Annotated in this window: 40 protein-coding genes and 5 tRNA genes (1 of these 45 cut by a window edge); 22 read left to right on the plus strand and 23 right to left on the minus strand. The window is 71.3% G+C overall.

The annotated features are described in order from the left end of the window. The 4 genes in view from ACIBVP_RS35570 to ACIBVP_RS35585 are tightly spaced (at most 41 nt apart) and all read left to right on the plus strand, a layout consistent with a single transcriptional unit that may run on beyond the window. Positions 1-1,709, plus strand: partial view of an NADH-quinone oxidoreductase subunit L gene (locus tag ACIBVP_RS35570; RefSeq protein WP_396110851.1) — the 3' portion only. The gene continues 142 nt to the left of window position 1, outside the view; only the last 1,709 of its 1,851 coding nucleotides appear in the window; its start codon lies beyond the left edge, outside the window; the stop codon is at positions 1,707-1,709. 7 nt (positions 1,710-1,716) lie between these two features. Continuing rightward, the gene (locus ACIBVP_RS35575) at positions 1,717-3,198 is read left to right on the plus strand and encodes a NuoM family protein (protein WP_396110918.1); all 1,482 of its coding nucleotides are present in this window, start codon (positions 1,717-1,719) and stop codon (positions 3,196-3,198) included. Next, positions 3,195-4,637 carry an NADH-quinone oxidoreductase subunit N gene (locus tag ACIBVP_RS35580; RefSeq protein WP_396110852.1) on the plus strand — a complete coding sequence of 481 codons (1,443 nt, stop codon included), beginning with the start codon at positions 3,195-3,197 and terminating at the stop codon, positions 4,635-4,637. The genes ACIBVP_RS35575 and ACIBVP_RS35580 overlap by 4 nt, the downstream gene beginning before the upstream one ends. Positions 4,638-4,678: 41 nt before the next feature. Then, positions 4,679-5,038, plus strand: a complete 360-nt coding sequence (locus tag ACIBVP_RS35585) for a BlaI/MecI/CopY family transcriptional regulator (protein WP_396110853.1) — start codon at positions 4,679-4,681, stop codon at positions 5,036-5,038. A 36-nt stretch (positions 5,039-5,074) separates the two neighbouring features. Here ACIBVP_RS35585 and ACIBVP_RS35590 read toward each other — a convergent pair whose 3' ends face one another. After that, complete coding sequence (locus ACIBVP_RS35590) at positions 5,075-5,308, minus strand: hypothetical protein (protein WP_396110854.1); 234 nt, start codon at positions 5,306-5,308, stop codon at positions 5,075-5,077. Positions 5,309-5,532: 224 nt separating this feature from the next. On the opposite strand from ACIBVP_RS35590, the gene ACIBVP_RS35595 reads away from it, so the two are divergent. From ACIBVP_RS35595 to ACIBVP_RS35605, 3 genes are all read left to right on the plus strand, one after another. Continuing rightward, complete coding sequence (locus ACIBVP_RS35595; RefSeq protein ID WP_396110855.1) at positions 5,533-6,438, plus strand: ATP-binding cassette domain-containing protein; 906 nt, start codon at positions 5,533-5,535, stop codon at positions 6,436-6,438. Further along, a complete protein-coding gene (locus ACIBVP_RS35600; RefSeq protein ID WP_396110856.1) occupies positions 6,435-7,166 on the plus strand; it encodes an ABC transporter permease in 732 nt (243 codons plus the stop codon). The genes ACIBVP_RS35595 and ACIBVP_RS35600 overlap by 4 nt, the downstream gene beginning before the upstream one ends. A 172-nt stretch (positions 7,167-7,338) precedes the next feature. After that, complete coding sequence (locus ACIBVP_RS35605) at positions 7,339-8,964, plus strand: alpha/beta hydrolase (RefSeq protein ID WP_396110857.1); 1,626 nt, start codon at positions 7,339-7,341, stop codon at positions 8,962-8,964. A 51-nt stretch (positions 8,965-9,015) separates the two neighbouring features. Here ACIBVP_RS35605 and ACIBVP_RS35610 read toward each other — a convergent pair whose 3' ends face one another. The 3 genes from ACIBVP_RS35610 to ACIBVP_RS35620 form a co-directional block, all read right to left on the minus strand. Further along, positions 9,016-9,747, minus strand: coding sequence for an ANTAR domain-containing protein (locus ACIBVP_RS35610; RefSeq protein ID WP_396110858.1), 732 nt, complete (start codon positions 9,745-9,747; stop codon positions 9,016-9,018). A 176-nt stretch (positions 9,748-9,923) separates the two neighbouring features. Then, the gene (locus tag ACIBVP_RS35615) at positions 9,924-10,853 is read right to left on the minus strand and encodes an HflX GTPase family protein (RefSeq protein ID WP_396110859.1); all 930 of its coding nucleotides are present in this window, start codon (positions 10,851-10,853) and stop codon (positions 9,924-9,926) included. A gap of 86 nt (positions 10,854-10,939) precedes the next feature. Next, positions 10,940-11,890, minus strand: coding sequence for an anti-sigma factor RsbA family regulatory protein (locus tag ACIBVP_RS35620; RefSeq protein WP_396110860.1), 951 nt, complete (start codon positions 11,888-11,890; stop codon positions 10,940-10,942). A 258-nt stretch (positions 11,891-12,148) separates the two neighbouring features. Here ACIBVP_RS35620 and ACIBVP_RS35625 point away from each other — a divergent pair, with 258 nt between their 5' ends. Next, on the plus strand, positions 12,149-13,339 hold the full coding sequence (locus ACIBVP_RS35625; protein WP_396110861.1) for a glycoside hydrolase family 3 N-terminal domain-containing protein: 1,191 nt from the start codon (positions 12,149-12,151) through the stop codon (positions 13,337-13,339). A gap of 12 nt (positions 13,340-13,351) precedes the next feature. On the opposite strand, the gene ACIBVP_RS35630 is transcribed toward ACIBVP_RS35625, so the two are convergent. After that, the gene (locus ACIBVP_RS35630) at positions 13,352-14,026 is read right to left on the minus strand and encodes a FadR/GntR family transcriptional regulator (protein WP_396110862.1); all 675 of its coding nucleotides are present in this window, start codon (positions 14,024-14,026) and stop codon (positions 13,352-13,354) included. A 49-nt stretch (positions 14,027-14,075) separates the two neighbouring features. Between ACIBVP_RS35630 and ACIBVP_RS35635 the strand changes: the two genes are divergently transcribed. Continuing rightward, positions 14,076-15,275, plus strand: a complete 1,200-nt coding sequence (locus tag ACIBVP_RS35635) for a CynX/NimT family MFS transporter (protein WP_396110863.1) — start codon at positions 14,076-14,078, stop codon at positions 15,273-15,275. A gap of 105 nt (positions 15,276-15,380) precedes the next feature. Here the strand turns inward: ACIBVP_RS35635 and ACIBVP_RS35640 are convergent, their stop codons facing one another. From ACIBVP_RS35640 to ACIBVP_RS35665, 6 genes are all read right to left on the minus strand, one after another. Beyond that, the gene (locus ACIBVP_RS35640; protein ID WP_396110865.1) at positions 15,381-17,531 is read right to left on the minus strand and encodes a hypothetical protein; all 2,151 of its coding nucleotides are present in this window, start codon (positions 17,529-17,531) and stop codon (positions 15,381-15,383) included. 114 nt (positions 17,532-17,645) lie between these two features. Continuing rightward, positions 17,646-17,722: transfer RNA gene (locus tag ACIBVP_RS35645), tRNA-His, on the minus strand. A 2-nt stretch (positions 17,723-17,724) separates the two neighbouring features. Continuing rightward, positions 17,725-17,814, minus strand: a tRNA-Ser gene (locus ACIBVP_RS35650). A 5-nt stretch (positions 17,815-17,819) separates the two neighbouring features. Then, a tRNA-OTHER gene (locus tag ACIBVP_RS35655) sits at positions 17,820-17,949 on the minus strand. Between the two features lie 14 nt (positions 17,950-17,963). After that, positions 17,964-18,036, minus strand: a tRNA-Arg gene (locus tag ACIBVP_RS35660). A gap of 1 nt (position 18,037) precedes the next feature. Continuing rightward, positions 18,038-18,119: transfer RNA gene (locus ACIBVP_RS35665), tRNA-Tyr, on the minus strand. Positions 18,120-18,508: 389 nt separating this feature from the next. Between ACIBVP_RS35665 and ACIBVP_RS35670 the strand changes: the two genes are divergently transcribed. Further along, complete coding sequence (locus ACIBVP_RS35670) at positions 18,509-19,588, plus strand: glutamate--cysteine ligase (protein WP_396110866.1); 1,080 nt, start codon at positions 18,509-18,511, stop codon at positions 19,586-19,588. A gap of 1 nt (position 19,589) precedes the next feature. Here ACIBVP_RS35670 and ACIBVP_RS35675 read toward each other — a convergent pair whose 3' ends face one another. Continuing rightward, positions 19,590-20,459 (minus strand): universal stress protein, encoded by an 870-nt coding sequence (locus ACIBVP_RS35675; RefSeq protein ID WP_396110867.1) that lies wholly within the window; start codon positions 20,457-20,459, stop codon positions 19,590-19,592. A gap of 145 nt (positions 20,460-20,604) precedes the next feature. Between ACIBVP_RS35675 and ACIBVP_RS35680 the strand changes: the two genes are divergently transcribed. Further along, positions 20,605-21,765, plus strand: coding sequence for an L-histidine N(alpha)-methyltransferase (locus tag ACIBVP_RS35680; RefSeq protein ID WP_396110868.1), 1,161 nt, complete (start codon positions 20,605-20,607; stop codon positions 21,763-21,765). After that, a complete protein-coding gene (locus ACIBVP_RS35685) occupies positions 21,762-22,340 on the plus strand; it encodes a hypothetical protein (RefSeq protein WP_396110870.1) in 579 nt (192 codons plus the stop codon). The genes ACIBVP_RS35680 and ACIBVP_RS35685 overlap by 4 nt, the downstream gene beginning before the upstream one ends. 478 nt (positions 22,341-22,818) lie before the next feature. Here ACIBVP_RS35685 and ACIBVP_RS35690 read toward each other — a convergent pair whose 3' ends face one another. From ACIBVP_RS35690 to ACIBVP_RS35705, 4 genes are all read right to left on the minus strand, one after another. Beyond that, positions 22,819-24,471, minus strand: coding sequence for an endo-1,4-beta-xylanase (locus ACIBVP_RS35690; RefSeq protein ID WP_396110871.1), 1,653 nt, complete (start codon positions 24,469-24,471; stop codon positions 22,819-22,821). A 1-nt stretch (position 24,472) separates the two neighbouring features. Beyond that, positions 24,473-27,121, minus strand: coding sequence for a cellulose binding domain-containing protein (locus ACIBVP_RS35695; protein ID WP_396110872.1), 2,649 nt, complete (start codon positions 27,119-27,121; stop codon positions 24,473-24,475). 13 nt (positions 27,122-27,134) lie between these two features. Beyond that, entirely contained in the window at positions 27,135-28,646 is a 1,512-nt protein-coding gene (locus tag ACIBVP_RS35700; protein ID WP_396110873.1) for a cellulase family glycosylhydrolase, read from the minus strand. 74 nt (positions 28,647-28,720) lie between these two features. After that, positions 28,721-30,448 carry a glycoside hydrolase family 6 protein gene (locus tag ACIBVP_RS35705; RefSeq protein WP_396110874.1) on the minus strand — a complete coding sequence of 576 codons (1,728 nt, stop codon included), beginning with the start codon at positions 30,446-30,448 and terminating at the stop codon, positions 28,721-28,723. 297 nt (positions 30,449-30,745) lie between these two features. Between ACIBVP_RS35705 and ACIBVP_RS35710 the strand changes: the two genes are divergently transcribed. After that, positions 30,746-31,669, plus strand: coding sequence for an SDR family NAD(P)-dependent oxidoreductase (locus ACIBVP_RS35710; protein ID WP_396110875.1), 924 nt, complete (start codon positions 30,746-30,748; stop codon positions 31,667-31,669). A 1-nt stretch (position 31,670) separates the two neighbouring features. On the opposite strand, the gene ACIBVP_RS35715 is transcribed toward ACIBVP_RS35710, so the two are convergent. After that, positions 31,671-33,098, minus strand: a complete 1,428-nt coding sequence (locus ACIBVP_RS35715) for an amidohydrolase family protein (RefSeq protein ID WP_396110876.1) — start codon at positions 33,096-33,098, stop codon at positions 31,671-31,673. Between the two features lie 106 nt (positions 33,099-33,204). On the opposite strand from ACIBVP_RS35715, the gene ACIBVP_RS35720 reads away from it, so the two are divergent. The 6 genes from ACIBVP_RS35720 to ACIBVP_RS35745 all read left to right on the plus strand — a co-directional run bounded on the left by ACIBVP_RS35720 (position 33,205) and on the right by ACIBVP_RS35745 (position 38,168). Next, positions 33,205-34,008 carry an IclR family transcriptional regulator C-terminal domain-containing protein gene (locus tag ACIBVP_RS35720; protein ID WP_396110877.1) on the plus strand — a complete coding sequence of 268 codons (804 nt, stop codon included), beginning with the start codon at positions 33,205-33,207 and terminating at the stop codon, positions 34,006-34,008. Between the two features lie 65 nt (positions 34,009-34,073). Then, positions 34,074-35,219, plus strand: coding sequence for a CaiB/BaiF CoA transferase family protein (locus tag ACIBVP_RS35725; RefSeq protein WP_396110878.1), 1,146 nt, complete (start codon positions 34,074-34,076; stop codon positions 35,217-35,219). Further along, positions 35,212-36,000 (plus strand): citryl-CoA lyase, encoded by a 789-nt coding sequence (locus ACIBVP_RS35730; RefSeq protein WP_396110879.1) that lies wholly within the window; start codon positions 35,212-35,214, stop codon positions 35,998-36,000. Before ACIBVP_RS35725 ends, ACIBVP_RS35730 begins: the two co-directional genes overlap by 8 nt. After that, positions 35,993-36,856: an extradiol ring-cleavage dioxygenase gene (locus tag ACIBVP_RS35735; RefSeq protein WP_396110880.1), complete on the plus strand. Its 864-nt coding sequence runs from the start codon at positions 35,993-35,995 to the stop codon at positions 36,854-36,856. Before ACIBVP_RS35730 ends, ACIBVP_RS35735 begins: the two co-directional genes overlap by 8 nt. Beyond that, entirely contained in the window at positions 36,853-37,215 is a 363-nt protein-coding gene (locus ACIBVP_RS35740) for a hypothetical protein (protein ID WP_396110881.1), read from the plus strand. Before ACIBVP_RS35735 ends, ACIBVP_RS35740 begins: the two co-directional genes overlap by 4 nt. Next, complete coding sequence (locus tag ACIBVP_RS35745) at positions 37,212-38,168, plus strand: zinc-binding dehydrogenase (protein WP_396110882.1); 957 nt, start codon at positions 37,212-37,214, stop codon at positions 38,166-38,168. Before ACIBVP_RS35740 ends, ACIBVP_RS35745 begins: the two co-directional genes overlap by 4 nt. A 4-nt stretch (positions 38,169-38,172) precedes the next feature. Here the strand turns inward: ACIBVP_RS35745 and ACIBVP_RS35750 are convergent, their stop codons facing one another. Next, positions 38,173-38,436, minus strand: coding sequence for a GlsB/YeaQ/YmgE family stress response membrane protein (locus tag ACIBVP_RS35750; protein WP_396110883.1), 264 nt, complete (start codon positions 38,434-38,436; stop codon positions 38,173-38,175). 84 nt (positions 38,437-38,520) lie between these two features. Between ACIBVP_RS35750 and ACIBVP_RS35755 the strand changes: the two genes are divergently transcribed. Together ACIBVP_RS35755 and ligD are read left to right on the plus strand one after the other, a co-directional pair. After that, on the plus strand, positions 38,521-39,219 hold the full coding sequence (locus ACIBVP_RS35755; RefSeq protein ID WP_396110884.1) for an endonuclease/exonuclease/phosphatase family protein: 699 nt from the start codon (positions 38,521-38,523) through the stop codon (positions 39,217-39,219). A gap of 20 nt (positions 39,220-39,239) precedes the next feature. Next, a complete protein-coding gene (gene ligD / locus ACIBVP_RS35760) occupies positions 39,240-40,208 on the plus strand; it encodes a non-homologous end-joining DNA ligase (protein WP_396110885.1) in 969 nt (322 codons plus the stop codon). A 76-nt stretch (positions 40,209-40,284) separates the two neighbouring features. Here ligD and ACIBVP_RS35765 read toward each other — a convergent pair whose 3' ends face one another. Together ACIBVP_RS35765 and ACIBVP_RS35770 are read right to left on the minus strand one after the other, a co-directional pair. Continuing rightward, on the minus strand, positions 40,285-40,776 hold the full coding sequence (locus ACIBVP_RS35765) for a DUF6194 family protein (RefSeq protein WP_396110886.1): 492 nt from the start codon (positions 40,774-40,776) through the stop codon (positions 40,285-40,287). A gap of 118 nt (positions 40,777-40,894) precedes the next feature. After that, positions 40,895-41,548: an HAD family hydrolase gene (locus ACIBVP_RS35770; RefSeq protein WP_396110887.1), complete on the minus strand. Its 654-nt coding sequence runs from the start codon at positions 41,546-41,548 to the stop codon at positions 40,895-40,897. 41 nt (positions 41,549-41,589) lie between these two features. On the opposite strand from ACIBVP_RS35770, the gene ACIBVP_RS35775 reads away from it, so the two are divergent. After that, a complete protein-coding gene (locus tag ACIBVP_RS35775; RefSeq protein ID WP_396110888.1) occupies positions 41,590-42,042 on the plus strand; it encodes an ATP-binding protein in 453 nt (150 codons plus the stop codon). On the opposite strand, the gene ACIBVP_RS35780 is transcribed toward ACIBVP_RS35775, so the two are convergent. From ACIBVP_RS35780 to ACIBVP_RS35790, 3 genes are all read right to left on the minus strand, one after another. Further along, positions 42,006-42,374 carry an STAS domain-containing protein gene (locus ACIBVP_RS35780; protein ID WP_396110889.1) on the minus strand — a complete coding sequence of 123 codons (369 nt, stop codon included), beginning with the start codon at positions 42,372-42,374 and terminating at the stop codon, positions 42,006-42,008. The two genes, ACIBVP_RS35775 and ACIBVP_RS35780, sit on opposite strands and share 37 nt — an antisense overlap. A 124-nt stretch (positions 42,375-42,498) precedes the next feature. Next, positions 42,499-43,032 carry a two-component system response regulator gene (locus tag ACIBVP_RS35785; RefSeq protein WP_396110890.1) on the minus strand — a complete coding sequence of 178 codons (534 nt, stop codon included), beginning with the start codon at positions 43,030-43,032 and terminating at the stop codon, positions 42,499-42,501. Next, positions 43,029-45,458, minus strand: a 2,430-nt coding sequence (locus ACIBVP_RS35790; protein WP_396110891.1) for an ATP-binding protein, incomplete at its 5' end; no start/stop codon positions are given. The genes ACIBVP_RS35790 and ACIBVP_RS35785, both read right to left, overlap by 4 nt.

Below are 45,458 nucleotides of genomic sequence, written 5' to 3' on the forward strand. Positions count from 1 at the left end.
CGCAACGGCCCGCGGTCTCCGCCACGTATCTGGACGGCATCGCGTTCGCCTTGCGGGTCGACGGCCTGTCCGCGGTGATGGTGGTCGTCGTCGCGGCCGTGCTCCTCGCCGTGCTCGTGTTCGCGGCGGGCGAGTTCGACGACCGCGAGGCCCGCGCCCGGTTCTTCGGGCTCATGCTGCTGTTCTCCGGCGCGATGCTGGTCACGGTCACGGCAACCACGCTGCTGGCGTTGCTCATGGCCTGGGAGGTCATGGGAGCGGCGTCCTACGCGCTGATCGGCCACTGGTGGCGCGAGCCGCGGCGCGCGACCTCCGGCACCGTCGCGTTCCTCACCACACGCGGCGGCGACCTCGGCCTGTACCTGGCCGCGGGTGCGGCGCTGGCGGGCGGGCTCGGCAGCCTGGAGCTCGCCGGGCTGAGCGGGATGCCGGACGGGTGGCGCGACGTCGTCGCCGCGGGCCTGGTGGCCGCGGCGTTCGGCAAGTCGGCGCAACTGCCGTTCAGCTTCTGGCTCTCCCGCGCCATGGACGGCCCCAGCCCGGTGTCCGCGCTGCTGCACTCCGCGACCATGGTCGCGGCGGGCGCCTACCTGCTGGTGCGGGTCGAGCCGCTGCTCGCCGTCACGCCCTGGGCCGCGACCGTCGTGGCGTGGGGCGGCGCGGCGACGGCGCTGCTGCTCGGCGCGATCGCGGTCGCCCAGACCGATCTCAAGCAACTGCTGGCCGCGTCCACGTGTGCGCAGGTGGGTTTCATGGTGCTGGCCGCGGGCACCGGCGGCGCGGCGTCAGGGGCCGGGCATCTGGTGGCACACGCGGCCACCAAGAGCCTCCTGTTCCTGTGCGCTGGAGCGTGGCTGACCGCGGTCGGCAGCAAGCAGCTCCCAGCCCTGCGCGGCGCGGCTCGCCGGTTCCCGGTGGTCGGCGTGACGTTCACCGTCGGCGCGGCCGCGCTGGCCGGAATCCCGCCGCTGTCGCTCTGGGCGACCAAGGACCACGTGCTCACCAACGCCCTGCACGCCTCGACCCCGCTGTACCTCGTCGGCCTGGCGGCCGCGGTGCTCAGCGCGGTCTACGCGGCCCGTGCGGTCGTGCTGGTGTGGTCGCCGTCCACTCCGGACACCGAGCCGGCGGAGCCCGGCACCGGCACGGTGAACACGTGGCAGCGGCTGCCACTGCCCATCCTCGCGGTCGCGGCCGTCGTGCTCGGCGCCGCGGCTCTCCCCTCGGTGTGGAGCGGGTTCGCCCGTGTCCTGCCCGGTGCGTCCGAGGTGGCGCCGACGTGGTGGGAGCTGGTGCTGTCCGGCGCGCTCGCACTGCTGGCGGCGGGTGCCACAGCGGCCGTGATGCGCGGAAGCGACCTGCGCGCCGGAGAACCGCTCCGAACGTGGTTCGGGCTGGAAACCCTCGCCCGCACCTTGGTCTACCGGCCGATGCTCGCGGGCGCCGACCGGCTGGCGCGGTTCGACGACCGGGCCGTGGCCGGCGGTGTCCAGGCCACCGCCGCGGTCGGCGCCACCGTCGCCCGTGTCGTCGACGCGCGGGCCGAGTGGTCGATCGAGCGGACCGTGCGCGCCGTGGCCGACGGGTTCCGCGCCCTGGGCAGGCTGGCACGGCGCCCGCAGACCGGCCAGCAGCACCACTACTACGCACAGGCGGTCGTCGCGCTCGCCGCGTTGGCCGTCCTGCTGCTCCTGATCGGACGAAGGTGAGGTGAGCGTGCTCAGCATCGTCGTCTTCCTGCCCGTCGTGGCGGCCGTGGCTCTGCTGGCCGTGCCACGGGTGAGTGACGCGGTCGTGCGCTGGACGTGGATCGCGGTGAGCGCGGTCGACCTCGGGCTCGTGGTCGCGCTGTGGCTCGGCTACGAGTCCGGCTCCGGGTACGCCTACGAGGTCAACCGGCGCTGGATCCCCAGCGTCAGCTCCGGCTACCACATCGGCGTCGACGGGCTGAGCCTCCCACTGGTCGCCCTCACCGCCGTGCTGTTCCTCGCCTGCGCGATCTACTCGTTCCGGCAGACCGACCGGATCCGCTCGTTCGCCGCGCTGTTCATGTTCCTGGAAACCGTGTGCCTCGGCGTGTTCGTGTCGCTCGACCTGATCCTGTTCTTCGTGTTCTTCGACCTGTCGATCGTCGGCATGTACTTCGTCATCGCCGGATGGGGACACCGCAACGCGGCGAAGGCGGCGCTGCAGTTCTTCCTCTACACGTTCGTCGGTTCGCTCGCGCTGCTGCTCGGGTTCATCGGCCTCTACCTCGCCGCCGAGCCGCACACGTTCGACATCGTCCTGCTCGCCGAGCAGAACCCCTTGGCGGGCCGGGGAACCATCGCCGCCCTGGTGCTGCTGGCGCTCGTGGTCGGGCTCGCGATCAAGACACCGACCGTGCCGTTCCACACCTGGCTGCCACCCGCGCACACCGAGGCACCGGCCGCGGGCTCGGCCATCCTCGCCGGGGTCCTGCTGAAGCTGGGCACGTACGGGTTCGTGCGGATCGCGATGCCGGTACTCCCGGAGACGTGGCGCGCGTGGGGTGGCGTGATCGTGGTCGTCGGCGTGGTCAGCGTGCTGTACGGCGCGCTGGTCGCCCTGGCACAACGTGACTTCAAACGGATGATCGCCTACACCTCGGTCAACCACATGGGCTACGTCATCCTCGCCGTCGGCGCGGCGGGCCTGCTGTCCACGTCGGACGAACAGGCGCACGACCTCGCGGTCGCCGGTGCCGTCACCCAGATGGTCAGCCACGGCCTCATCACGGGCGCGCTGTTCCTCCTCGCCGGTGTCCTGTACGCCCGCGGCGGCACCTACGACCTCGGCGCCTACGGCGGGCTCGCGGGCACGGCACCCCGGTTCGCGGGCCTCACCGCCATCGCCGCGTTCGCCTCGCTGGGGCTGCCCGGGTTCTCCGGGTTCATCGCCGAGTTCCAGATCTTCACCGGCTCCCTGCCCGGCGCACCGGTGGCGACCGCGCTGGCGTTCCTCGGGATCCTCATCACCGCCGCGTTGTTCCTCCGCGCCTACCAGCGGGTGTTCCTGGGCTCGTCCACACGGGCCGGTGTCGCCGACCTGACCGCCCCCGAGACGCTCTCGATCGCGCCACTGATGGTGCTGGCGACCGTGCTCGGCCTGTTCCCCCGGTTCCTGCTCGACCTCGTCGAACCCGCGGCCACCGTGCTCGGCACGCTGGTGGGCCGGTGAACCCCGACATGACGGGCGACATGGCCGCGACGATGCTCGCGGACCTCGTCCTGCTCATGCCCGAGCTGCTGCTCGCGGGCACGGCCGTCGTCGGGCTCCTGCTCGGCTCGTTCCTCCCCCGCCACCGCCAGTGGCTGGTCCGCGCACTCGCTGCGGCCGCGACCGTGGTCGCGCTGGTGTACACCGTCGTCGACTGGCCGGACGAGGCCGCCTCGGTGTTCTCCGGGACGTACGCGGTCGACACCGCCACCGCCCTGGCCCGGGTCGCCGTGCTCGTGTCCGTGCTGCTCGTGCTGGCGATGGCCACCCCGCGGATCGCCGGGCACGCACGCGAGACCGAGTTCGTCGTCCTCTTGCTGCTCGGCGCCCTGGGAGCGGTCATGCTCGCGGGCGCGAACGACCTGCTCCTGCTGGCCGCCGCGTACCTGCTGGCCAGCGTGCCGCTCTACGCGCTGGTCGCGTTCGCCAAGGACAGCCTGAGCACCGAGGCGAGCCTGAAGTACTACCTGCTCGGCGCGCTGCTGGGCACCGTCATGCTGTTCGGCGTCATGATCCTGGCCGGTGTCGGGATGGGCAGCGACTACGTCACGCTCCACCACACGGTGGGCATGGCGCCCGCCGCGGCCGCGGCGGTCGGTGTCGTCGCGCTGCTGGCCGGGCTGCTGTTCAAAGCGGGTGCCGTGCCGGGCCACTTCTGGGTTCCGGACGTCACCGAGGGCACGAGCCCGCCGGTCGGCGCGATCGTCACCACGATCCCCAAGATCGGCGCGGTCGTGGCGCTGTACCGCCTCGCCGCGATCCCGTTCGCGGCAACGGACCTGGACTGGTCCCTGCTGATCGCGGTGCTCGCGGCGGTGACCATGACACTCGGCAACCTCGGCGCGTTCTTCCAGACCAACGTGCGCCGCCTGCTCGCCTACTCCACGATCAGCCAGCTCGGCTACCTCCTCATGGCCGTCGCCGTCGCGGACCGCGCCGACCTCGCGCTGTCCAGCCTGCTGCTCTACGTCGCGGCGTACTCGGTCACCAACCTCGGCGCGTTCGCCGTGGTGTGCGCCCTCCCTCAGGCGCACACCCTCGACGACTTCCGAGGACTGCGACGGCGCCGCCCGTGGCTCGCGGTCAGCCTCGCCGTGTGCCTGCTCGGGCTCGTCGGCACTCCGCCCACGGGGGTGTTCGCCGGGAAGCTCACCATCTTCACGGCCACCGCCGACGCGGGCCTGTGGTGGCTGCTCGTCGTCGCGGCGGTCAACACCGTCGCCAGCGTCTTCTACTACCTGCGGTGGATCGTCCCCGCGATGCGCTCCGGCGACGACCTCCCCCCGCCAGACCGCACCAGCACCCGCACCGCGTATGTCGCGGCCGGGGTGTCCATCGTGGTCGGACTGGCGGCGGGACCGATCCTCGCGGCCGTGGACGGTGGCTTGTTCCGCCCGTGACGCGCCGCACCCCCTACGATGGCGCCGGACAGGGAGGTGGCATGCACGGTCTCGGTGACCTCGAAGCCGCGGTGATGGACGTGCTGTGGCGCGAAGGCACACCGCTGAAGGTGCGGGACGTCCTCGAACGGCTCGACACCGGGCGCCGGCTCGCCTACACCACGGTGATGACCGTGCTCGACAACCTGCACCGCAAGCAGTGGGTCGACCGCGAACGGGACGGCAAGGCCTACGTGTACGACGCGGTGATGACCCGCGAGGAGGCCTCGGCCCGCGCACTGCGCGACATCCTCGACACGTCCGGGGATCCGCACGGCGTCCTGATGCACTTCGTGGCCTCGGTGTCCGACGAGGAGACCGACATCCTGCGCGGCGCGCTGCGCAAGAAGCGGCGTCGCTGAGCCGATGCCCCGGTACTCCGAGCCGCGAAGGGCCGGCTACCGCGGGGAGTCCGCAGAAGGCGTCACGTTGCCGACGATCAGCAGGTAGGCCATCCTGCCCATCGCCCGCGCGTCGGACGCCTCCTGTTCGAGCAACCCGACAGCCCGGTCGATCACACCGTTCCAGCCCGCCGCGTCCGCGTCACCGTCATCGCACCGAAGTTCCCGAACCTTGTCGGCGGCCTGTTGCCAGGCGGCCGCGACACCACACGGATCGTGCTGATCGACCATGGCGGACTCCTGTGACGACGGCCATCCACTAGGTCGGATAGTACGTAGTTGGTTAGTCGACCGTCCACGCTCCCCGGTAATCGTCCGGTAAGCCGGCCACCGCAAGGCATGACACAAGTCGGGTGCAAGTGAAACTCGTGCCCACCACGCCATGGTGAGGTGTGCTTGTTGAGGAAGTTGCCCTGGGACACGAGAAAGAGTCCAGTGTGGACACTGTGGTGAGCGTGTCGGATCTCCGTAAGTCCTACGGACAGACCGACGCTGTGCGTGGTGTCTCGTTCGAGGTTCGCCGGCGGGAGATCTTCGGTGTTCTGGGCTCCAACGGAGCCGGTAAGACCACCGTGGTGGAGATCCTCCAGGGGCTTCGTGACCGCACCGCCGGCCGGGTCGCCGTGCTGGGGCTCGATCCCGGCCGGGAGAAGAACCAGCTGCGCCGCAAGATCGGCTCCCAGCTGCAGTCCTCGGCGCTGCCGGAGCGGCTGCGGATCGCGGAGGCCATCACACTGTTCGCCCACGCCCGCAACGTGCCCGTGGACGTCGAGGCCACCATCGCCGCCTGGCACCTCGAGCCGCTGCGCAACCGCGCGTTCGGGTCCCTGTCCGGCGGCGAGCAGCAGCGGCTGTTCGTGGCGCTGGCGCTGCTCGGCGACCCCGAACTCGTGTTGCTCGACGAGTTGACCACCGGGCTCGACCCCACCGCCCGCCACGCCACCTGGGACCTCATCCGCCAGGTCCGCGACCGCGGCACCACCGTCGTGCTCGTCACCCACTTCATGGACGAAGCCGAAACACTCTGCGACCGCGTGGCGATCATGGACCGAGGCGAGGTGGTCGCCTGCGACACGCCGTCCGCCCTGACCGCCCACCACGGCGGACCGGTCACGATCACCTTCAGCACCCCGAACGACTACCGGCCGGACCACCTGCTCACGGTCCCCGGCGTGACCTCCGCCGACCACACCAACGGGAAGGTCACCGTCACCGGGGACAGCCAGGCGGCCGTCCGCGTCGCCGCCGCGCTGTCCGAGCACGGCCTCACCCCCGACGACTACCGCACCCACTACCCGTCGCTCGAGGACGTCTTCCTGTCCATGACCGGCCACCGGCTGAGCGAGAAGGTCCCCTCATGACCCGCTACCTGACCTGGACCGAGGTCAAGCTGCTCACCCGCGAGCCACTCGTGCTGGTGCTGACGCTGATGTTCCCGGTGCTGCTGATGGTCCTGCTGGCCGCCGCGTTCGCCGACCACGGCGGCCCCGTGTTCGCGAACCTCGACGGCACCCAGTTCTACGTCACCGCCTACCTGGGCGCCGGGATCGCGATGATGGGGTTCATGGGCACGCCGACCCACATCGCCGGGTACCGCGAGGGCGGCGTGCTCCGCCGGTTCCGCGCGGCCGCGATCCCGTCCCGCGCGGTGGTGCTTTCGCAGGCAGCCGTCCTCGCGCTCCTCGCCGTGGTCGGCGCCGTGGTGATGCTCGCCCTGGCCGTCCTGCTCTTCGACCTCCCCGGCCCGGCGTCGCCGCTCGGGGTGGCAGCCGGGTTCGTGGTCGGCATCCTGGCCTTCGCGGGCATCGGCACGCTGCTCGGCGCGATCATGCCCGGCACGCGCTCCGCCCAGGGGCTCGGGCTGCTGCTGTTCTTCGGCACGTTCCTGCTCGTCGGCGGCGGCCCGCCGCCCGGCGTGTTCCCCGAGGCCATGAACGCCATCACCGCGTGGACGCCGACCGGGTTGCTGCTCGAAGCGATCCGCTCCCCCTGGGCGGGCACCGGCGTCGACGTCCCCGCCGTGGTCACCCTCGCCGCCATCGCCGCCGCCGGATTCGTACTGGCGACAAGGAAACTCGCCCGCAGCTGACCGAACTCCCGCGAGCGGTGCTCGTGCGACGAAAGTCGGCAGCCGAACGTCGCAGTGAATGCGCCTGATTCGTCTCTATCGCTTGACGTTCCGCTGTGTGAGTGTTCGCCCGGTGGGGTGGCTCTTCGCCATTTCCTTCTGGGAGAACAGGAGCGGTCTCGACGTGAGATCCATGCGATCGACGAAACGCGGTGCGGTGCTGGGCATCGCACTGCTGACAGGTGTGCTGGGCTTCGTGCCCGCGACGAGGGCGGCGGCGGCTCCCGTGGCGCGGGCCGGGGTCGCGCCCATCACGTGGGGCGAGTGCGCGCCGGCGGACCTGGCCAACGTCCCTGTGGACGAGCGCGACAAGTTCAGCTGCGGCAACTACGCGGTGCCGTTGAACCACGAGCGGCCCAGGCAGGGCACGATCAACATCGCGCTGATGAAGCGCGCGGCGAACGACACGGCGAACCGGGTGGGGGCGGTGTTCCTCAACCCGGGCGGCCCGGGTGGCAGCGGCTACCGGTGGCCGACCACGAGCCGGCTCGACGGTCCGATCCAGGACCGCTTCGACCTGATCGGGTTCGACCCGCGCGGGGTCGGGCGGAGCACGCCACTGCGCTGCTTCGCGACCACCGAGGACGCGGACGCGGTGTTCGGCCGGATGCACCCGCTCCCGGTCACCTCGGCGCAGGAGACCACGACACTCCGGGCGAACAAGGACTACGGCAGGTTCTGCAAGCGGTTCGCGGGCCCGCTGATCGACCACATGTCGACCGAGGACGTCGCGCAGGACCTCGACCTGCTGCGTGCGGCGGCGGGCGAGGACGAGCTGAACTACATCGGCTTCTCCTACGGCACCCTGCTCGGCGCGACCTACGTCAACATGTTCCCGAAGAAGTCGCGGGCGATCATCCTGGACGGCAACGTCGACCCGACGCTGCGGCTGCTCGACGGCGTCGAGTACGACCGCCAGCGCACCAGGGGGTTCGAGATCGCGCTGGACGCGTTCCTCACCGAGTGCGACAACGTCGGTGACGCGTGCGCGTTCTCCGGTGACGCGCGCGATCGCTGGGACCGCCTGGTGAACCACCTGCGGGCGCACGGCCCGGTCACGCTGCCCGACGGCACGGAGGTGGCCGAGGCGACGCTCGTCGGCACCACCGGCGGCGCGCTCTACGACCCGGCCTCGTTCAGGGACCTGGCCGAGCTGATCCAGGCGACGTGGGACGCGAGCTTCCCGTCCGCACAGCGCGGGTCGGCGCCCGCCGACCTCGCGGCGGCGAAGCAGCTCATCGCGAACGCGGGCAAGGCCACGCGGGACGCGCCGCCGGACGCGCCGTACACGTCCGACGACTCCTACGCCGCGGTGAACTGCTCGGACAAGCCGTTCGACAACACCCAGGCCGACATGCCCCGGATCGCCGACAGGTGGGAGCGGCAGATGCGCTCCTTCGGGCGCTACCTCGCCTGGGGCGACCCGGCGCTGTGCCCGACCTGGCCGGTGCCGAACCCGGACGCGTTCCGCGGCCCGTGGCACACCCGCACCCCGAACCCGGTGCTGGTGGTCGGCAACTACTACGACCCGGCCACGCAGTACGAGTTCGCCAAGCGGATGTCCAAGCAGCTGGGCAACGCCCGGCTGGTGAGCGTCGACTCGTTCGGCCACTGCATCCTGGGTGACAGCGCCTGCGTCGACAAGATCGCGGCCGACTACATGGTCGACCTGGAGGTCCCCGGCCCCGGCTCGGTCTGTTACCCGGACGTGCGCCCGTTCGACCCGGCCGCCGAGGCGAAGACCGCGCTCGGCAGCTGATCTCCACCGGAACCGGCCGGCGGGAAGCGACTCCCGCCGGCCGTTCTCGTGTCAGCCGCCAACGCCCGCGAGGTCGGTGATGAAGCGGCGGGCGAGTTCGCGCACCTTGACGTTCTCCCGCTGGGACTGGTCGACGAGCACCGCGAACGCCTCGTCCGCCGAGATGCCGCGCACGGCCATGATGACGCCCTTCGCCTGGTCGATGACCGCCCGCGACACCAGGGCATGGCGCAGCTGCTCGACGTGGTCACGAGCGCGCAGATACCGTTCGGCGGAACGCAGCGCGGCCCCGGCGGCCGTGGTGTACAGCTCGAGGAGTGCCGCGTCGAGCCTGCCGAACCCGTGCGCGGCGAACCCGTAGAGGTTGAGCGATCCCCGGTACTCCCGCTCGGCGATCAACGGCGCCGACAGGTAGCTCGCCACCGCCGCCTCGGCCGCCGCGTCCGCGAAGTCGGGCCAGCGGGCACCCACGTCCGCCACCCGCACGTGGACGACGTGGCCGGTGGCGGCGGCCTCCAGGCACGGCCCCTCGCCCGCGGCGTACTGGACCCGGTCCATCTCGGCGGCGACCTCGTCGGTCGTCGCCACGGTCTCCGCGACACCGTTCCGCAGGATCGAGACACTGGCGACGTCGGCCTCCGGGACGGCGTCGACGGCCTGGCGGCAGATCCGCCGCAACACCGTGGGCAGGTCGTCCTCGGCCAGGACCCGGGCGAGCTCCTCCAGGGCCTTGGTGACCTCGTCCACCTTCCGGACGAGATCGTCACCGACCAGCTCCGCCATGACCTCCCTTTCGTCTGGCCGACCCACGCGGTGAACGACCCGCACGAGCGCCGCCAATTGACGTTACGCCACCGGACCGGACCCGATCGGGTGAAAGAAACGTGCACGTGTCCGCGACGAGGAAACGCCCACCCAACAGGGTGATCACGGAACGTGTGCGGGAACGAGGTACGTGTTCAGGGCACCGCGCCCAGCTCGACCTGGCGCAGGCGCGTCACCACCGCCCGGAGCAGCGCGGGCACCCCGGCACCGGTGCGGGCCGACACGGCGACCGGGTCCGGGAAGGTGCGTCGCAGTGCGGTCAGCCCGGCGGGCCGCGCGATGTCGACCTTGTTGAGCACCAGCAGCTCGGGCAGGTGACCGGCACCGATCTCTCGCCGGACGTCGTGCACGGCGCTGATCTGGTCGAGCGCGTCGGGTGCCGCGGCGTCGACCACGTGCAGCGTCAGGTCGGCGTGCCGGAGGGCGTCGAGGGTGGACCGGAACGCCGGGACGCGCCGGTACGGGAGGTGGCGGACGATGCCGACGGTGTCGGCCAGGGCGAACGCGTGCCCGTTCGCGCGGACCGGCCGGACGACCGGGTCGAGGGTGGCGAACAGGACGTCCGTGCTCGGCACCGCGGCGCCGGACAGACGGTTGAGCAGCGCCGACTTCCCGGCGTTGGTGTAGCCGGCGAGCACTACCGCGGGCATCCGGTCCACGCCGCACAGCGGGGCGACACCGCTGCCGTGGCCGTGCCGGTCGAAGATGTCCAGGATGAGCGTGGCGCGGTCCACTACCGGCACGCCGGTCCGCTCCTCCAGCGCACGTGTCTGCCGCGCGCTCAGGCCGTCCTCGGCGATCACCACGTCGGCCCGCACGACCGCGGCGGTCACCGCCAGTTCGGCGACCTTCCCGGCGCTGAGGTAGGTGTCGGGGTCCGGGCGCGCCCTCGTCTGGACGACGACACCGGCGACGGCGAGCGCGCAGGCGTCGGCGAGGCGGCGCAGCTCGGCGAGCGACGGCGAGGTGGCCGCACCGTCCCTGTCCTGGACGGCGACCAGCACCGCCCGCCGGGCAGGGCGCTGCTCCACCACACCGATGCCAGATCGCCGCGCGACTGCCATGGCCCGCTCCTCTCCCGTCCGGACACCGGCTACCCGCGCGATCACTCCCCATGCCCCGCCACCGACTCCGGGACCTCGGTGCCGGCTCAGGCGGCCAGGCGGAAACAGGCACGCACGGTGGTCCGGTCGCGGGCGGTGTGCACGCGGACGAGGTCGGACATCAGGTTGACAGTCAACAACCCACGCCCGCGCAACGCGTTCGCGGGCACGGGCCGCCGCCCCACCAGCGGATCGGACATCCGCCCCATGTTGGCGGTCTGGAACACCAGGTCGGTGCCGGTGTGCCACACGCGCAACCGCGCGTCACCGGTGCCGTGCTCGAGGCTGTTCGTGGCCAGCTCGGTGACCACCAGCGCGACGTCGGCCCACCGGTCGTCGTCCACCCCGTGCGTGGCGGCCGCGCTGGTCGCCCACCGGCGGATCTCGCCCAGCCCGGACGCGGTGATCAGGAACTCCGCCGCGTCGTCGGGTGCGGCCAGCGGCTGGTTGTAGGCGCTGACGATCCGGTCGGGGTCGTAGTCCTGGCTGGTCCGCGACCGACCGTCGTCGACCAGGATCGGATGCGTGGCAGCGGCGTCGGCCAACGCGACGGCGCCGAGCCGCCGGGCGTCGTACGGGCACACGATCGTGGCCCGCCTGCCCTCGAACGCCGCGTTGATCAACGCCTCGTGCTGGACACAGGCGGGGTACTCGGCGTCGGTCCGCCCCGCCCAGACCGGCTCACCGATGACCCGCACGCGCCGGTCGGCGTGCTCGTCGGCGAACGCGCGCAACACCGCGGGGATGATCCGGCCGGGGTTGCGCCCGGCCTCGGTCATGTCCAGCCACCGCACGTCCTCGACCCGACCACCACGACCGGCCACCTCTTCCCGTACGGCGACGAGGTTCGCCCCGGGAACGGCCACGGCGACCGGCTCCCCCACCGCCTGGCCCGCCAGAACGAACGGCACCATGGTGGCCAGGTACTCCTCCGTCGACCGGTAGAAGACCGCGGGATGCGTGAACGACTCGCCGTCCGCGGGACCGTGCCATGCCACCCCGGTGTGTCGTACCTGCCCGGGGGGCTCCACCTCGCGATCCATGGCCGGTGACATGCCCAGGGGCCGAACCGCCCAAACATGGCGTCACCCGAGCGCGCACGGGATCACGACACCGCCGCCCACCAGCATCCGGCGGACGGTCCGAGTGGACGATCTTGCCCGGCGACCTGTCGCGCTTCTCGATTTTCGTTCGTCGCCGCCGTTGGGTAGCGTCGCGGCGGCACGGGCAACACTCTGTTCCGGAAGTGACGAGGATTGCGACGACCACAGGGACGGACACGCGCACTGCTCCTGGCCTGCGCGATCGGCGCCGCCGCCGGCTGGCTCGGGGTGCGGCCCGCGGAGCCCGCTCCCCCGTCCGCGCCGCTGTTCGCCGTGGACCCGGCGCCGTCAGCACCGTCGTCGACCGCGTCGCCGGAGCCGACCACCACGACACGGAAGCCCCCGCCCGCGAACGCGTGCGGCACCCTGGCCGCGAAGCTGCCCCTGCGTGACCGGCTCGGCCAGCTGGTGATGGCGGGCCTCGACCCCGCCGACGAGGCGGCCGCCACCCGCGTCGTGACGGTCGACAAGGTCGGTGCGGTCTTCGTCGGCGGCACCGCGACCCACCTGCTCACGGGCGGACGGCTCGCGGCACTGCGCGCCAAGGCCACCGTTCCGCTGCTGACCGCCGTGGACGAGGAGGGCGGCCGGGTCCAGCGCATCGACGCGCTCGACGGGCCCACGCCCAGCGCCCGGCAGCTCGCCGCCACCATGAGCCCGGAGCAGGTCACCGCGGTCGCGCACCGCCGGGGCGAACAGCTGCGCTCGCGCGGCGTGGTGATGGACCTCGCGCCGGTGGTCGACGTCAGCGACGCGGCGGCGAACACGGTCATCGGCGACCGGTCGTTCAGCGCGGACCCGGCGACGGTCGGCACGTACGCGGGCGCTTACTCCGACGGGCTGCGCCGTGCGGGTGTCATCCCGGTGCTCAAGCACTTCCCCGGGCACGGCAGGGGCAGCGGCGACTCGCACCTCGGGCTGGTGCGCACCCCGCCGCTCGCCGCGCTCCGTGCGGACGACCTGCGGCCCTACGCCACGCTCATCCCGCGCGGCGAGCCGGTGGTCATGCTCGGGCACCTCGACGTGCCGGGGCTCACCGGCGGCGTGCCCGCGTCGCTGAGCCCCGCCGCGTACCGGCTGCTGCGGGAGAACTACCGGTTCGCGGGCGTGGCCATGACCGACGACCTCGGCGCCATGCGGGCCGTCACCGACTCCTACTCGCTGCCCGACGCCGTGACCACGGCGATCACGGCCGGCGCCGACATCGCGTTGTGGTCGGCGCCCGCGCCCACCGGGCCGGTGCTGGACCGGCTCGAACGCGCCGTCCGCACCGGTGAGCTGCCGCAGAGCCGGGTGCGGGACGCGGTCACGCACGTGCTCCGGCTGAAGACGGGGTGCGTCTAGCGCGGAGCCGCGTCAGCGGTCGAGGTCGGCCAGCAGCTCGTCGAGGAACTCGGCCGCTTCCTCGGCGGCACGGGCCGCGTCGCGGTCGGCGATGGCGTCGATGATGCCGCGGTGCTGGATGTGCTCGGCCGGGCCCAGCTCCTGGTGCGTGGTGGCGGCGACCGACGCGGTGATGGTCTCGGTCAGGCCGCGGTACAGCTCCGTCAGCAGGCCGTTGTGCGCGCACGCGACGACGGCCAGGTGGAACTCCGCGTCGGCGCGGACGAAGTCGGCGAAGCGGGCGTCGCGCTGTGCCGCGTCGCGCTGGTCGTGCAGGTCACGCAGCCGGGCCAGCTCCTCGTCGGTGCGGCCGGTCGCCGCGATCCGGGCGGCCTCCACCTCCAGCATCCGCCGGACCTGCAGCACCTCCCGCAGCTCCGCACCGCACAGCCTGCGGATGGCGCCGGACACCTCGCTGGTCGCGCGCACGTAGGTGCCGTCGCCCTGGCGCACCTCCAGCAGGCCGCTGTGCGACAGCGCCCGCACCGCCTCACGGACCGTGTTGCGCCCGACGCCGAGTGTCGACGCCAGCTTCGGCTCCGTCGGGATGCGGCTGCCGACGGGCCACTCGCCCTGCCGGACGGCCTCCCGCAGCTGGTCGATCACCTGGTCGACCAGACCGGCGCGGCGCGTTGTGGCCAACGGCACGGTTACATCCTTTCACCCAATCATCCTATGTTTGCCTACAATACTCGATGTGTCCGTGAGAACAGAGCCCGCCCAGCGGCGAGTCGCGACCCGAGTCGGCGGTGGTGTGCTGCTCGGGGTCGCCGTCGTCCTCGCCGCGTTGAACCTGCGGCCCGCCGTGACCAGCGTCGGCCCGCTGCTCGACCGGGCGCAGGCCGACCTGGGCGCGTCGGCCACCTGGGCGGGGCTGCTGACCACGCTGCCCGGGGTGTGCTTCGCCGTCGCCGGGCTGGCCGCACCCGCCCTGGCCCGCCGGGTCGGCATCGGCCCGGCGGTCGCGTACGCGCTGGGCGTCCTCGGGGTCGGGCTCGTGGTCCGGGTGCTCGACGGGCCGCTAGTCGTGCTCGGCGGCACGCTCGTCGCGAGCGCGGGCATCGCGCTCGCCAACGTGCTGATCCCCGTGGTGGTCAAGGACTCCTTCCCCGCCAGGGTCGGCATGATGACCGGCGTCTACACCGCGGCGCTGCAGGCGGGCGGCGCACTCGGCTCGGCCGCCGTGCCGCCGATGGACGACCTGCTCGGCGGATGGCGCGCCGCGTGGGCGGGCTGGGCGGTGCTCGCGGCCGTCGCGCTGGTGGTCTGGGTGCTCGCCGTCCGCGGGCGGGTGGCCCGCGACGGCGGCGCCCCGCACCGGGAACGCGGCCGCTCGCTCCTGCGCAACCGGCTCGCGTGGACGGTGACGATCTTCTTCGGGCTGCAGGCGTTCATCGCCTACATCGTCATGGGCTGGTTCCCGCTGGTGCTGATGGACGCCGGGGTCAGCAGGGGCACCGCCGGTCTGCTGCAGGGCATGATCTCGCTGCTGGCCGTGCCGATCAGCCTGGTCGTCCCGGCGATCGCCGCGCGGCAGGGCAGCCAGACGTGGTGGATCGTCGGGCACAGCGTGGTCGGCGTGGCGGGCTTCGTCGGCATGATCGTCGCGCCGTCGGCCGCGCCGGTGCTGTGGTCGGTGTTCGTGGGCATCGGGATGGCCGTGTTCTCGCTGGCGCTGACCACCATCGCGCTGCGTGCCCGCAGCGGCCAGGACACCGCCTCGCTGTCGGCCATGGCCCAGGGCTACGGCTACCTGATCGCCGCGCCGGGCCCGCTGGTGTTCGGCCTGCTGCACGACGTGACCGCGGGCTGGACGGTGCCGCTGCTCGTGGTGACCGTGGTCCTGATCGGGCAGGCGGTCGCGGGCGGTCTCGCCGGCCGGAACCGGTTCGTGTGACGACCGTGGCCGACGGGAGTGTCCCGCCGGCCACGGCCCGAGGAGAGCGCGGACGCTGTTCCGTGACAGGGGTAGAAGGAAGCGCCCGCATGGCCTCGGTTGTCGTCACACGGGCAGCAGTTCGCCGAGCCGGTCCAGCGTGTACACCCGCGACCCGTCGGGCAGGCCGTCGGGTGCCTCGACGCCGACGAACGTCACCGGCTCGGCAGGCACCCGCCCGTCCCACACCGCCACGTCGTACCGCGTGCGCATGCGGTCGACGAGGTAGGACATGGTCAGGTACCGCCGCTCGACCAGTGCCCGCACCCGGTCCGCCGTGCTGAAGGAGTTCTCCTCCACCCGGTTGAACGCGGGCCGCCCCGACAGGTACAGGTGCAGCCACACGGCCTCCCACCCGTCCGCCCTCGTGGCGAACACCACCGGCAGCGCCACCCGGCCCCGTCCGCGCATCTGCGAACGCGACCGCACGGTCCTCGGGTCGAACGGCGCGCCCCGCTGGTCGCGCTCGCGGGACTGGAACCCGAACATCGACTCGGCGACCTCGTCGAACGACTCGCCGGAGTAGATGTTGACCTGCGGCACCACGTACCCGCCGACCGACAGGGGCACGTCGATGAACTCGGTCGCACCGTCGCGCGCGTCGGTGACGTCACCGGAGTGCACCGCCCCGTCGTGGTGGTAGTTCGTCCACGACACCTGACCGGCCGTGCGGAACCGCTCGTCGAGCAGCAGCACGGACAGGTCGTAGTCGGTGCTCCGCGCGGTCTGCCGCCAGTAGGTGAAGAACCGCAGCAGCTCACCGGACACCCGTGCCCGCGAACCCCTCGGCAGCACCGCGAACCCGCCCTCGGCCGCCTTGCCCGACAGGGGCAGGGCGACGTCGAGCACGTCCGGGTCCACCAGCAGCGGCCGCTCGAACACCGGCAGCCGGTCCGCGATCGCCGCGTCGAGACGTGCCGACAGCTCGGCCACCAGCCCGGCCGGCAGCGGCGGCCGCGTGTCCGGCCCGACGTGCGCACGCCGCGAACGGCCCACGTACATCCGGCACGGCGCGGGCGCGGTCCGGTTGGCGACGTGCTCACGCAGGGAGCACAGCACCCGCCCCGACGCCGAACCGAGCGCACCGGTGACCGCGTCGACCACGGTGTCCCGCTCCGCCGCCGACGCGAGCCGCAGCAGCCGGTCCGCGGACCGCAGCAGCAGACCGGGCGACGCCGACAGCGTGGTCGCGGCGACCTCGATCGCCCCGGCCCGGATCGCCGCCTCGGCCCGGCCGGCGAGGTTGCGCACCGTGCGCTCCCCGCGTGCCACCGCGAACACGTCCTGCGCGTGCGGCCACCGGCCGTACTCGTGCGGGTGCAGCCGCTCACCGAGCCGCTTCCACCGCTCGGCGTGCCGGGCGACGTCACCGAGCCTGCCCGGGTTCGCCGCCACCACGTCGTTCAGCGCGGCCAGCATGAGGCGCCGCTCCTTGCGGGCGAACGCGCGGAACCGCGTCGGCGTCGCGAGCGAGACGTCCCCGCCGGAGGCCTGGCACGCCAGGCGCAGCACGTCGGTCGTGGTGTCCATCGCGACCAGCGGCATGCCGAGGACGAGCCGGACCTCGTTGACCACGGCACGGTTCTCCCGCACCGGGATCGCGGTGGGCTGCTCGCCCTCGGCGCACCCGAGCGCCAGGTCGGCCAGCACCGCGAGGTCGGCCGCACCGAGCGGCGTCGACCGGCCGGCCAGCGACAGGTACAGCCGCGTCGCCTCCACCCCCACGGTGTCCCCGAGGTGCAGCACGGTCAGCCGGTCCCCCGCGGCCGCGACGAACTCGTCGTGCGCGGCGAGCAGGTCGGCGTAGGTGTGCCGGTAGGTGCCGTAGCCGGGCAGGCTCAGCAGGTCGGCGCCGGGCACCAGGGCACGCAGCTGTGCGTCGGAGGCCACGGCGCCGTCCGCGAGGACGGCGGCCCGCAGCCGCTCGGCCCAGAACTCGACGGTGTCGGGCACGTCGTGCGGGAACCCGACGAAGTAGGCGTTGTGGCGCACGTGGTCGCCGACCAGCTCACGGACCGCGCCCACGACCGTGGACGCGAGGTCCATCGCGGGCCCGGCGGCGAGCCCGCCGACGTGCGCGAGCAGCGCCCGCGACGCGGCGAACCCGACGTCGAGCAGCGCGGCGTCCAGCTGCCGCGCCACCGCCGTGCCGTCGCCCGCCGCTCCCGTGCTCGCGGGCACGCGCAGGGTCTTCTGGATGATCAGCTCCTCGAACACGGGGCCTCCTTTCGTGTCGTTGGTGTCCACAGTGGAGCAGACAGTCGCGCGTCCTGGTGTCGATCCAGGGAACCCGGGGCTATGAATCCCAGGTGGCAACCGTGCCACGCGCGTTGGGGTGGCCGACCGGACTCGCACCGGCTTCGACCGGGTCCACAACCCGGCGCCTCGACTACTTCGGCTTCGACCACAGCGGAGGATGCAGGATTCGAACCTGCGCGACGCTCGCGCGCCGACCATCGTTTTCGAGACGAGTGCCATTACCGGGCTCGGCCAATCCTCCAGGGGTGGGGCCGCCGGGGACTCGAACCCCGAACCTGTCGATTAAGGAGTAGAAGGAAGCGCCCCCATGCCCGCGTGCGCGGAGAGCGGAGGTGCTGTACAAGTCGACTGCTCTGCCAGTTGAGCTAGCGGCCCCAAGTCAGACAAACGTACCCCCAGCCGGATTCGAACCGGCGCCCGTCGGCTTCGGAAGCCGCCGCTCTCTCCGCTGAGCTACAGGGGTGTGGTGGAGGGTGGAGTCGAACCACCTCTTGTCGTGCGACACCCGGTTTACAGCCGGGCCGGGCTCCGCAGCCCAGCTCCACCATTCGCCCGCGATTTCCGCGGGCGTAATGTCTGCGCCACTGTGCAGTTGTCAATGAACAATTGTTTTCGCGCACGGCGAAATAAAGAAAGCCGCCCGGTCGGATTCCCGACGGACGGCTCCCTGGCGTGACATCACCACGTCACGGTGGGGAGCCTGGCTCGTGCGAGTGCCGATATGACCGGCACTCGGCGACGGACGCGACACCATTGCGGCGCCGCGTCGGCTCCTTGTGCATTCGGTCGTTCATCATTCACTCCTGTTCGATCCGGCGCGACAATCATGACCTGCCACCGGGACAACGTCAACCATTTTTGGCGAAAAGAACACGGGCGTGGATTCGCTCGTTCGCCGGTGCCGCGCGCGCGGCGGTTCGGCGACAATGGCAGGTATGGGCTCCCCGACGGTCGGCGTGGAGGAGGAGTACATCGTCGTCGACGAGGACACGCACCGGCCGGTGCCCCACGGCGGCGCCGCCGTCGCAGAGCTGTCCGATGTGGACTTCCAGCGGGAGTTCTCGCCCGCGCAGGCGGAGTTCGTCTCCCCGGTCTGCGCCGGCCTCGACGACGTGCGGCGGGAGCTGCTGCGCGGTCGGCGCACGCTGGCCGCGGCCGCACGCGGGCACCGGGCGTTGCTCGTCGCCACCGGCAGCCCACCGCTGGGGCGGCCCGGCCCGCCGCCGGTCACGGGCGAACCGAGGTACCGGCGGATGGTCGAGGCGTACGGCGAGGTCGCCGACGACCAGGGCATGTGCGGCTGCCACGTGCACGTCGGCGTGCCGGACGTCGAGCACGCGGTGCAGGCGAGCAACCACCTGCGGCCGTGGCTGCCCGCGCTGCTGCTGCTGGGTGCCAACTCGCCGTTCTTCGACGGCCGCGACACCGGCCACGCCAGCTGGCGCACCACCGTCTGGGGCCGGTGGCCGGTCACCGGCGTGCCGCCGCACTTCCGGTCCGCCGAGGAGTACGAGGCGCTGGTGACGCGGCTCGTCGCGGCCGGGGTGATCCTCGACGCGGGAATGGTCTACTGGTCCGTCCGGCCGTCCCGGCACGTGCCGACCGTGGAGGTCCGGGTCTCGGACGTGCCGATGACGGTCGCCGAGACCGTGCTGCAGGCGGCGCTGGTCCGCGCGCTCGTCACCACCGCCCTCGAAGCGCGGCGGCCGGTGCCCCGCATGCCGGACGAGGTGTTGCGCGCGGCGTGTGCCCGCGCGGCGCTCGCCGGGCCGGACGGGCGCTGCCTCGACCCGCTGACCGGCCGCGCGGTCGTCGGCTGGGCGCTGGTGGACGCGTTGTTCACCCACGTGCGTCCGGCGCTCGACGCGCTCGGCGACCTGGACGTGGTGACGCAGTCCCTGTCGTGGGTGCGGTCGCACGGCTGCGGCGCCACCCGGCAGCGCGCGGCACTGCGCGCGCACGGTGACCTCCACGCGGTGGTCAGAGCGCTCGCCGCCGCGACCACCGAAGCGTGAGTCACTCCGGTCGCGCGGGCACCACCGCGACCGGGCACGCCGCGTGGTAGAGCAGGTGCTGGCTGGTCGAGCCGAGCATCAGCCCGCGGAACCCGCCGCGGCCCCGGCTGCCGACCACGACCAGCCGCGCGCCTTCCGCGCGCCGCAGCAGCGCACGAGTCGCCCGGTCCCGCACGACCTCGCGGGTGACCACGACGTCGGGGTACTGCTCCTGCCAGCCCGCCAACCGCTCGCCGAGCACCCCGTGCGCCTCCTCGGCCAGCCTGGTGACGTCGAGCATCGCGGGCTCCCCGGCGAACGCGACCTCCAGCAGCAGGTCGGACCACACGTGGACGGCGACCAGTTCGGCGTCGCGGGCGGACGCCTCGGCGAACGCGAACGCGATCGCCGCCTCGCTGGCGGGCGTCCCGTCCACACCGACCACGACGGGCCCGTCCCGACCGGGTTCGCGGACCACCACGATCGGGCACGCGGCCCTCGTGACCAGCGTGACGGCGGTCGACCCGATGAGCAGCCCGGTGAAACCGCCGAGCCCACGGCTGCCGAGCACGAGAACGGCCGCGTCCCTCGCCTCCCGTTCCAGCGCGGGCACGGTGGGCGCCTGCACGCCGACGGTCTCGACGGTCAGCCCCGGCGCGGCCTCCTCGGCCACCTCCTGGGCACGAACGAGCCACTCCTTTCCTTGCGCGAGAAGGACATCGTGCAGCATCTTGACGTCGACGAAGCCCTGCGGGTATCCGGTCGGGATCTGGTAGGCGTGCACGATGCGGAGCAGGGTCTCCCGGCGCCGGGCCTCGTCCGCCGCCCAGCGCACCGCATCGAGCGCGGACTCGGAACCGTCGACGCCGACCACGACGGGCGGCACGGCCATTGGTTTCCTCCCAGGGTGTCGGTGGTCTCCGGCCACGATGCCACCGGGCCCGCCGTCCCGCCACCGCGCCGGACCCGCCCCACCGGTGCGGTCCGACCGGTTAGGGTGGCGGGAAGCCGTCCGACCACATGGGGGTAGCCGAGCCGTGCCGACAGGTGACCATCTGGGGAGGCTGCACGACGCCATCGAGGACTCGGACTTCGCCTGGACGCTGTGCCTGATCGGCGAGGACCAGTCACACAAGCTGGCGGTGCTCGCCGGTGACCTGGGGCGACGCAAGTCGAGCACCGGCGAGGGCAAGCAGATCACGTCCGGTTTCGCGTACTGGGGCATCGCCCCGACGATCGCGTGGGCGCACGCGTGCACCGACCCGTTCTACCCGGTGATGCAGCAGAGCATCGAGTCGTTCGCGCTGCGGTGGGCGCAGGTGCGGGCGCAGCTCGCGGAGACCCCGTTCCACTACGTCAGCCTCGGCGTCGGCACCGGGCACAAGGACCGCTCCATCCTGCACGACCTGCTGAGCGCGAACCCGGGCCTGCTGTACTCGCCGGTGGACCTGTCGGCGGAGATGCTGCGGTTCGGCATGCGTGAGTCGCTGAAGGGCGTCGACCTGTCCCGTCGGCAGGTCGTGCCCGTCCAGCTCGACTTCGCGGTCGACGCGAACCTCGCCGAGTACCGGCGGCTGCTGCACCGGCTGGTCGGCGACGAGCCGATCCTGTACTCGCTGCTCGGCAACACGATGGCCAACTTCGACGACGACATCGACCTGCTGGGCAAGCTGACCTGGCTGCTGCGCCCGCAGGACCGGTTCCTGCTCGAGGTGGCGACCACCGCGTCCCTCGACGAGGACCTCGCCGACCACGCCGCCGAGGAGTACCGCAGCAGCCGCGCGTACAAGGAGTTCGTGACCAGCGCGCTGCAGCACTACACCGACCTCACCATCGACATGGACAACGTGCACTTCCGCGGCTCCGTCGAGGCCGACCGCGCGCTGCGGGTCAAGGTGATCTACCAGAACGCGACCGGCGGCGTGCAGCGGATCATGCTGCCGGACCGCAACATCGTCCGCTTCGACGACGGCGACACCATCCGCCTGTACCTCACCAGGAAGTACGCGAACGCCGCCGTCGACGACATGCTGGAGACGGTCGGGATGACCAAGGTGCTCAGCACCCACTCCGGGTTCGCCTCGCACCGCTCCCCCGGCGGGTTCGGCATCGACCTGATGCTGCTGTCGGCGGGCCGGGCCCTGCCCGCGCAGCGGTCCAGCCGCGCCGACGAGATCTGGTCCAGCTTCAACCGATGACCAGGCTCGTCATCACGGCCCTCACGTTCGGGGCGCTGGCCGTCGCGGCGGGCCTGGGCATCGCGTGGCTCGTGGTGTCGCCGGCCGACCAGCGCTGGGAGCCCGCGGTGAACACGCTCGCGCTGCTCGCGGGCATCACCGGCATCTTCGCCGAGCGGTGGGCGGCCGAACGGGAACGCCGCCTGCAGGCGGTCGAGTCGATCCGGGCCGAGCTGGCGCACGACGTCGAGGTGCTCGACGACGACGCGTTCACCCGGGACCCGGACGCGTACCGGCGGCGGCGGGTGTATCCGAGGCTCGTGGTGTCCGCGGTGGACTCCGCGTTCGCGTCGGGTGCGTTGTCGCGGCGGCGGGACGGGGAGCTGATCAGGATGCTGCACGCCTGGCGGGACACGGTGAACACGGTCAACCGGCGGCTCGACCTCACCGAGTCGCTGACGTTCGCGACCGCGTCGATGGACGAGGTCGAGGCGTTCAACCGGGCTTTGCAGCGGTCGGACGGGTATCTGACCGGGGCGCGGGCCCTGCTCACGGAACTGCAGTCCTATCTGGACACCACGTGGAAGGCTCGCTGAGCTGCTTGGGCGTGCCTTCCGAGGGCTCGCCGGAGGCGGCCTCACGATTCGGGCTTGTTGTGGTTTGGCCAGGATGGGGTGCCCTCCGGGGGGGTCCTCGCCGGACTGGCAGATCTCGGGGAGGGGCCTTCCGAGTTGGTCTCGGGGTTCTTTGGCGAGGATGGGTCTGCCTGCCCTCCCGTCGACCTCCCTCCGGGCTATCACACCGGGTCAAGGGGCCGGTGTTTCGGGCACGGGGTGCTTTCGGCTGGCCCCTTGACCCGGTGTGATCGGGCTTCGCCAGGTCGACGGGAGGGCAGGCAGGCCGCCTTTCTGGGCTAGAGCCCCGCTCGTGCACGGAGCTGGGGCTCCTTCGCGGCGGTGCAGTGCACCTGGTGGATGAGCGGTGGGGGCGGGCGGTTCTCGGTGCGGCGCCCTGGCCCTGGGCGCCGCACCGAACTCCTGTCCCGGGCGCGGAACCGGGGCAGGCGTCACCACGTCACGCGGTGGCGCACGTGGTGCCGTTCACGGTGAACCCCGTGGGGGCGGTGTTGGCGCCGGTGTAGGTGCCGTTGAAGCCGATCCCGATCGAGGTGTTCGGGGCTATCGTCTGGTTCCACGACAGGTTCGTCGCGGTGATCTGCTGGCCCGTCTGTGACCAGTTGGCGCTCCAGCCGGGCGGCGTGAGCTGCTGGCCGGACGGGAACGTGAACGTCAGCGTCCACCCGTTGATCGCGGTCGTGCCGGTGTTCGAGATGGTCACCGTCGCCGTGAAACCGCCGCCGCCGCCCCAGTTCGAGGCGTTGTAGCCGACCACGCAGCCGCCTGACTGTCCGTCCGTCGTCGTGAACGTCGTTGTCGCCGACGCGGGCGACAGGTTGCCCGCGCCGTCCCGCGCGCGCACGTACACCTCGTACCGCGTGCTCGGGGTGAGGCCCGTCAGCGTCGCGGCGTTCGTCGTGGTCTGTGCCAGTGTCGTGCCGTCGGCTCGGTACACGGTGTAGCCCGCCAGGTTGCTGCCGCCCGTGTCCGTCGACGCTGTCCACGACAGCGACGCGCTCGTCGCCGTCACCGCCGACGTGGCCGGGGCGCCCGGGGTGGTCGGTGGGGTGGTGTCCGGGGTGGTACCGCCTGCGAGCGCGTCGTGGACCGCTGTGTACGCGGGCTTGACCTGGAAGTTCTCGTCCACCAGCAACGCCGCGCCCTCGCCGGGGAACGTGCTCGGCACCCACGAGTACTTGTCCGTGTAACCCCACGTCGTGATGCCCACGCACCTCGCGACCGCCAGGCACGCGTTCGTGACGTTGCGGTAGTAGGTCGCCTGTGTGGCGAGCTTCGTCGCGTCCGCGGGTAGTTGCATGCGGACGTCCAGCTCGGTGATCGCGACGTCCAGGCCGAGGTCCGCGAACCGTTGCAGGTTCTGCTGCATCTGGCTCGGGAACCCGTACTGGATCGCCAGGTGCGCCTGGAAACCTACGCCGTCGATCGGGACGCCGTCCGCCAGCAGCGACTGCACCAGACGGTACATACCGTCGCTCTTGGCGCCGATGCCGTCGGTGTTGTAGTCGTTGATGTACAGCTTCACGTCCGGGTCGGCGGCGCGGGCCGCGCGGAACGCGTCGGCGATGTAGCTGGGGCCGAGTTTCTGCAGCCAGAACGAGTTGCGCAGCGAGCCGTCCTCGTTCAGCGGCTCGTTCACCACGTCCCACGCGTACAGGTCGCCGCGGTAGTGGGTGACCACGTTCTCGATGTGGTTCCGCACCGCGGTGCGCATGGCCGTGGCGTCCAGGTTCTGCACCCAGCCCGGGGTTTGGTTGTGCCACAACAGGGTGTGGCCGCGGACGGTCTGGCCGTTCTGCTGCGCCAGCGCCACGATCTCGTCGCCGCGGGCGTAGTTGAACTGGCCGGGCTGCGGTTCGGTCGTGTCCCACTTCATCGCGTTGCCCGGGGTCAGCTGGCTGAACTCGGCGGCGATGTGCGGGCGGTAGGCGGTGTCGGTGATCTCGTTGTTGTCGACGGCGTCGCCGAAGTACTTGCCGTGCGCGGCGGCGTGTTCCTTCAGCGGGCCGGACGCCTGTGCGGGTGTGACCGCGACCAGCGTGCCCGCCACGGCGGCGAGCAGGCTGGTCGCGGCCGCGAGTGTCTTCCTCACGTCAGCTCCCGGTGGTGCAGGGGTTGTTGTTCACGGTGAATCCGGCCGGGGACGGGTTGGTCCCGCTCCACGACCCGTTGAACCCGATCCGCACCGACCCGCCCGGTGCGATCGCGCCGTTGTAACCGAGGTTGACCGCCGTGACGTCGGCGCCGGTCTGCGCCCACGTCGCGCCCCACCCACTGGTGACGCGCTGTCCGGCGGCGAACGAGAACGCCAGCCGCCAACTGCTCAGCGGAGTCGTGCTCGTGTTGGCGATCGTCACCGATCCGGTGAAACCGCCAGGCCACTGGTTGACCCCGTAGGTGACCTTGCACGTACCGGTGGGCTCCGGATCGGGGTCGGGATCCGGGTCCGGGTCGGTCGTGCCGGTCCGGTCGGCGTAGAGGATGCCGCGGCCGTTGGTGCCCAGGTAGACGCGGCCGTACACACGGGGGTCGCCGGTGATCGCGTCCCCGGCGTTGCCGTACTGGTGCTGGTCGTCGTTGATGCGGACCCACGCGGCGCCGTTGTCGTCGGACCGGTACACGCCAGTGACGCCGTCGATCGTCGCCATGGCGAACAGGGCCGGGTTCGTCCGGCCCGGTGCTGCCTTGCCGAACCCGACACCGACCGCCTTGGACACCGTGGACAGCGTGGTGAAGCTCGCGCCCGAGTCGGTCGAGTGGTACAGGCCGGTGTCGCCCGCGAGCCAGATGTCGCCTTCCCTGCCGGGCAACGCCTTGAACTTCGCCGTGCTGGGCAGGCCGCTGGCCGCGGTCTGCGTGAACGTGGCGCCGCCGTTGGTGCTGACGTAGAACCGGCCGCCGAAGAACCCGTAGAACTTGCTCGCGTTCACCCGGTCGGACTCCACCACGGCCTCCGTCGGCAGGCCCTGTGCCTGCGTCCACGAGCTGCCGAAGCCGACCGAGTAGTGCACGGGCTGTCCCTTGGGCGCCCACACGAACCGGCTGCCGTCGGCGGCCGCCGCGACCGTACCGCCCTCGTTGACGCCACCCGGTTCGGTGCCCTGGAACCAGTTCGCGCCGCCGTCGGTCGAGAACGCGACGTGGCTGTCGTTCGGCCGGTCGGCGTCGGTGAAGTTGCCCGCACGCACCATCACGCTCGGGTTGTTCTCCGCGTAGTCGAGGCTGGTCGTCGACGTGAACACCGGCTGGGTGAACATCTTCGACGGCACGGCGGCGAGACTGTCGTGCCGGAAGCCGCCGATGTCACCGAGCCCCGAGACCAGCGGCGCGCCGGTCGGCGGGCTGATCAGGTCCAGGACCGCGGTCTCCTCCAGTCCCGCCGCCATCGGCCGGATCGTGAACTGGGTGCCGTTGTCCCAGTTGGTCAGGTTGGTGGTGCCGTAGATGGTGGCGCCGGTGCCGTACATCATGCGGTTGGAGTTGAACGGGTCGATCTCCAGCGACTCGGTCATCCAGCCCAGTTTCGGCGTCACCTCGGGTGGTTGCGGGTTCGTGCCGAAGTCCAGCCACGGTGCCGACGAGGTGTCCATCGTGTACCGGAAGCTACGGTTGGGGTACGACGTCCAGTCCCAGATCCTGGTCCACGTGGCGCCGCCGTCCGTGCTGCGGAAGAAGATGACGTCCGGCCACCACGAGATCTGCGTGGCCACCATGATCGTGCCCGGGTTCTGCCGGTCGATCGTCAGTCCGCTGTAGCCGAAGTAGCTGTCGCTGCTGCTGGACGGGATGGGGCTGATCCGCGTCCACGCACCGTTCGTCGTGCCGTACTTCCACACGTCGCCCTTCGCGCCGTCGTACGGGCCGCCGGTGTCGCTCGTCGCGATGTACAGCTGGTGGTTCACCGGGTCGAGGACACCCTTGTGCGCCAGGTATCCGGTGGGCTGGCCAGCGATCCGTTCCCAGCTGGTGCCGCCGTCGGTGGACCGGTAGACGGTGTTCTCCTTGTCGGCGACGCCGACGTAGATGCCCTGCGTGGTGTTGCCCGCGGTGCCGGTCGACTTGTCGAACGTCACCCACACGACACCCGGCCGGTGCGACAGGTAACCGTTGGGGTCACTGGGGTCCTGCGCGTAGTTGCCGACGTTGGGGAAGTTCGCGACCTTGGCCCACGTGACGCCGTGGTCGGTGCTGCGCCACAGCCCGTTGCCGTCCGGGGCGCCGAAGTAGACGGTGCTGTTGCGGTTCGGGTCGACCGCGAGCCGCTCCCCCATGCCGCGACCCGGCATGTTGCCGCCGAGCTTGAACGGCAGCGCCGTCGCCTGCCAGGTCGCGCCCTTGTCGGCCGACCGCAGGATGGCGCCGTTGTTGGGGTCCCAGCTGTTGGTGTACATGCCGACCGCCGCGTACACCCGGTTCGTCTCGACGGGATCGGTGGCGAGGCTGTGCACGCCGTTCCAGCCCCACCTGTCCCAGCCGACCCAGTCCAGCAGCGGGACCCAGCGGCCGGTGGACTCGTGCCACCGGTACGCGCCGCCGATGTCGGTGCGCGCGTAGATCAGGTCGCGTTCGGTCTGGTTGAAGACGATCGACGGCACGAACCCGCCGCCCGCGATCTCCACGTTGCGCCAGTTGTAGGGCTCGGCGGGCGCGGCCGCCGCGGTCGGCCCGGCGGCCGCGCCGGTGACCGCGACAGAAGCGGCCACCAGCGCCCCGGCCAGTAGATGTGCCAGTTTCACCCGCATGTGCCGTCAGTCCTCACGCGACCGTGCACGCCGTGCCGTTGACGGTGAAGGCCGACGGTCTGGCGTTGGTGCCGGTGTAGCTCGCGTTGAAGCCGATCCCGGTGGCCGACGCGCCCGCGGCGATCAGCCGGTTGTGGTCGGCGTTGGTGGCCGTGACCGTCGCGCCGGACTGGGTCCAGGTGGCGCTCCAGCCGTTCGTGACGCGCTGGTCGCCCGCGAACGTGAACGACAGCGTCCACCCGTTGAGCGCCGCCGTCCCGGTGTTCGCGATCGACAGCGACGCGGTGAAGCCCGTGCCCCAGTCGTTCACGGCGTACGTGACCCGGCAGGAGGTCTCCGGTTCCGGGTCCGGATCCGGGTTGCCGCCGCCGTCCGGCGCGATGAGGTACGGGTCCAGGTAGGCCTGTTTGGTGGTGTTGACCGTGGTCCAGTCGTCGTTGAGGATCCCGCCCGTGTCGCCGGAGTTCGGGTTCCACGACCAGAACGTGAAGCTGATCGCGTCCGTGCCGGTGCCGAGGTAGGCCATCAGCGTCCGCAGCCACGTCTGGTCACGCGGGTCGGCGAGGGTGGTGCCGAACTCACCGAGCAGCACCGGTGCCACGTTGTTCTTGAACAGGTAGCCCCAGTTCTTGTCCCAGATCGCCGCCATGTTGTTCGGGAACGCCGGGTCGGAGAACCAGTCCTGTGGGAAGACCGAGGTCGCGTAGTCGTGTGCGGAGTAGACGAGCCGGTTCGCGACGTTGAGCCGCACCGGTGCGGTCGCCGCGCCCTGCAGGTTGCCGCCCCACCAGTAGCCGTCGCCGTTGTACTCGCTGACGCCCTCGACGACGATCAGCCAGTTCGGGTTCACCGCCAGGATCGCGTTGCCCGCCCGTTCGGCGGCGAGGCGCCAGTCGGTGGCCTGGTCGCCGCTCCCCCAGTTCGCGCCACCACCGCCCTGGATGCCGTGCGGTTCGTTGTGCAGGTCGGCGCCGATCACCGTGGTGTTGCCGAGGTAGCGCTGCGCGAGCATGCGCCAGTCGCTGATCCACCGGCTCTCCGGATAGGCGCTGGTGTACCAGAGCGCGGACTGCGCGCCGGAGTCCGGCCGGTGCCGGTCCAGCAGCACCTTCATGCCGATCTGCCCGGCGTAGTCGATGATCCGGTCCATGATCTGCAGGCCGGACAGCCCCTGCAGGTCGGGATTGAGGTCGTAGCGGATGCTGGTCGGCGTGGAGCCGGCGTCGAAGAGCTGGCTGGAGAACGGGAGCCGCAGCGTGTTGTACTTCAGGCTCTTCATCTGGTCGAGCATGTCCTTGTAGCCGCGGGACCACAGGCCGTGCGGCGCGTAGTTCGCCGTCTCCAGACCGAACCAGTTGATGCCGGTCATCCGTACCGGCTGGTTGTTCGAGTCGAGCAGCTGCCTGCCGTTGGTGTGCCAGTAGCCCGCGCCGGCCGCCGAGGCGGGTGCGGTGTGGACCAACGGCACGAGCAAGGCCAGTAACAGTGCGGGGACCAGGGTGAACGCGACGTTGCGTCGTCTCATGGCAGGGGTGTCCTCAGGGTGCGCGGGGACCGGGTGCCGCCCTTCGCTGGGAGAAGGGCGGCACCCGGGGTGTGTCACAGCGGCGGGTAGGCGTTCCGCATCAGTTCCTGGAACTGGGCGGAGAACCAGTGCCCGGACAGCGGTGCGTCGCCGAGCGCGCCGGACATGTTGTTGTTGTTGCGCGGGTTGCCGGTGTACGTCGGGTCGCACATCCGGTCGAAGCCCTTGCCCTCGTCGTTCGGGATCTCCTCGCTGGCACCGTCGGACTCACCCGGCGGCTTGATCCAGACGTAGGCGTCGATGCCCGGCTCCGGGGCCGCCGTCGGCCGCTCACCCAGCCCGGCACCGGACTGGTTGCACCAGTTGCCGAGGTGGATGCGGCGGTCGATCCGCGACTCGTCCATGAACGTGACCGGATCGGTCGACGTGCTCGCCTGCGTCGGCCGGGCCGCGCCGCCCCAGCCGTTGCGCGAGGTGTCGATCAGCATGCCCACCCCGGAGTCGAAGCACTGGGAGTCGGCCTCCTGACGGAACGCCTGCGCGTAGCCCAGCTCGTCGACGTACCGGTTCCAGTCGACCCAGCCGCCCGCGACCTCACGCAGTGGACGACCGCCCACCACCGTGTTCGCGGTGAAGAACGGCTCCTTGAGCGCGGAGTAGTTGGCGGTGTTGGCGATGAACCCGTGCACGTTCGACGGGGTGGCGCCGGACGCGTTCGCGGCCTGGCACATGATCTGCACCGTGGCGTTGAAGTTGTCGTCCCAGCCGAGCCAGCCGTGGTGGCCCGCGTCGACGTAGTTGTAGACGTTGGGCACCGCGCCGAGCTCGGCCAGCGCGTAGCCGACGCCGTTGACGTAGTTGCCGTTGGCCTTCATCGTGTCGCACATCGGGACGGCCGTCGGCCGCGGCGACACGTTGGTGATCAGGTTCGGCAGCGAGTCGATCTCGATGACCGTGACGATCCGCAGGTCGGCGTACTCCGGCCGGGCGAGGATCGCCGCGATCGGGTCGATGTACTCGCTCTTGTACCTGGGCAGTTCGGTCGCACCCAGCTCACCGTTGGACGCGAGTGCCGAGCAGTCGCGGCCGGGCAGGTTGTAGATCACCAACTGGATCACCAGCGGTTCACCCGCGGCCTGCCGCACCGCCTCGTCCAGGTGTGCGACGAGTCCCCTGCCGGTGGCCGTGCCGTTGATGGCCGCGATGCGGTCCAGCCACACACCGGTCGGCTGGTTCGCGATCCGGCTGCCACCCGATTCGGCGGCGGCCCGGGCCGACCAGTCCGGGTTCACGTACACCTTCGCGCCGACGTAGGGGTTGTCGACGCGGTCACCCGGGTCCGGATCGGGATCCGGGTCGGGGTCGGGGTCCGTCGTGCCGGTGCACGTGGTGCCGTTCAGCGAGAAGGACGTCGGGGCGGCGTTCGTGCCCGAGTAGGTGCCGTTGAACCCGATCTCGGTCGAGCCGCCGGTCGCGAGGTTCGCGTTCCAACTCAGGTTGGTGGCGGTGACCTGCTGGCCGGACTGCGACCAGTTGGCGCTCCAGCCGGGGGCGGTGACCTGCTGGTTGCCCGCGTAGGCGAACCCCAGGGTCCACCCGCTGAGCGCGTCACCGAGGTTGTTGATGCGGACCGTGGCGGTGAAGCCACCGCCCCAGTCGTTCACGGTGTAGTCGACACGACAGCCCACCGCCGCACTGGCGGACGGGGCACTGAGGGTTATGAGGGACGTCAACATCGCCGCCACAGCCGCCAGACTGGCGGCCGCACGCCTCCGCGTCCCGATCGTGGGTCTGAATCTCATCCGGATCCTCCGCTCAACGCCGAGCGATTTTCTGGGAGCGCTCCCAGTTTTTTGGAGTCTAGCTGTGTTAACGGGGTGTGTACAGAGGCTCACTCTTGATGAACTGTTCAGTTGCCTGTTCAGGGCTTTCCGTGCTGAACGCGCTTACGGACGACCGTGACAGCCGCATGCGCGCGCCAACGGAGGCACGTTGCCGCACGTTTCGACTGGGAGCGCTCCCAAGATCATCGGCGTCGAGAGGCCCGCTCGACGCGTACCAATCCACCGGACGGCGGGCACCGAACCACGGTCGTGATGGTGAATCGGGAGGTTCTCGGGAGGTGGGCCGACCACGGGCTCGATCGCTCCGTCGTCGGCGGGTACACGCGCTTCGGGCTCGCGGTACGACGGCGGTTGCCCGGATGGCCCGCCGATCCCGCGCCCGGCGCGCTCGCCGGCAGGACCGTGGTCGTGACCGGTGCGAGCTCCGGGCTCGGGGTGGCCACGGCCGCCGCGTTCGCCCGGCTCGGCGCCGCCGTGCACCTCGTCGTGCGGGACCTCGCCAAGGGGCGGCGGGTGGCCGACGACATCGGCGGGGACGTGCGCCTGTCGCGGTGTGACGTGTCCGATGTGGACGACGTGCGACGCTTCACGGAGAGCGCCGGGGCCGTCGACGTGCTCGTGCACAACGCGGGGGTGCTACCCGCCTCGCGCAGGACGACACCGCAGGGTCACGAGATCGCGCTCGCCACCCACGTGCTCGGGCCGTTGCTGATGACCGAGCTGCTCCAGCCGCTCGAGCGCGTGATCTTCGTGTCCTCCGGCGGGATGTACGCCCAGAAGCTGCCGCTCGACGACCCCGGGTACACCCGGGGCGAGTACCGCGGGGCCGCCGCCTACGCGCGCACCAAACGGATCCAGGTCGCGCTCGTCCCGCTGCTCGCGCGGCGCTGGCCCGGCACGACCGTCACCGCCATGCATCCCGGGTGGGCCGACACGCCCGGGGTGGCCGGGTCGCTGCCCGGGTTCCACCGGTTGACGAAACCGTTCCTGCGGGACGCCGACCAGGGCGCCGACACCACCGTGTGGCTCGGCGCGACCCGGCCCGCGCCCGCCTCCGGGTTGTTCTGGCACGACCGGCGGCCCCGGAGCCCACACCTCGTGCCGTGGACCCGGCACTCCGACGCCGACAGCCAGGCCATGCTCGACTGGTGCGCCACCGCGGTCGGCCTCACGCCGTGAGCTAGCGGCTGTGCGTCGCCGTGCTGCGGTAGTCCGTGTACGTGTACGGGTTGTCGAGCACCTTGGTCTCCGGGATGTCCGGGTTCATGCCCTGCCGCCACGCGTCCTCGCCCATCGCGCCGCGCAGGTGGTCCACTGTGGACTCCACGGCCCTGCGGGCCGCGGCGAGGTCGATGCCGACGAGCTTGTTGTCCTTCTTCACCACGCGGCCGTTGACCAGCACGGTGTGCACGTCGCCGCGCTGCGCCTGGAACGCCACGTGGCCGTACGGGTTCAGCAGCGGGAACGACACCGGTGAGTCGTCGTTCTTGATCAGGACCACGTCCGCCTTCCGGCCCGGTTCGAGGCGGCCGAGGTCGGACCTGCCCAGGGCGTGGGCGCCGCCGCGCGTCGCCCACTCCACGACCTGGTCGGCACGGAGGGTGCAGTGGGTGACCGTCTCGTTCTGGGCGTGTGCCGCGAGGTGTTCGCGGGAGCGGTCGGCGCCGAGCGTCGTGCGCATCGCGGAGAACAGGTCACCGCTCCACCACACGCTCGTGTCCATGGACAGCGAGACCGGGATGCCGTGCGCGCGGATCGCCCACGTGGGCGGGTAGCCCTGGCCCGCGCTCTGTTCGCTCTCGGTCGACACGGAGACCGAGCCGCCGGTGGCCGCGATGCGGTGGTAGGAGTCGGCGCGGAGCGACGCGGCGTGGACGTAGACGGTCCGGTCGGTCATGAAGCCGTGTTCGTGCATGAGGCGGATGCCGTCGTCGCTGGTCGCGCCCCAGACACCGGCGTGCGTGGTGACGGCGACCCCCAGCTCCCGCGCCACCTCGAACGCCGCCTTCTCCGGGAACGCCGGGTCGCCCGTCACGTCGAACGCCATCTGGAAGCCCAGGAGGTCGTCGCCGGTGATGCGGCGGCGCACGAAGTCGCGGAACTCCGGTGTGCCCGACCACTGCGCGGGAGGCTGCTGGATGTTGCCGTACGCCAGGACGTGCCTGCCCGGGATCGCTTCGAGGGCGTCGACCGCGGCGTCGGCGTGGTCGACGGTCCGCAGGCCGTGCGACCAGTCGACGACCGTCGTCACCCCGGCGTCGAGCGCCTCGATCGCCGCGAGGGTGTTGCCCGCGTGGACGTCCTCGGGGCGGAAGAGCTTGCCGTGGTCGAGGTAGTACCAGACGAAGTACTGCGTCAGCGTCCAGTCGGCGCCGTAGCCGCGCATCGCGGTCTGCCACATGTGCCGGTGGGTGTCGATCATGCCGGGCATCACGATGCCGTCGGTCGCGTCGATCTCCAGCGCGCCGTCGGGCGCGACCAGGTTCCCGCCGACCGCCGCGACACGGTCGCCGACCACCAGCACGTCCGTGTCCGTCAGCACCGAGCGGGTCTCGTCCATCGGCAGCACGGTGCCGCCGCGCAGGAGCACGGCGCTGTACTCGTTCATCGGGGACTCCCTTGTCGGACACATGTCCGTATGGCGGCTGGTTGTGGGGGTTACTCTGATCCCGCATCGCATGGGAAGTCAATGCCCGTCACCGTGAGGAGCCGCCATGCCGCGCGAAGGCGCCGGACCGGACTTCATCGAGGCGCTCGCGCGCGGGCTCGAGGTCATCACCGCGTTCGAGCCGGGCAGGCCCGCGATGACCCTGGCCGAGGTCGCCGCGGCGACGAGGCTCGCACGGCCGACGGCGCGCCGGATCCTGCTCACGCTCAGTGAGCTGGGTTATGTGCGCGCGGAGGGGCCGGGGTTCACGCTGACGCCGAGGGTGCTGGACCTGGGGGTCGCGTACGTGCGGTCGCAGGGGCTGTGGGACATCGCGCGGCCGCACATGGAGGCGCTGTCGGCGGCGACGGGCGAGTCGTGTTCGGTCGCGCAGCTCGACGGGTCGGACATCGTGTACGTGGCACGGGTGGCGGTGCCGAAGATCGTGGCGCTGGCGGTGCAGATCGGCACGCGGTTCCCGGCGCTGCCGACGTCGCTGGGGAAGGTGCTGCTGGCCGCGCTCGACCCGGCCGAGGTCGACGCGGTGCTGGCCGAGCCGACGCGGTCGGGGCTGACGCCGCGCTGGCAGCCCGACCGGGTGGAGCGGGACGCGGTGCTGAGGGAGGTGCGGGCGCGCGGGTGGGCGCTGACCGACCAGCAGCTCGCGCTGGGCATCCGCTCGGTCGCGGCGCCGCTGCGGGACGGCGGCGGCCGGGTCGTCGGAGCGCTCAACGTGAACACGCACGCGGCGGAGACGTCGGTGGACCACCTGCTGGGGCACCACCTGCCGCTGCTGCTGACGGCGGCGGGCGAGATCAGCGCCGACTTCGCACGCGTCGCGGCAGTCCCGGCGACGTCGGCGACGCCCTGAGGTTGACAGCGGGCGGGCATCCGGCCGAGGATGCGGACAGTTGTCCGCGATACGGACGGAGGCTTATGGACGGGCCCCTTGACGGGGTGTTGGTCGCCGACTTCTCCCGGATCCTCGCCGGGCCCTACGCCACGATGCTGATGGCGGACATGGGTGCCGAGGTGATCAAGGTCGAGGGACCGGGAGGCGACGACACCCGCACCTGGATGCCACCCGTGCGGGACGGCGTGTCGACCTACTACCTCGGCATCAACCGGGGAAAGCGGTCGATCGCGCTCGACCTGCGCGACGAGGGTGACGCCCAGGCGGCGCGGGAGCTGGCCAGCCGGGCGGACGTCCTGATCGAGAACTTCAAGCCCGGCGGGATGGCGCGGTTCGGGCTCGGCTACGACGACGTCCGCGCGACCAACCCCGGCGTCGTCTACGCCTCGATCACCGGGTTCGGGTCCGGCGACGGCGCCCACGTCCCCGGCTACGACCTGATGGTCCAGGCGATCTCCGGGCTGATGAGCCTCACCGGTGACCCCGGCGGCCCGCCCTACCGCGCGGGCATCTCCGTGTTCGACGTGATGGCGGGCAACCACGCCGTCATCGGCATCCTCGCGGCCCTGCGACACCGGGACGCCACCGGAGAAGGCCAGCAGGTCGAGGTCAACCTCCTCTCCTCCGCGCTCACCGGCCTGGTCAACCACAGCTCGGCGTACGTCGCGGGTGACGTCGTGCCCTACCGGATGGGCAACGCGCACCCCAGCGTCTTCCCCTACGAGCCGCTGCCCACCGCGGACAACGACCTGATCGTCTCCGCCGCCAACGACGGGCAGTTCCGGAAGCTGTGCGAGGTGCTCGGCATCCCCGGCGTCGCCGACGACCCGCGCTTCGCCCGCAACGCCGACCGCACCGCCAACCGGGAGGAGCTGCGGCCGCTGCTGGTCGAACGGCTCGCCACGAAGGGCGCGGTCGAGTGGTTCGACCTGCTCGTCGCCGCGGGGGTGCCGTGCGGGCCGATCAACACGATCGACGGCGGGTTCGCGATGGCCGAGCGGTTCGGGCTGGACCCGGTCGTCACGGTCGGCGAGGGCGACCGTGCGGTGCCGACCACGCGGCACCCGATCCGGTTCTCGGCCACCCCGGCCGGCTACGCGCTGCCGCCGCCGGAGCTGGACGAGCACGGCGACGAGATCCGGAAGTGGCTGGGAGAACGGCATGGCTGAGTACCCGACCGCGCTCGGCGCGTCCACCCGCGACACGATCACGCTCCTCGGTCACGACCTCGCCCGCGACGTCATGGGCGAGGTCGGTTTCGGGGAGCTGGCGTTCTGGCTCGCCACCCAGCGCCGCCCGTCGAAGGGTGAGACGCGGGTGTTCGAGGCCGTGCTGGCCGCACTCGCCGACCACGGGTTCACGCCCACCGCGATCACGGCACGGCTGACGTACCTGTCCGCGCCCGACTCCGTGCAGGGTGCGCTCGCGGCCGGGCTGCTCGGCGGCGGGTCACGGTTCCTGGGCGTCACCGAGGACTGCGGGCGGTTCCTGCACGCGCGACTCGACGGGCGTCAGCTTCCCGCCGACGACGACGGCTGGGATGCCATCGCGCTGGAAGTCGTTGCAGCGCAACGGGAAGCGAAGCGGTTCATCCCCGGGCTCGGACACCACGTGCACAAGGACGGCGACCCGCGCACACCCCGCCTGTTCCAGATCGCCCACGAGGAGAACCTCGAAGGCCCGCACCTGAAGCTGTTCGCCGCCATCGGACGGGTGCACCCCCGGGTACTCGGAAAGACGTTGCCGCTCAACGGAGCCGGCGTGTGCGGCGCCGCGCTCGCCGACCTCGGGCTGCCGATGGAACTGTTGCGGGGCTTCGCGTTGCTGGCGCGGACCGCCGGGCTCATCGGTCATCTCGCCGAGGAACTCCGCAACCCCGTCGCCAACGAGATCTTCCTTTCCGTCGACCTCAACAACGTGTCGGTACCGCCAGGAGGAACCCATGGCTGAGCTGGTCGCGGTCATCGCGTCCACACACCACCCGTTCTACTACCGTGCCAGCACCGCCACCGGCGAGGACCGGCCGCCGTTCGCCGACGAGTGGGTCCGCAAGGTCGAGGCGTTCCGGGAGACGCTCACGAAGGCACGGCCGGACGTGTTGGTGATGGTCGGCTCGGACCACTTCCACCAGCTGTGGCTGGACAACATGCCGCAGTTCCTCGTCGGCAAGGCCCCGTTCTACGACGCCAACTGGTACAACGAGGAACGCGAGTTCGGCCTGCCGCGCATGGTGGTGAAGGGCCAGGAGGACCTGTCGTCGTACGTGCTGCGCGAGGGTCTCGACGCGGGCTTCGACCTCGCGTTCTCCAACGAGCTGCGGATCGACCACTCGATCACCTGCCCGATCATCACGTTGCGGCCCCAGAACGACCTGCCGATCGTGCCGATCTACACCAACATCTTCGCGCCGCCGCTGCCGCAGCCGAAACGGTTCGTCCAACTGGGCCGGACGATCCGGCAGCTCGTCGAGTCCTGGCCGTCGGACCAGCGGGTCGCGGTGATCGGGACCGGCCACCTGTCGCTGGAGCTGGGCGGTCCGCGCCAGTTCGGGCCGCACGGACCGGACCCCGAGTTCGACCGCAAGGCCGTCGAGTGGATCTCGACCGGCGACATCGAGGGCTGCTGCGCCGACGTCACACTCGACTCGCTGCACCTGCCGGGCAACGCCACGCACGGGTTCATGGACTTCATGCTGATGATGGGTGTCGCGGGCGAGGGTCAGAAGGCCGACTACGTGGACACCTACGACCTGTTCCACACGATGGAGGCCTACTTCACGTGGTACCCGAAGGGAGCGCCGGCGTGAGCAAGTACCTGTTGAACAAGTTCCTGTTCACCGTCGACCGCGACCCGGCGCTGGTCGAGCGGTACCGCGACGATCCACAGGGGACGGTCGAGTGGTGGGAGGCCAACGAGGCCAACCGGATCCTCTCCTGCCACACCGGCGAGGCGTCGACGTGGTTGACGTTCGCCGACGACGAGCGCACCGCACTGTCCACTCACGACTACCCGAAGCTGTTCGAGCTGGGCGCGCACCCGTTCCTCACGCTCACGCTGTACATCGCGATGTTCGAGCGGGACAACTCCGAACCGCTGGAGTTCCAGAAGGAGTACGGGCGCAGGCTCGCGCACATGTCGCTGCCCTACCCGGACATCACGACATGAGCTGGGCGCTGTCGCTGCACTCCCCCGGAGCGCCGCCGAAGCTGGTCGAGTGGGCACCGCCGGCGGCCGGTCCCGGCGAGGTGCTGGTCGAGGTCACGGCGGCACCGATCACCCCGCTCGACCTCCTGTGCGCGTCGGGCACCTCGTACTTCGGTGTGCCCGCGACCCCGTACGTGCCGGGCGTGCAGGGCGTCGGCACGGTCGGCGGTCGCGCGGTGTGGTTCCCCACCACCGCGGGCATGAAGCCGGGTGACGGGTCGATGGCGTCGGTGGTCGCGGTGCCGGAGGCCGACATCGTGGCGTTGCCGGACGACGCGGACCCGGTGCTGGTGGCGGCGCTCGGGCTGTCGGCGGTGGCCGCGCACATGGCGTTGACGTGGCGCGGTGAGCTGGCCGAGGGCGAACAGGTGATCGTGCTCGGCGCGGGTGGCGTCGTCGGTCAGGTGGGTGTGCGGCTCGCGCGGGCCGCCGGTGCGCGCCGGGTGGTGGCGGCCGCGCGGTCGGCGACCGGCCGGGCGCGGGCCGGGGCCGCTGGTGCGGACGCGGTGGTCGCGCTCGACACGGACGACGTCGACGAACTCGCCGCGCGGTTCGCGTCCGCTGTCGACGGCCCGGCGGACCTCGTGCTGGACCCGGTGTTCGGGGTGCCCGCGGCCGCGGCGGCACGGGCGCTGAGAACCGGCGGGCGGCTGGTGAACCTCGGCGGGCTGGCCGGTGAGACGAGCCCGATCACGTCGTCGATGCTGCGCGGCACGTCGTTGCGGATCATGGGGTACTCGAACAATGAACTGACCGCCGGGCAACGCGCGGAGGCGGTCGGCATGGTCGCGGCGCGGGTCGCGGACGGCACGCTCACGGTCGCCCACGAGACGGTGCCGCCCGCGCACGCACCGGGGGCGTGGACCCGGTGCGCCGCGGGCGGGACGGACCTGCGGACGGTGGTCGTGCCGTAGGTCCCTAGCGAGTCACCTTGTGCCGCGAACCCGTGACGGCCTCCGCGACGCCGATCAGCAGCACCGACGCGATCACGGCGACGATGAAGCCGACCACGTTCAGCTCCCAGATGTCACCGGTGCCGAGCAGGTTGGCGATCGTGCCACCGATGATCGAGCCGACGATGCCGAGCAGCAGCGTGGCGATGATGCCGAGGTTCTGCTTGCCGGGCTTGATCAGGCGCGCCAGCGCGCCGATGATGAGGCCGGCGACGATGAAGCCGATCATCAGGAAACCTCCAAGGTTTCGTCAACAACTCGAGCACGGAAGTACCCGGCACGCCGGCCGCACAAACGGACGCGGGGAGGCCCGATGCGGGTGATGACGCGGAACGTGCGGCACGACGTGGGCGAACCGAGACGCCTTGACCTGCTGAACCGTGAGCTGCGGGCGGCGCGGCCCGACCTGCTGGCACTCCAGGAGGTGCGCCACCCGGAGCAGACGGCTCGACTGCTTGCGCGTACCCGGTTGCGCCATGTGACACACCAGGCCGACGTGCTGCGTGACCAGCCACCGGAGGCGGCACGGTTCGGCGGCACGGCGATCGCGACCAGGGCGCCACACCGGGTCGTCGACTACGTGGAGCGGCGCATCGACGGGTTCCACTACTGGACGCTCGCGGTGCGGGTCCGTGACCTGCTGTTCGTCACGCTCACCACGCCGTGGGAACCGGAGGCCGCGCACGTGCGGGAGCTGCAGGCGAAGGAGGTGACGCTGCGGTACGCGGGCATGCTGCCGCTGGTCGTGGCCGGTGACCTCAACGCGCGTCCGGACGAGGCGGGGGTGCGGCACCTCGCGACGCACCTGCGGGACGCGTGGACGGCCGCCGGTGACGGGCCGGGCGTCACGTGGCCGCTCGGGGAGGACGGGGAGCCGGGCCGGCTCGACTACGTGTTCGCCGGGCCGGGTGTCGGCGTAGTGTCCGCGCGGCTGGTCGGTGACCGGCAGGTCGACGGGCTGTGGTTGTCCGACCATGCCGGTGTGGTCGCCGACCTGACGCTCCCGGGTTAGGGTCGTCCACTGTGGATGGTGTGCCCGCGCCGGTCGCGCCGATGCTGGCGGTCGAGGGACCGCTGCCGGTCGGCGGTGGGTGGGCGTACGAGACCAAGTGGGACGGGTTCCGCTGCTGTATGCGCGTCGGCCCGGACGGCACCACGAAGCTGACGAGCAGGCTCGGCAACGAGATCACGAACACCTACCCCGACCTGCGTGGCGTGCTGGCCGACGCGACGGGCGGCCGGTCCGCGGTGTTCGACGGTGAGCTGGTGGTGCTCGCGGCGGACGGCAGGCCCGACTTCCAGCTCATGCAGTCCCGCCACCAGCGCGGCCCGACCGCGGAGCTACTGGCGACCGCGCCGGTCACGTACATCGTGTTCGACCTGCTGTTGCTGGGTTCGTCGTCGTTGCTGTCGGCGCCGTACGAGCAACGACGGGAGCTGTTGGCCGAGCTGCCGGTGGCGGGCGAGCGGGTCGCGGTCCCCCGGCATTTCACCGCCGAGGACATCGATCCGCGCGAGCTGCTCGACGTGGTCGAGGAGCAGGGGCTGGAGGGCCTGGTGGCGAAGCGGCTGCGGTCGCGGTACCACCCCGGCGCCCGCACCCGTGACTGGACCAAGCGGCCGCTGATCAAGACGCGGGAGGTCGTGATCGGCGGGTGGCGGCCGGGCAAGGGCAACCGTGGCGGCCGCGTCGGCGCCCTGCTGCTCGGCGGCCACGACGAGCGCGGCCGCCTGCACTACATGGGTGACGTCGGGACGGGGTTCACCGAACGTGCGCTGGACGAGATGCTCGACCTGCTGACCCCGCTCACCCGCCCGACGTGCCCGTTCGAGAACGAGGTCCCACCAGACCGCGCCCGCGACGCCCGCTGGGTGGAACCCACCCTCGTCGGCCAGGTCGTCTACCGCCAGTTCACGTCCGACGGCCGCCTGCGCCACACCGCATGGCGAGGCCTCCGCACCGACATCCTCCCCACCCAAACCACCCTCCCCCCAAACTGAACCCCGCGAGTCGCGCGCCCGGACATACCGAGTTGGTCGTTTCGTGCAGGTCGCTGGGATGCACGAAACCGACAACTCATGGTGTTCGAGCGCGCGACTCGCGGTGTTCTGGCGCGCGACTCGCGGAGTTGTTGTGTTTGCGGACGGCGAAGTCGTAGGCGTCTGCCAGTAGGGGGCGGACGGTGTCGAACGTTGTTTGGGTCGGGTTGATCACGCAGGCCCAGTGGTGGTTGGCGTAGACCGGGTGGGGTAGGAGGCGGTCTCGGGTGGCGTGGTCGTGGCCGGTGTCGAGGATGCCGTTGGCGTCGCGGGTGGTTGGGGCCGGGCCGAAGAGGGACGCGTAGGTCTTCGTGGTCAGGCCGATGTTGAGGCGGTACGTGTTCGGGTGGTTCAGGTCGGACACCGTCTCGTGGTTGTCGCTCGTGACGATCGTCGCGAACGGGAGCCAGCGGTCGGCGGGGAGGTCGCCGTCGGGGTCGTAGGTGACGAACGTGTCGCCCTGGGCCTCGTCCATGCGGATGCCCGTGAAGGTGTCGCGGAAGTACTTCTTCAGTTCGTCGACGGTCATACCTTCGACCCTGTCATTGAACTCCTTTGAGGGGCTTTCCCCGGCAAACGGCCTGAACGTCGTCGCCGAAGCCTCAAGTGGGGGTGCGGTCCGCGGGGCGGCGACCGGCCCGCACGGCCTAACCTCGCCCGATCAGCGCCGCGAGCGTGATCTCCGTCGCACTGGTCAGCACCCGGTCCGCGGCGGTGAACGCGGCGGGGTCGGCGTGCGGGTGCGGGATGGCGACGCACGCCATCCCGGCGGCCTTCGCGGCGGCCACGCCGTGGACCGTGTCCTCGAACGCCATCGCCCGCGCGGCAGGCACGCCGAGCCGCTCCAGCGCCAGCAGGTACACGGCCGGGTCGGGCTTCACGGTGCCCACGTCGTCGCCGCACGCGAGCAGTTCGAAACGGTCGAGGAAGCCGATCCGCTCGAGGTGCCCGGCGACCCAGTCACGATGCGAACTGCTCGCCACCGCGACCCGTAAACCCAGGTCACGCGCCTCGTCGAGCCACGGGGCGATGCCGTCGGCCAGCTCGAGCGCGGCGTGCACCTGGTCGCGGTAGGCGAGGCGGGCGGCGTGGCTCGCCTCGTGGTCGAACGCGGGACCGACGGCCGCGGCCAGCGCCGCGTACCGCTCGGCGATCACGTCCCCGCCGTGCGGCGCGAAGAACGTCGACGTGTCCAGCTCCAGCCCGTGCCTGCGCCACAGGTACTGCCACACCCGCAGCGACGCGGTCTCGGTGTCCATGAGCAGACCGTCGAAGTCGAAGACGAGCGCGTCGAACCCCATGTTCGGCAGTATGCCGGGCAGAACCGTCCGAACCTGGGAGAATGGCGAGCGTGCCGCCGCCGCTGGACCTGGTGCTCGCCGCCGACTGGGTGTCCCCGTCCGTTGCCCGCGACAAGGTGCGCACGTGGCTGAGAACCAACGGCTGGTCGTCGCCGCACCTGGACGACATGGTCCTGGCGATCAACGAGGCCGTCAGCAACAGCATCGAGCACGGCTACGGCGTCGGCCCCGGCGACCCGGCCGGCACCGGCACGGTCGAGCTGCGCGGCGAGATCACCGACCACCGCGCCACGTTCACGGTGCGGGACCGCGGGGTGTGGCGCCCACCGGTCGACGACCCGAAGAGCACGCGTGGGCAGGGCATCCGGCTCATGCGTGCCTGTGTGGAGGAGGTCTCGGTCGACGGGTCCGCCGACGGCACCACGGTCGTGCTGCGCGGCAGCCGGGTGCCGGAGAGTCAGGAGTCCGCGAGCGCGGACGGCAGGTCCGGGTAGACCGACAGCAGGTTGTCCAGGCCGGTGACGTGCATCGGCCGGCGGGTGTCCCGGCTGCCGCCGACGACCCGCACCGACGTGCGGTCCCCGCCCTCCTCGTGCGCGGCCACGATGGCCGACATCCCGACGGAGGCGAGGAACGTCACGGCGGACAGGTCGATCACCAGCACCGGCGGCCCGGACCGCAACGCCTCGGTGCTCGCCTCGGTGAGGATCGGCGTGGTGACCAGATCCAGTTCACCCACTACGCGCAGCACCACGGCACGGCCGTGCTGCTCGACGTCGACGGTGGCACCGAAGTGGTCACCCGGGGGCAGCGGAGCGTTGGACATGCACGTATCTTGCCCGCCCCACGGGGACCACGACAGTGGTGGCCTACTCGAACGGCTTCTTGGCGGCCTCCGACGCACCGTCCGCCACCGTCAGGACCACGGCGACCGACGGCGGCCTCGGGTGTCAGACCCGAACCCGGGCGTAACGGGCCTGTGCCTCGCGCAGCACGCCCATCGCGCCGTCGGTGTCCTCCGCGCCCATCAACGACAGCGCCTTCGACAGCGCCTCGTGCAGGGCGATGCGTTCCACCGCCTGTGAGGTCAGCTCCGCGCTCTTGAGCCACAGCTCGATGAACACGGCCACCTTCGACCGCAGCACCCACGGGTCGAACGGCTTGGTGATGAAGTCGACCGCGCCGATCTGGTAGCCGCGGAACGCGAGGCGGGCGTCGTAGTTCAGCGCGGTCAGGAAGATGATCGGGATGTGCCGGGTGCGTTCGCGCTGCTTGATGTGCGTCGCGGTCTCGAAACCGTCCATGCCCGGCATCGACGCGTCCAGCAGGATCACCGCGAAGTCGTCGGTCAGCAACCGTTTCAGGGCTTCCTCGCCGCTGGTGACCGCGACGGTCTCCACGGCGAGGCCCTGCAGGATCGCTTCCAGGGCAACGAGGTTCTCCCGCCGGTCGTCGACCAGCAGTGCCTTGGCGGACACCGTCACGCGCTCACCGCCCAGGACGACACGACTTCGAGCAGCTGGTCCAGGTCCACCGGTTTGGTGACGTAGTCGTCGGCACCCGCGGCGAGGCTCGCCTCCCGGTCCTCCGGCATCGCCTTGGCCGTCAGGAACACCACCGGTGTCTGCGCGCCCGCGGGCAGCTGCCGGATCCGCCGCGTCGTCTCGTTGCCGTCCATGTTCGGCATCATCGCGTCCATCAGGACGATGTCGACCTCCGGGTGCTCGGAGAGCATCCGGATCCCGTCGGCGCCGTTGTCCGCGTACAGCACGGTCAGCCCGTGCAGCTCCAGCGCGCTGGTCAACGCGAACGCGTTCCGCACGTCGTCGTCGACGAGCAGCACGGTCACGCCGGTCAGCTCACGCGCGACCGCGGGCACCCCGACGGCCGGCCGCAGGATCGGAGTGCCGATCGCGGGCAGCCCGTCCTCGGTGGCGGCGAGCTGGGTGAACCGCTTCGGCGCGGCGCCCGGCAGGACCACCGGCACGAACAGCGTGAACGTCGACCCGGCACCCAGCGTGGACTCGACGGAGATGGACCCGCCGAGCAGCCGCGCCAGCTCCTTCGAGATCGACAGCCCGAGCCCGGTGCCGCCGTAGCGCCTGCTGGTGGTGCCGTCGGCCTGCTGGAACGCCTCGAAGATCATCTCGAACTTCTCGTCCGAGATACCGATCCCGGTGTCCCGCACGGAGAACGCGACCGTGTCGTTCCCCTTGTGCGACACGGTCAGCGTGACGGTGCCGCGTTCGGTGAACTTCACCGCGTTGGACAGCAGGTTGCGCAGGATCTGGCCGAGCCGCTGCGCGTCGGTGACCACCGACGGCGGCGTGCCGTCCGCGATCCGCACCTCGAGGGTGAGGCCCTTCTCGTCGGCCTGTGCCGCGAACGCGCGCCGGGCGTCGGCCACGACCTCCTCGAGGTCCACGGTGCCCGGCTCGATCGTCACCCGGCCGGCCTCGATCTTCGACAGGTCGAGGATGTCGTCGATGAGCGCGAGCAGGTCAGTGCCCGCGTTGTGGATCGTGGTGGCGAACTCGATCTGCTTGGGCGTCAGGTTCCGCTCCGGGTTGTCGGCGAGCAGCCTGGCCAGCAGCAGCAACGAGTTCAGCGGTGTGCGCAGCTCGTGGCTCATGTTCGCGAAGAACTCGGACTTGTACTGGCTCGCGAGCGCGAGCTGCTGCGCGTTCTCCTCCACGCGCCGCCGCGCCGCCTCGATCTCCAGGTTCTTGATCTCGATGTTGCGGTTCTGCTCGGACAGCAGGGCCGCCTTGTCCTGGAGTTCGGCGTTGGTGCGCTGGAGCTCCGCCGACTGGTTCTGCAGCTCGGCCGCGAGCCGCTGGGACTGGCCGAGCAGTTCCTCGGTGCGCAGGTTCGCCCGGATCGTGTTGATCGCGACGCCGACCGTCTGCACGAGCCGTTCCAGGAACGCGAGGTGCAGCTCGGAGTAGTCGCCGACGGACGCGATCTCCAGCACGCCGACCGGCTCGCCCTCGACCAGCACCGGCACCTCGGCCAGCGCGGACGGCGTGAACGCGCCCATGCCCGACCGGATCGGGGTGAAGCCCGCCCGCGAGTCCCGCACGACGATCGGCTGCTTGGTCACCGCGGCCTGCCCGACGAGGCCCTCGCCGTGGCCGAAGCCGACCTGCACGTCGTCGGTGCCGAGGCCGTAGGACGCGGCGAGCCGCCACTCCGGCGCGCCGCCGTCCGCGCCGAGGTAGAACGCGCCTGCCTGGCCGTTCACCAGCGGCACGACCTCGTTCATGATCATCTGGCAGACGGCGGTGAGGTCGCGCTGCCCCTGCAGCAGGCCGCCGATGCGGGCGAGGTTGGAGTCGAGCCAGTTCTGGTTCGCGTTCTCCCCGGTGGTCTCGCGGAGCGTCACGATCATCTGGTTGATGTTGTCTTTCAGGTCCGCGACCTCGCCGCTGGCCTGCACGCCGATCTGCTGGGTCAGGTCACCGCGGGTCACGGCCGTGGACACGCCCGCGATGGCACGCAGCTGGATGGTGAGCGTGGTGGCGAGCTGGTTCACGTTCTCGGTGAGGTCGCGCCACGTGCCCGCGACACCCTTGACCTGCGCCTGACCACCCAGCTTGCCCTCGGTACCCACCTCACGGGCGACACGCGTGACCTCGTCGGCGAACGACGACAGCTGGTCCACCATCGTGTTCATGGTCTTCTTCAGCGCCAGGATCTCGCCCTGCGCGTCGACCGTGATCTTCTGCTTCAGGTCACCCTGCGCGACCGCGGTCGAGACCTGGGCGATGTTGCGGACCTGGCTCGTCAGGTTGGACGCCATGTAGTTGACGTTGTCGGTGAGGTCGCGCCACGTGCCCGCGACACCCTTGACCTGCGCCTGACCACCCAGCTTGCCCTCGGTACCCACCTCACGGGCGACACGCGTGAC

It is taken from the genome of Actinophytocola sp. NPDC049390 (assembly GCF_044466355.1).
In the GTDB taxonomy this organism is placed as follows: domain Bacteria; phylum Actinomycetota; class Actinomycetes; order Mycobacteriales; family Pseudonocardiaceae; genus Actinophytocola.

Excerpts from the sequence above, each read along its gene's own strand:
- ACIBVP_RS35675 (WP_396110867.1), bottom strand. The coding sequence starts at position 20,459 with ATGGCCGTGCCGCCCGTCGTGGTCGGCGTCGACGGTTCCGAGTCCGCG.
- ACIBVP_RS35720 (WP_396110877.1), top strand. The coding sequence starts at position 33,205 with ATGCCGCGCGAAGGCGCCGGACCGGACTTCATCGAGGCGCTCGCGCGC.
- ACIBVP_RS35615 (WP_396110859.1), bottom strand. The coding sequence starts at position 10,853 with ATGGCAGTCGCGCGGCGATCTGGCATCGGTGTGGTGGAGCAGCGCCCT.
- ACIBVP_RS35585 (WP_396110853.1), top strand. The coding sequence starts at position 4,679 with ATGCACGGTCTCGGTGACCTCGAAGCCGCGGTGATGGACGTGCTGTGG.
- ACIBVP_RS35730 (WP_396110879.1), top strand. The coding sequence starts at position 35,212 with ATGGCTGAGTACCCGACCGCGCTCGGCGCGTCCACCCGCGACACGATC.
- ACIBVP_RS35750 (WP_396110883.1), bottom strand. The coding sequence starts at position 38,436 with ATGATCGGCTTCATCGTCGCCGGCCTCATCATCGGCGCGCTGGCGCGC.
- ACIBVP_RS35770 (WP_396110887.1), bottom strand. The coding sequence starts at position 41,548 with ATGGGGTTCGACGCGCTCGTCTTCGACTTCGACGGTCTGCTCATGGAC.
- ACIBVP_RS35685 (WP_396110870.1), top strand. The coding sequence starts at position 21,762 with ATGACCAGGCTCGTCATCACGGCCCTCACGTTCGGGGCGCTGGCCGTC.
- ACIBVP_RS35715 (WP_396110876.1), bottom strand. The coding sequence starts at position 33,098 with ATGAACGAGTACAGCGCCGTGCTCCTGCGCGGCGGCACCGTGCTGCCG.
- ACIBVP_RS35745 (WP_396110882.1), top strand. The coding sequence starts at position 37,212 with ATGAGCTGGGCGCTGTCGCTGCACTCCCCCGGAGCGCCGCCGAAGCTG.
- ACIBVP_RS35700 (WP_396110873.1), bottom strand. The coding sequence starts at position 28,646 with ATGAGACGACGCAACGTCGCGTTCACCCTGGTCCCCGCACTGTTACTG.
- ACIBVP_RS35735 (WP_396110880.1), top strand. The coding sequence starts at position 35,993 with ATGGCTGAGCTGGTCGCGGTCATCGCGTCCACACACCACCCGTTCTAC.
- ACIBVP_RS35600 (WP_396110856.1), top strand. The coding sequence starts at position 6,435 with ATGACCCGCTACCTGACCTGGACCGAGGTCAAGCTGCTCACCCGCGAG.
- ACIBVP_RS35605 (WP_396110857.1), top strand. The coding sequence starts at position 7,339 with ATGCGATCGACGAAACGCGGTGCGGTGCTGGGCATCGCACTGCTGACA.
- ACIBVP_RS35755 (WP_396110884.1), top strand. The coding sequence starts at position 38,521 with ATGCGGGTGATGACGCGGAACGTGCGGCACGACGTGGGCGAACCGAGA.
- ACIBVP_RS35725 (WP_396110878.1), top strand. The coding sequence starts at position 34,074 with ATGGACGGGCCCCTTGACGGGGTGTTGGTCGCCGACTTCTCCCGGATC.
- ACIBVP_RS35670 (WP_396110866.1), top strand. The coding sequence starts at position 18,509 with ATGGGCTCCCCGACGGTCGGCGTGGAGGAGGAGTACATCGTCGTCGAC.
- ACIBVP_RS35765 (WP_396110886.1), bottom strand. The coding sequence starts at position 40,776 with ATGACCGTCGACGAACTGAAGAAGTACTTCCGCGACACCTTCACGGGC.
- ACIBVP_RS35780 (WP_396110889.1), bottom strand. The coding sequence starts at position 42,374 with ATGTCCAACGCTCCGCTGCCCCCGGGTGACCACTTCGGTGCCACCGTC.
- ACIBVP_RS35775 (WP_396110888.1), top strand. The coding sequence starts at position 41,590 with ATGGCGAGCGTGCCGCCGCCGCTGGACCTGGTGCTCGCCGCCGACTGG.
- ACIBVP_RS35695 (WP_396110872.1), bottom strand. The coding sequence starts at position 27,121 with ATGCGGGTGAAACTGGCACATCTACTGGCCGGGGCGCTGGTGGCCGCT.
- ACIBVP_RS35590 (WP_396110854.1), bottom strand. The coding sequence starts at position 5,308 with ATGGTCGATCAGCACGATCCGTGTGGTGTCGCGGCCGCCTGGCAACAG.
- ACIBVP_RS35705 (WP_396110874.1), bottom strand. The coding sequence starts at position 30,448 with ATGAGATTCAGACCCACGATCGGGACGCGGAGGCGTGCGGCCGCCAGT.
- ACIBVP_RS35610 (WP_396110858.1), bottom strand. The coding sequence starts at position 9,747 with ATGGCGGAGCTGGTCGGTGACGATCTCGTCCGGAAGGTGGACGAGGTC.